Raw genomic sequence first — 56653 nt, forward strand, 5'->3', positions numbered from 1 at the left:
CGCGGCCGGTCTGCTCTGTTGCTGCGGCTCCAACTACTAGCGAGCTACTACTTTATCCCAGGCTAGTAGATGAGTCTGGCGTCTGTGCAGGTCAGCACATGTCGCTGTGCACTGCTGCGCTCGGGTGGTTGCAGGCTTTGGTTGCTGGGCTTGTCTGGTTGGTTGGTCGCGGCCGGTCTGCTCTGTTGCTGCGGCTCCAACTACTAGCGAGCTACTACTTTATCCCAGGCTAGTAGATGAGTCTGGCGTCTGTGCAGGTCAGGGCTGTGATGGCTTGGGTGCTGCGCTCGGGTGGTTGCAGGCTTTGGTTGCTGGGCTTGTCTGGTTGGTTGGTCGCGGCCGGCCACTGCCTAACTGCCATTTCCGCCTCGCAGCCTACGACGACACCCCGACCCTCAAGCGATGCAGCGGCTGGAGCTCCGACCGTGTCAGTCGCTTCGGAGCCTGCCGGCGTGACGAGGAACGAAACCGCGAACGCGTCCTCGCCGGGGCGGTGCATCGTTCAAAGCACGACAACCGGTGTCAGAACTGTGACCTGCGAATCGATGTCCCGGGGGGTAGCCATAGCGAAGGCGCTCACATTCGAGCTCTCGGGTCCCCGCATAACGGCCCGGACACCACCGGCAACGTCCTCTGCCTGTGCCCGAACTGCCACGTGATGCTCGATGTAGGCGCCATCGTCATTGAAGACGGCCTCACGGTGATCCGCGGCGACCATTCTGCGAGCGTCCTGAGGATCGATCCTCGGCACGCAGCCGATGTCGCCAGACCGTCACGGGCTCTCCAAGCGCGGCGGGTGGAACGCTCCGAAACTCAGTCGAGTGGCCGGGGGCTCGTATGGTTGACCACGACGTACACGCAAACGTCTGCTGTACGACCTCGGTGTCGGAATAATCCCGGCCCATGGATCAGGGGCAGCAGCCGTATGGGCGTCAGGTATCGGTGTCGGCGGGGTTGTAATCACCGCAGGCATGGGGTGGCACGCCGCTCGCAAGGCAGCGGCAGCGCAAATTGAAGCGGCACACAGGGCGGCGGCGGCACAGGTCGACGCGGTCCTTGCTGGCGTGCAAGCGCAGCGCCAAGAAGCGATGTGGTTGGTTCGCAGGGAGGCGTACACCGCGTTCCTACGGACAAGTCGAAGCGCTACGGGTGGCGCTCGTGGAGCTTGCACATCTCTGCGGTGAGGCGATCGACGTCATGGGTAGAGCAGGCAGCACAGTTCCAGATCTGGATACGCCAAGGGATCACCTTGCGCAGACCTACAGGGATCTGTGGCTCCGGGATTCGGCCCTCCGTCTGTCCGTCGACGTGGAGCAAGCCGAGCAGGCGGAGCAGTTGAGGCTGCTGGTTATGAGAGCAGTGGAGGATGTCAGCGTGCTGGTGGACAGGATTTACAACGGCCGCCTCTTTGAGGTTCCCCCGAGATGCGGAGGATGTTGACAGAGGGGCAGATGGGACTCATGAGAGGACCTGTGACCATGGCTGCACCCCGGAAATACTCGCTGGAGTTGCGTGAGCGTGCGGTCCGGATGTACCGAACCTCCGAGCCGAAGCCCCAGATCAAGAAGCTGGCCGTCGATCTCGGTGTACATCCCGAGGCGCTGCGCGGGTGGATCCGCCAGGCCGAGGCGGACGCCGGCGAGCGCGACGACCGTCTCACCACCGACGAACGCGCCGAGCTCGTGGCCCTGCGCAAGGAGAACGTCCAACTCAAGCGGGCCAACGACGGCCTCGGCGTTTTTCGCGGCGCAGCTCGACCCGACCCGGCCCAGGTGACGGCGCTCGTTGACGAGCATCCCCGCCTGGGGGTCGCGTGCGTACTCCGGGAACTTTCCATCCCCTCCTCCACCTACTACCGATGGCGCCGCGCCGAGCGCGAACCGTGCGAACGGCGGCGCCGGGACGCCGAGCTGACCGGGCAGATCCGCGAGATCCACGGCGACTCCGGCGGGCCGCGCGTGCACGCCGTCCTCAAGCGCGAGGGCGTGCGCGTCGGGCGCAAGCGGGTCGAGCGGCTGATGCGCGAGGACGGCCTGGCGGGCGTCAGCCCGCGCCGGGGCGGCTTCACGCGCCGTGACCCGAAGGCCACCCTGGCCCCGGACCTGGTCAACCGGGACTTCACCGCACCGGCACCGAACCGGCTGTGGGTCACCGACCTGACGATGATCCCCACCGGCGAGGGCCCCCTGTGGCTGTCCGCGATCCGCGACGCCTTCTCCCGCCGGGTGGTGGCGTGGGAGACCTCCGCCCGCGCGGACGCCGACCTGGTCCTGACCACGCTGGAGTACGCCCTCGCCTCCCGCGAGGTCGAGCCCGGCAAGCTCATTCACCACGCCGATCACGGCTGTCAATTCACGTCGATCAACCTCACAACCCGCCTGCTGCGAGCGGGAGTTCAGGCCTGTCCATGGGCTCCGTCGGAGACAGTTACGACAACGCCCTCGCGGAGAACCTGTGGATGATCATCAAGACGGAGTGCACCCGCGGCCACGTCTTCGCCACGAGGGCGGTAGTCATGCCGGTACCTCCGCCCGCTCGGACCCGGTCTCGCAGAGGACACGGGTGAGCGTGTCCCACACCTGGTCGGGGTCCCCGGTCTCCAGGATCATCCCGGCTGCCACGTCGAGGGCCTTGTCGATACGCCCGCCGTTGTTCTCCTTCTCTAGGTCGATGGCGCGCAGTACGCGGACAACGTGGGGGCGAGCCGCCGCATGCGCGGCGGGCAGCCGGTCGGTGGCGTCCGCCAGGTCCCAGCCAGCCGGGACCTGGTAGGCGGCCGGGCTGTCGTCGTAGGTGACGACCCTGGGAGTGCCTCTGCCGCTGCCCAGGTGGACGTCCAGGCGGAGCCGGGACGCTTCCCGGAACAGGCCGGTGATGTCCGAGCCCATGCCGTCGAAGATCACCTCGCGGACGGCGTACCCGTGCTGGCGCAGCGAGATGCGGGCGAGCCAGACGGCGGTGCCGGGGTTGGCGAGGTGCCTGTCGTAGATGAGGGTGGCGGTGCCGTCGGCGGGGCTGAGGTCGCGGAGGTTGGCGGCTTTGCCGGGGGAGGTGGTTCCGCGTCGGACCGTGAGGGTGAGGTCGAGGGGGATCGTGGCGGTCACAGCGTCACCTCGGTCTGCTTGGCGGGGATACGGGTCGTGACGAACGGCGCCGGCATGTCAGGCACCGGTACCCCGAGCGCCTGGGCGAGTAGGTACCGGGCGACGGTGTCGTGCTCCAGTTCGCTGCGCCCGGTCGGCATGGTGAGCCGCAGCTCACCTGTCTTGCGCTGGACGATGACGGCGCCGAAGAACGCCCGGTCGGTGATCGGGGAGTCGGTGAGGGTGACGCCCAACTCGCTGATGAGTACGGGCAGGGGGGTGTCCATCAGGTGGTCGGCGTACGGCTTCGTGGTGGAGACGGTCACAGCGTCACCTCCGTGGCCTTGTCGGTGTACAGCTGGCGGAGGCGGAGGAAGATGTCGTCCGCGAGTTCCTTGGCTTTCTGCGTGGTGTACACGTCCGGGAGGGCCTTCCGCATCGCCTCGTCGACCGCCCCGGGGAGGACGGCGGCGAGCCGGTCGGGGAACGCGGTGGGGGTGGCGGCGGTGGCCTTGTCGAAGTCGGAGAAGGTCATACCGGCATCACGCCCTGGTGGGCGAGGAGGGCGCGTGCGGCCCACAGGCGGGTGGAGGGAGCCTGTCCGGCGGGGACAACGAGGAGACGGGTGCCGTCCTTGTGCTGCAGGTAGTGCCCGTACAGGCCGTCGAATGGACCTTCCAACTCCACGACCTGGATGCCGTGCGCAGCGGTAAGCGCCTCGAACACGGTGGTGGGGTTGTTGATGGCAGCCAGGATGCGGGCGGAGTCCTGCTCGGCGCGGGCCTGCATTTCTGCGTCGAGATTGAGGGCTTCGGGCTGTGGAGGCAGAGAAGCTAGGTGCTTGGTGACGCCGACGGGAGTAACGCTTGTTGCTGTTTTCGCCATGGTCTTGCTCCTTCAATGCAGGAGTTGGGCCCAGACCTCGGGACCGTTGACGTAACCACCGGCCGAGGGCGTTCTGCTATCGGTGGTAGTCGCCCTGGCGAGGGCGGAACAGGCGTCCTTCTCCGTTCGGGGGACGCTGCCCCCGAGACCGATTACCGCCCTGCTAAGAAGCGCGTAGAATGCGCCTTTTTTGGAGATCTTGGGTGACCGCGACGAGGACCGCGGTATCGACGTCGACCGGTGCGGCCTCGGCGAGTTCGACCTTGAGGCTCGGGGTGCAGGCCTTCATCGAGACGGGGCGAGGTCGTGGGCCTTGAAGATGCGGGTGATCTCAGCGAGGTCCGGGCCTGCCGCGAGGACGGAGTGCGGAGACGCGCCATGTGCCGTGGGTGCCGGCGGGCAGCCTCGCGAGGACCTTCTTCGCGGTGCGCTCGCCACGGTCAGTGCGGCGGGCCTGGTCGGCGGCGTGCTCGTACTCGCGGGCGGCGGCCTCGATCTGCTCGACTGGGGTGCTCTCGTCGACCTCGTCCAGGCCGGCCGGGTTCGGGGCCTCGGCGATCGCGGTCTTGGCTTGGTCGGCAATGAGGGCGGCGGGGGCGACGACGGAGCGGACCACGTCGGTGATGGCCGAGCTTGCCCCGCACCGGATGAACGGTGCGGGGATGTGAGAAGAGCGTCTTCGCGTCGCAAGGTCGGTGCGCTGGACGCCCTTTTGTCGCCGGGTCCAGTACTGGAGTCCCGCCCGACGGGGCCCGGCCCAGCCCGCCGCCGGGCCTTCCTGGGGCCAGAATGGGGCGGGAAAGACAGGGAAGCCCCGGGAGTGATCACCAAACCCCGGGCGCCCAATGCGTGGAGTTCTTCAGTCGCGGTTTCGATGATCGTGCCCTCGCCGACCGGCTGCCGGGCCTCTTCCTGCTTCGGGGCGCGTTCTCAGACTCAGTGAGTGTCGGGCTCCGGGTCCGGCAGGGGGAGTTCGTCGAGGTCGAGGGTGAAGGTGCGGCCGTCGGCGAGGGGGATGGGGAGCTTGCCTGTGCCGTACGCGCGCTTGAGCGCGGTGCTGTAGCCGCTCGCCGTGGGCTCGGTGTGCAGGACGACCTCCCGGGCGTAGGGGTCCACGACCAGGTAGACGGGGATGCCGTAGCGGCCGTACTTCGCGGTGCAGTCGTCGTAGTCCTTGCGTGCTGAGGAGGTCGAGACGACCTCGGAGATCAGCAGGACGTCCGCGAAGCTGTACCGCTTGCCCTCCTTGCGCGCGTCCTCGCGCAGGATGGCCAGGTCGGGGGCCGAGTTCTCGTCGGCCGGGAAGTCGATGTAGACGTCAGAGGTGACCTTCGCATGACGGCCGAGGGCGAGAGAGTCGATCTGCATCGACTTGATCGTGCTGGAGTGCTCTTCGCTCTGCGGGGTCATGATGATCTTTCCGTCGGCGCCGAAGAACACCACGTATCCTGCGGGGAACTCGGTGTGCGTGATCGCGTCGACACTCATGGACGGTGCTCCTTCCCGTGTGCCGTCATGATACGGCGGGCAGAGCCGCTCCCCATGGGGGACATCCGTGGCATGTGCGCACACCGCAGCCGCCCACCAGGCACGGTCAGATCATGCACCGGTCACTACCTGAGGTAGGCCGCATCCCGGGCATCAAGATCACGATCTACGGCTGGAATGGTCGGTGGCGGTGGCCTAGGTGTCCAGGGGATGGGGCCTTGTCCGAGTCCGACAACTCACCGATTCGAGACCCGTCGCTTCGGGAGCGCCCGATCCGGTGGCCGCTTGGTGGCCGGACGCCTTTGGACGGGACAGTACGGGGTAACAGGGGGCAACCTGCGGTAAGCGCTCTGATCAGGCACGACATCACTCGGCGGCAGCACGCGGTATCCGGCAACACGATCCCTCACGGTCTCGTAACGCGTAGGTCTCGGGTTCGAATCCCGAAGGCTCCATGGGAGGAGCACCTGTCCGCCTGCCGATGCTGACAACCTCCTGACGAGCCCCGTTCTCAACCTCGGTGAGCACTCACCGCTGTGGGCCCCCTCACGCGTGCCGCTGGTACGCCGCCGCACGTGCGGACGCTCGGCCGCGGGGTGAGCGGGACCTCCTGAGGTACGTGAGCGCACAGCCGCCTGCCCGAGCCGGGCCGGCTTCCATGGCGTCGGCGCCGTAGGTGACCTGTGAGAATGCGAGCGGACTCCGACCCTGACCCAGACCGCCCCCGCGTAGCGGTCGCCCGGCCCGGACCCAAGGCCGCCCGTACGAATCTCAGTTCGTCAGCACGGGACGGCGCTCGACGCACGTCCGGGTGGCATTTTCCCGCGCGGGTGCATTCTGTCCGTTCGGGTCCGGGCGGGCGGCGAGAGTTGGGTCATGATCATGGATCCTGCTGCCAACTCCGAAACCCCTGAAGCTCCCGGCACCCCCGGCGGGCCCGCACCGGCGCCCTCCCGCCGTACCGTCATCGCCGGCGCGGCAGCCATCGCCGGAGCCGGCGGACTGACTGTCGCCGCCACCTCCGCCGGGACCTCGCAGGCCGCCACCGCCACCGCGGTCACCGACTGGGGCGCCTGCCTGACGATCGCCCGCGCCATCCTCGTACGGGACGAGCAGGACCAGCCGCTGGTACCGCGCTACGCCGACATCCTCCTGAAGAACGGTCTGCCCCGCTCGCGACGCCCCGGCAAGAAGGTGCTGATCGTCGGCGCCGGGCCGGCCGGCCTCGCCGCCGCAGACCTCCTGCGCGAGGCCGGCCACCAGGTCACCGTCATCGAGGCCAACGCCAACCGGGTGGGCGGCCGGATCAAGACCTTCCGCACCGGCGGCCACGAGAACGCCGCCCAGCCCTTCGCCGACCCGAAGCAGTACGCCGAGGCCGGCGCGATGCGCATCCCCGACAGCCATCCCCTGGTCACCGGACTGATGGACAGCCTCGGCCTGAAGCGCCGTCGCTTCCACCTGGTCGACGTGGACGGGGCCGGCCGCCCCGCCTACCGGACGTGGATCTACGTCAACGGCATCCGCGTCCGCCGCGCCGACTACGCGCGCGCCCCGCAGGCTCTCAATCGTTCCTTCGGAGTGCCGCAGGCGTACGAGTCCGTCCCCGCCGCGCAGATCGTCCGCGATGCCTTCGCCCCTGTACGCAAGGAGATCGAGGGCAAGAAGGACAAGGAACTCGTCGAGGGCTGGGCACGCGTCATCCAGCGCTACGGCCACATGTCGATGTACCGCTACCTGACGGAGGTGGCCAAGCTCGACGAGCGGACCATCGACCTGATCGGAACCGTCGAGAACCTCACCTCCCGCCTGCACCTCGCCTTCGTACACAGCTTCATCGGCGCCTCCCTGATCAGCCCCGACACCGCCTTCTACGAACTGCCCGACGGCACCGCCACCCTGGCCGACGCGATGTACGCCCGTGTGAAGGACCTCGTGCGGCTCGACCGCCGTGCCACCCGCATCACCCACGGCGAGGGCAGGGTCACCGTCGAGACCGTCTCCGAAGGCCGCGGCGGCAGCCCCGTACGGCGGGAGACCTTCACCGCCGACACCGCCATCATCACCGTCCCCTTCTCCGGACTGCGCCACATCCCCATCACCCCGCCGCTCTCCTACGGCAAGCGACGCGCGGTCACCGAGCTGCACTACGACGCCGCCACCAAGGTGCTGCTCGAATTCAGCCTCCGCTGGTGGGAGTTCGACGAGGCCGACTGGAAGCGCGAGCTGGAGGCCGTGCAGCCCGGCCTGTACCGGAAGTACCAGACCGGGCAGACGCCGGCGGACGGAACCCTGCTGGGCGCCCACCCCTCCGTACCCGAGGGCCACATCTCCGCGGGCCAGCGCTCCCACTACGCCGCCAGCCGCGCGGTCACCCGCGATCAGCCCGAGGCGGCCCACGTCATCGGGGGCGGCTCGGCTACCGACAACCCCAACCGCTTCATGTTCCAGCCTTCCTACCCCGTCGAAGGGAGCGACGGCGGCGTCATCCTCGCCTCCTACAGCTGGTCGGACGACGCCCTGAAGTGGGACTCCCTGGACGACGAGGAGCGCTACCCGCGCGCGCTCGCCGGGGTCCAGGAGGTGTTCGGGCAGCGCATCGAGGTGTTCTACACCGGTGTCGGCCGCACCCAGTCCTGGATGCGCGACCCGTACGCCTACGGCGAGGCGTCCGTACTGCTGCCCGGCCAGCACACCGAGCTCTTCCGCTACGTCCGCAAGGCCGAGGGCAACCTGCACTTCGCCGGCTGCCACACCTCCATCAAGCCCGCGTGGATCGAAGGAGCCCTGGAATCCGCGGTACGGACCGCCTTGGAAGTGCACACGGCGTAGCGGCCGCCCCGGCGGTGCCGTCAGCTCTCGGCGAGCACGATCAGCCAGTCCTCCTCCGAGAACCGGACCCGCTGCCGCTTGTCGGGGTTGATCCGCACCCCGTGGTCGGGGCCCATGGCGCTCCGCGCGCGCAGCCGGTAACCGACCGCGCATTCCCGGCGCCGCCGCGCCGACTCGACGGCGGTGGCGAACGAGATCTCATGACCGGCCCGGACGTAGTCCGCGGCCGGCTTGAGGTGGAACTCGTGGCCCTCCGCCTTGAACAACTCCTCGAAGACTGCGGCGAGATACGGGCTCTCCGAGATCTGGGTCATCAGAAGGCTGATCAGCCTGCCGCTCACGATGAAGTCGGCGCCGTCCCGGGCGGGCGCGAGGAGCCGGTTGCCGTCGTCGGACATCTCGGTGGTGAGCGCGAGTTCCCGCTGCGCGGCGTCCCCGACGGCCCGCAGATGCAGCAGGGTGGCCAGTGTCCTGTCGTCCGCCCGCCCCTCCGGATCCGTCACCGGAGCGAGGGAGGCGACGGGCGTGTCCGAGGCCGAGCCGCAGGCCGAGGCCGCGAGCTCCGTCTCACCGATCACGATCACGCTGTCGTATGAGGGCACGTCCAGCTTGGCCAGGGTCAGCGGGTCGGTGATGTCGCCCTCGTGGAAGGAGACTTCGAGGCGGGACCGCGCGGCCGTGACGGCTGGCGCGCCGCGCGTGGCCGCGTACTCGCCGAGCGCCACGACGTCCAGGGTGGTTCCCGGGCTCACGTACTGGTCGAGCTGCTCGATGACGAGCGGGGCGCGGCGGTTCCAGCCGAGCAGGAGGAGGCGTTCGGCCCGGGCGGTCCTGGGCCCGGCCGTCACGATCGCGTCCTCCTCGACATGGGAGGCCACGTCCACCCGCACGGCCGTGTCGTCGTCCTGGGAGATGACGATGATCCGGTCGCCCGCGCCGATCGCCGCCCTCGGATCCGGATTGAGGGTAATGCTCCCGTCGGTGTGCAGCAGACCGACCGCCGAGGACGTGGCGAACGACAGCAGGACCTCGCCGAACGTACGCCCCACGAGGCCCCCGGCGGCGACCGGGTAGAACTCGTCGCCCTTGAAATCGAGCAACTCCGAGTAGACGAGCGAGAGGCCGGGCTGCCGGGAAGTGGAGACGAGGAGCCGGGCGACGATGTCGTCGACGCACAGGACGTGCCCCGTGGGCCCGGCGGCCAGCCTGGCGGTCGTGTGGTTGCGGGAGTCACGGACGGCGGCGACCACCACCGCTTTCCCCTCTCCGGCCCCTGGGACGGCCGCGTTGAGGGTGAGCAGGGTCTTCACCACATGGGCGTCGCCGGTGTCCCCGGTGGGAGGCAGCACCAGCACCGCCTTGGCGGTGCGCGGACTGACCCGGCTCAGTTCGGCGGGGTCGGTGGTGCGCCCGTTGCGGCAGATGATCCGCGTCCTGCCACTGTCGCTGACGCGGGTGGAGATCTCGTCCTCCATCCACACCTTGTCCTGCGGGGCGAGCACGGCGACGGCGGAGCGGCGCTGGTTCGCGTTGGCGGCCACCAGCTCCCCGATCACGGGAAAGACCTGGTCCGACCACCCCAGGACGACGGTGTGCCGCGTCTCCAGCACGGTGGAGTGGCCGAGGCGCAGCGACATGATGCGCCCGTTGATGCCCGTGGTGATCAGACTGACCAGGGTCGACACGAAGAGCAGCGCCACCAGCGCGAGCGATACGGAGGCCAGCACGTAGAGCGGAGAGCCGACCGCGCCCCCGATCTTCAACGTCTGGCCGACGCTGACCCACACGGCGGCGAGGCGGCCGGAGAGCGTGGCCGGAGCGGCCCGGTCGGACCAGACGAGGACCATGCTCGCCGGAACGACGACGGCGAGGCAGGCCAGGGCGAGCCAGCCGATGAGCGCGGTCGTTCCCCCCGAGACCAGATGGTCGAAGCGGTACCGGAGACGGAGCCGGAGTGACGTCGTGTGCTGCTGCGCCACAACAAGCTCCCGTACATGAGTCGACGCGCCGATCGGAGCGGCCGCCCGCCACTCCAGAAGTCACCCTAGGCAGATCTCTGCTTCAGCCGACCCTGAACCCGACCGACCTCACTCAGAGGTATGAACGCGCCGTGGAAGCCGGGCCGGGCGGGGTGCCGAGCGCGACATTGGTGATCAGGTGCAGCGCTGTACGGGGGCAGGACCGCGCGCCGAGTTCGAGGGCGTCCTGGATGCGTTCGCCGCCCTCGGGAGGTTGCTGGACCGCAGCGAACCGGGCGACCTGACTCACCACGCTCACCGGATCCGCTCCGGAATCGAAGTCCATGGCGATCGTCACCTGGTCGATGACGTGCAGTGCTGTCTCCGCCGTCTGGTGGCCGCGGACATCAGCCCACTCCACCTTGTGCTTGTAGGCATCGAGTGCTTGTAACGGTGCTGTGCACGCGAGTGCTTTGACCCGGCGTACCAATCCGTCATCGGGCGGCGTCGCCGCATGCTGCTCGTCGTCGCCGCACAGCCGCCACGCCGAACGTCGGGCAACGTCCCGCCAGCGCAGTAACGGATAAAGCCACCGGCTCCTCCTCAGCCGTTGAGATCGACGAGTACCTTCTTGCCCATCAGTAGCACCCGAATCAGGAGAAGGAAATTACTACATGATCGCGATCCTTCGGGATGAAACGGATCACCCGGATTGATTCCCTGAGAGGGGCGTGGACTCCGAGGCAAGCGGTCATAAGTCGTGTCGCAGATCCCCTGTTACGCAGGGCCAAGGCGGACTCGCCGCACACGACGGCGCGCGGAGCCCGTGTGCACACGGCCGGCAGATCTGCGTGTGCGGTCTCCGGGGCGTCTGCCCGCGGGTAGACCCCGCGGGAGAGTTCGTCTATCTCGCCTTCCGTGATCAAGTACGCCAGATCGCGGGGGAGAGTAGGGCCTGACGTGCCTACGCCGCCGTGAACGTAGGGGAGAGGCCGGTCAGCCGCTGCTCCAGCGCGAGGTTTCCGCAGCACTCATGTATTGAATGAAACCCCTCAAGTGGGCTTGGGGGATCGATTTGCTACATCCTGGCGAACGGTCGGCGGTCGTGGCGGATCGGAACGGTGATCGGGGGTGCCGCGAACCCCCAGGTCAAGCGCCCATCTCATGGGATCTCCCGGGGACTTTTCGGGGACTTTCCGCTGCGTAAGCAGGTAAGGCCCTGACAGCGCTGAAAGACAAGAACGCGCTGGTCAGGGCCTACTTTCTCAGCACTCGATGATGTTCACCGCCAGCCCGCCCCGGGCCGTCTCCTTGTACTTGACGGACATGTCCGCGCCCGTCTCCTTCATGGTCTTGATGACCTTGTCGAGGGAGACCATGTGGGAGCCGTCGCCGCGCAAGGCCATCTTGGCGGCGGTCACGGCCTTCACCGCGGCCATGCCGTTGCGCTCGATGCAGGGGATCTGGACCAGGCCGCCGACCGGGTCGCAGGTGAGGCCGAGATTGTGTTCCATGCCGATCTCGGCGGCGTTCTCGACCTGTTCGGAGCTGCCGCCGAGGACCTCGGCGAGGGCGCCGGCGGCCATCGAGCAGGCCGAGCCGACCTCGCCCTGGCAGCCGACCTCGGCTCCGGAGATGGACGCGTTCTCCTTGAAGAGCATGCCGATGGCTCCGGCCGCGAGCAGGAAGCGGACGACTCCCTCCTCGTCGGCGCCCGGCACAAAGTTGATGTAGTAGTGCAGGACCGCCGGGATGATGCCGGCCGCGCCGTTCGTCGGGGCCGTGACGACCCGGCCGCCCGCCGCGTTCTCCTCGTTCACCGCCATGGCGTAGAGGGTGATCCACTCCATGGCGTGGGCCAACGGGTCGCCCTCGGCGCGGAGTTGGCGTGCCGAGACGGCGGCGCGGCGGCGGACCTTGAGGCCGCCGGGCAGGATGCCCTCGCGAGCCATGCCGCGCGACACGCACGCCTGCATCACCCGCCAGATCCCGAGGAGCCCGGAGCGGATCTCCTCCTCGGTGCGCCACGCGCGCTCGTTCTCCAGCATCAGCGCCGAGATCGACAGGCCCGTCTCGCGGGTCAGCCGCAGCAGCTCGTCGCCCGTGCGGAAGGGGTACTTCAGGACCGTGTCGTCCAGCTTGATGCGGTCCTCGCCCACGGCGTCGTCGTCGACCACGAAGCCGCCGCCGACCGAGTAGTACGTCTTCTCCAGCACGAGTTCGCCGGAGGTGTCGTACGCGAAGACCGTCATGCCGTTCGCGTGGTAGGGCAGTGTCTTGCGGCGGTGCAGGATCAGATCGTCGGAGAAGGAGAAGCCGATCTCGTGGTCGCCCAGCAGCCGGATGCGGCCCGCGGACCTGATCTCCTCGACCCGCTGGTCGGCCCCCTCCACGTCCACCGTCCGCGGCGAGGCGCCCTCAAGACCGAGCAGCACCGCCTTGGGGGTGCCGTGCCCGTGCCCGGTCGCGCCCAGCGAGCCGTACAGCTCGGCGCGTATCGACGCCACCGAGTCCAGCAGATCCTCGTTGCGCAGCCGCAGGGCGAAAAGGCGCGCCGCGCGCATCGGGCCGACCGTGTGGGAGCTGGACGGGCCGATGCCGATCGAGAACAGGTCGAAGACCGAGATGGCCACGGAAACTCCTCAAAACAGGCAAAACAGGGGTGGTGCAAGGGGTGGGCGCCGCACACACCCGTCGTCCAGTGTGCGCGGCGCCCCGGGGAAACGCGTAAAACGTGCGAACGATGCGAACGGTGCGAACTACTTCAGGCCGGGATACAGCGGGTGCTTGTCCGCCAGCGCGGCCACCCGGTTCTTCAGCGAGTCCGCGTCGTAGGCGGGCTTGAGCGCCGCCGCGATGATGTCCGCGACCTCGGTGAAGTCCTCGGTCGTGAAGCCGCGGGTCGCCAGGGCCGGGGTACCGATGCGCAGACCCGAGGTCACCATCGGCGGGCGGGGGTCGTTCGGGACGGCGTTGCGGTTGACGGTGATGCCGACCTCGTGGAGGCGGTCCTCGGCCTGCTGCCCGTCCAGCTCGGAGTCGCGCAGGTCGACCAGGACGAGGTGGACGTCCGTGCCGCCGGAGAGCACCGAGACGCCGACCGAGGTCACGTCGTCCTGGACGAGCCGCTCCGCCAGGATCCGCGCGCCGTCCAGCGTCCGCTGCTGGCGCTCCTTGAAGTCGTCCGTCGCGGCGACCTTGAAGGAGACGGCCTTGGCGGCGATCACGTGCTCCAGCGGACCGCCCTGCTGGCCGGGGAAGACCGCCGAGTTGATCTTCTTGGCGAGCTCGGCGGTGGACAGGATCACCCCACCGCGCGGGCCGCCCAGCGTCTTGTGGGTGGTGGTCGTGACGACATGGGCGTGCGGTACGGGGTTGGGGTGCAGGCCCGCCGCCACCAGGCCGGCGAAGTGCGCCATGTCGACCATCAGATACGCGCCGACCTCGTCCGCGATCCGGCGGAACTCGGCGAAGTCCAGCTGACGCGGGTACGCCGACCAGCCCGCCACGATCAGCTTCGGGCGGGCCTCCTTGGCGAGCTTCTCGACCTCGGCCATGTCGACCTGGCCGCTGGCGTCGTCCACGTGGTAGGCGACCACGTTGTAGAGCTTGCCGGAGAAGTTGATCTTCATGCCGTGGGTGAGGTGCCCGCCGTGCGCGAGGTCCAGACCCATGATCGTGTCGCCCGGCTTGAGCAGCGCGAACATCGCGGCCGCGTTGGCCTGGGCGCCCGAGTGGGGCTGCACGTTGGCGTGCTCGGCACCGAAGAGCGCCTTGACGCGGTCGATGGCGATCTGCTCGACGACGTCGACGTGCTCACAGCCGCCGTAGTAGCGGCGGCCGGGGTAGCCCTCGGCGTACTTGTTGGTCAGGACCGAGCCCTGGGCCTCCATGACCGCGACCGGAGCGAAGTTCTCCGAGGCGATCATCTCGAGGGTGGACTGCTGGCGGAGCAGTTCGGCGTCGACGGCGGCGGCGACGTCCGGGTCGACCTCGTGGAGGGGGGCGTTCAGAAGCGACTTGGGTTCAGACATGGGGCTACGACTCCTCAGCCGGCGGTGAAAGCGGTGTACTCGTCGGCGGAGAGCAGGTCGTCCGGCTCGTCCGCGACGCGTACCTTGAACAGCCAGCCGCCGTCGAAGGGGGCCGAGTTCACCAGGGCGGGGTCGTCCACCACGTCCTGGTTGAACTCCACGATCTCGCCGGTGACCGGCGCGTAGAGGTCGCTCACCGACTTGGTCGACTCCAGCTCACCGCAGGACTCACCCGCGGTGACCGTGGCACCGACCTCAGGAAGCTGTGCGTAGACGACATCGCCGAGCGCGTTGGCCGCGAACTCGGTGATGCCGACCGTCGATACGCCGTCCTCGGCGACCGACAGCCACTCGTGCTCCTTGCTGTAGCGCAGCTGCTGGGGGTTGCTCATGGCCTGGATTCTCCTGTACGCGGGGGAGTGCTGATGACGGGGGAGGGTTGATGAGCAGGGCGGATGTGCCCGGTGTCGCGGCTGGGCGGTGTACCCGGGTCACGTCTGGCGAACGTGACCGTGGGCGAGCCCGAAGCGCGGCCTGTGGGCCAGTCTCACTTCTGGCGCTTGTAGAACGGCAGCGCCACGACCTCGTACGGCTCGTGGCTGCCCCGGATGTCCACACCCACTCCGCCGCTACCGGGAGCGGAGTGCGCGGCGTCGACGTAGGCCATCGCGATCGGCCTGCCCAGCGTCGGGGACGGGGCGCCCGAGGTGACCTCGCCGACGACCTTGCCCTCGAAGACCACGGGGTACCCGGCACGCGGGACCCGGCGGCCCTCGGCGATGAGACCGACGAGCACCCGCGGAGGGTTCTCGAGGGCACGCTCGGCGGCCTCGGAGAGCGCCTCGCGCCCCACGAAGTCGCCCTCCTTCTCGAACTTCACGACCCGGCCGAGACCGGCGTCGAAGGGGGTGAGCGAGGTGCTCAGCTCATGCCCGTACAGCGGCATGCCCGCCTCCAGGCGCAGGGTGTCCCGGCAGGACAGACCGCACGGGACCAGCCCGGCCGGCGTTCCCGCCTCGGTCAGCGCCTGCCACACCTTCTCTGCGTCGCCGGGGGAGACGAACAGCTCGAAGCCGTCCTCGCCGGTGTAGCCGGTGCGCGCGATGAGCGCCGGAACGCCCGCGACCGTGCCGGGCAGACCCGCGTAGTACTTCAGGCCGTCGAGGTCGGCGTCGGTGACGGACCTGAGGATGCCGGAGGACTCCGGGCCCTGCACGGCGATCAGCGCGTAGGCGTCCCGGTCGTCGCGCACCACCGCGTCGAAGCCCGCCGCGCGCTCCACGAGCGCGTCCAGCACCACCTGGGCGTTGGAGGCGTTCGCCACGACCATGTATTCGGTCTCGGCCAGCCGGTACACGATCAGATCGTCGAGAATGCCGCCGTCCGCCCGGCAGATCATGGTGTAGCGGGCGCGGCCGACGCCGACCGAGGCGATGTTGCCGACCAGCGCGTGGTTGAGGAGCGCGGCGGCCTGGGGCCCGGTGACGGTGATCTCGCCCATGTGGGAGAGGTCGAAGAGGCCGGCCTTCGTGCGGACGGCGAGGTGCTCGTCGCGTTCCGAGCCGTAGCGCAGGGGCATGTCCCAGCCGGCGAAGTCGGTCATCGTCGCGCCGAGCGAGCGATGCAGGGCATCGAGCGCGGTGTGACGGGGGGCGTTACTGCTCATCGGTGGGGCTCCCAAGGCATGACGGCGAGGTCGTTCCTCCCCATCTGTCATCGGAACCTGAGAGGTTCATCACGACCCCGCGAAGCGGTGGTCATGATTTGCACCTTGGGTGGGGCCACCGGTCGGCGGCCCGCTTTTCAGATGTGCCTCGCCCGCGCGGTACGGGGCCTGAGAGATTCAAGGGAGGGACTTGCTCCTTCGGCGCCCAGGGTGACGTGCGGTGCCCTGGGACTCTCCCGCGCGGATTCAAGCGGCCGGTATGCAGTTGGCGCGCACATCATTGCACGCATCCCGGAGACACGGGAGGGGCGCCCCTGAGTGATTCACAGCGCCTTCGAAGTGACCTGTAACCAGCCTGTGGCAGTCCGATTACGGAAACAGGAAGCATCGCGCATTACCTTCTCTTTACACTTGGCGGGGATGGGAGTCCAGACCCATGGGGAGGACGATCACGGTGAACAGGACCACGGCGTACGCGACGACGGCGGGCCTCGCGCTGCCCAAGCAGCCCGGTGCCCCGGCCCGGGAGGCATGCGACCCGTTTCCGACGGCTGTCGTCCGCGACCTCAGGGACCGCGCGGGCCACAGCCCGCACGGGCTGCACTTCGGCACCTCCGACGTCGTCGTGGTCACGGGACTTCCCGGCAGCGGAAAGTCGACCCTGATGCGCCGCGCCGTCTCGGGTGCGCGCATCGACTCGCAGGACACCCGCGACCACTGGGACGGACGGATGTCCGGCCGGCTCCCGTACGCGGTCTACCGGCCCCTGGTCCGCCTGGCCCACTACACGGGCCTGCGCCGCGCGCTGCGTTCCGGCGCCGGCGTGGTCGTGCACGACTGCGGCACCCAGGCCTGGGTGCGCCGCTGGCTCGCCCGCGAGGCCCGCCGCCGGGGCGGCGCGCTGCATCTGCTGCTGCTCGACGTCACGCCGGGCACGGCACTGGACGGCCAGCGCGAACGCGGCCGCGGCGTCTCGCGGTACGCGTTCGCACGTCACCGCGGCGCGGTCGCCCGGCTGCTGCGTTCCGTGGAGAAGGGTCACCTGCCGGAGGGCTGCGGCTCGGCCGTCCTCATCGACCGGGACGCGGCGGACGTGCTGCGGCGGATCGACTTCGGCGGCTGATCCCCCGAACCCGTTAGGGTTTCTCGCCGGACACCCGGAACACCGGAACAGCGGTTCAAAGCAGGCGGTAGACAGATGGACTTCCCCGACTTCGCCGGCCTCCCGGCCCAGGCGTACCCCCACCCGCACGGCGGATGGCCCGGCAACGAACTGGAGGAGGTGCTCGCCGCGTCCCTCGGTGTGCCCGCGGGGCCCTCCTCGGGTGCCCGAATCGTCGAGGTCCTCGGCCGCAGTTTCGTCTGGGTCCCGCTGCCCAGCGGCGGCGGCCCGCAGAGCGGCCCGCTGGACCTGCCCACCCTGGAGATCGCGGGTCAGGCGTACGTTCCCGTCTTCAGCTCAGAGGAGCAGTTCCGCCAGGTCACCGGCGGGCACATGTCGTACACGATCGCGCCCGCCGTCGAGTTCGCACGCGGACTGCCCCCGCAGGTGGGCATCGCGGTCAATCCGGACGGGGTGGTCGGCGTACCGCTGCCGCCCCCCGCGGTCGCCGAGCTCTGCCGCGCCGGGCGCACGCCGCTCGACGGGTCCGCGAGCGGCGGCCGGGTGCGGCTCTTCGAGCCCGACTGGCAGGACGACCCGGTGGACTTCCTGTCCGCGGCCTCCGCCGAGTTCGCCGGGACCGGCGTGGTGCTGAGCGCCCGCCGCTGCCTGGCCAGCATCGAGGGCGGCGGGCCCGCGATGTTCGTCGGCGTCGAACTCTCCCTGTGGGAGGGCGAGGCCCGCGCGCTTCCGCTGGACGCGCTCGGCCGTGCGCTCGGCCGCGTCGCGGTGCCGTGGCCGGTGAACCTGGTCCTCATGGACGTGGCACAGGACCCGGTCTGCGACTGGCTGCGCACGCGGGTCCGCCCCTTTTACCAGCAGGGCCACCAACAGGGTCACTAGCGGCGCGGTCGCGAGGATCCCGCCGGATCACCACAAGTCCCGAGCTCTCGAGCGGCTTTCCCAGCGGAGCGTCCACGTCGCTGTCAGGATCGCCGCTTAAGCTGGTTTCATGGGCCGGTGCCGGTGTTGACGCATGTTCGTAACCGGCACCTCCGGCGTAATAGGTGAGTTGGTCGTGATTTCTTCGCGAAGGGGCGGTTCAGGGTGAGCGCGTCGGGCACGGCCGCGGCCGGGCAGGTCGAGCACATGCTGCGCCAGGTGACGCCCGGGCGTTACGACGCCTACGAGGCGCTCCTGCGCGCGCTCGCGGCCCCGTCGGCAGGCCAGGTCTGGATGCTGCTGTGGCACGGCCAGTCCGGCTCCCCGGACGCGCAGTACGGGAACATGGAGGTGGACGGCTTCGGCTACGCGCCCTGTGTCACCTCCGCCCAGGAGCTCTCGGCCAGCGGCTGGAACCGCAGCTACGAGGTCGTCGACGGCCTCGACGTCGCCCGCACCCTGTACCCCGACCAGTTCGGTCTCTGGCTGAATCCGCACGCCCCCGGCGGCGGCGTCGGTATCCCCTGGCTCGATCTGCGCCGGATCGCCACCGGCCTCGAGCGCCAGCCCGCCGGACCGCTCAGGCTCTCCGAGCCGGGCATCGAGGTCCCGCAGTTCTACGCCCTGCTCACGCAGAACGCGCACCGCACGTCCGCCGTGCGCTCGCTGCGCCGCGCCTGGGTGCAGCCCGCGCTCGGGGCGCCCTATCTGGCCATCGGTCTCGATGTGTACGACACGTCGCCGCCCGCCGTCGACTCGGTGCGCGCCATGATGCAGCAGTCCATCGGCGCGGTGCCCGACGGGCTGCCCGTTTCGACCGTCGCGATGTCCGACGAGTACGACCCGGTGGCGATGTGGCTGCGCTCGAACGCGCGGCCCTTCTACGACCGCGAAGCCCACGCGGCTCCGGCCCAGGCGCCGGTGGCCGGTGGCTACGGCTATCCGCAGTCCCGGTCATACTGATCCCTGTTCCGCATCTAAACCTGTTCTGGCCCCCGCACGTCCTGATCTCCGCATGCCCCGACCTCGCGTCTGACCTGCGGATCGACAGACGTAAGGGCTGGATGTCCCCTTTGGGGCTGACACTGGCCGAAAGGGCTCTCCATGGCCCCTTCGACCCCAACTGCCCCCTGTCCGCCCCGCGTTACCCACTGTTCGGATAACGGAATCCACTTAACCGCATCACGGTTGCGCATACTTTCTCCATCAGACCTGGCACGTGATCGTGGCGGCCATGAAGACTCCCGTGCAGACATGGGGTCATCGATCCTGTGAGCGAGTGCAAGTCGACGGAACAGCCCGGGTTTCCAGGCCGCATCATCTGCGGCCCCTCCCGGCATGCAAGTGAACCAAGCCGCAGACAGCGGCAGGCGTAGGCCGGTCACCACCGGTCAGAGGGGTCGGGTCATTGTGACCGCACCGATCGAGACCACCGGGTCGGAAACGGAAGTGCAGCCGGAGGCTGTGCTGGCCGGAGTCGACAAGGGGCAGATCGAGGGCCGTTCCCTGGGGCAGATCGCCTGGACGCGCTTCAAGCGCGACAAGGTGGCGGTCGCCGGCGGTGTCATCGTGGTGCTGCTCATCCTGCTGGCGGCGCTCTCGCGCCCCATCCAGGCGGTGTTCGGGCTCGACCCGAACGCCTTCAACCAGGACCTGATCGACCCCAACACCTCGCTGCCCCTGGGCGATTTCGGCGGGATGAGCTGGGCGCACCCGCTCGGCGTTGAGCCGAAGTTCGGGCGCGACATCGCCACCCGCATCCTGGAAGGCTCCTGGGTCTCACTGGTCGTCGCCTTCGGTGCCACGATCCTCTCGAACGTGATCGGCACGGTCCTCGGAGTGGTCGCCGGGTACTACGGCGGCCGGGTCGACACGATCATCAGCCGGCTGATGGACACCTTCCTGGCCTTCCCGCTGTTGCTCTTCGCCATCGCGATCTCCGCGACGCTGCAGGGCGGCGCGTTCGGCCTCGAAGGACTCCCGCTGCACATCAGCGTGCTGATCTTCATCATCGGCTTCTTCAACTGGCCCTACCTGGGACGCATCGTCCGCGGCCAGACCCTGGCCCTGCGGGAGCGCGAGTTCGTCGACGCCTCCCGGGGGATGGGCGCGAGGGGGCCGTACATCCTCTTCCGAGAGCTGCTCCCGAACCTGGTCGGCCCGATCATCGTCTACTCGACGCTGCTCATCCCGACCAACATCCTCTTCGAGGCGAGCCTGAGCTTCCTCGGCGTCGGCATCCAGCCCCCGCAGGCGTCATGGGGCGGGATGATCAGCGAGGCGGTCACCTACTACCAGGTCGATCCGCAGTTCCTGATCGTGCCCGGCCTCGCGATCTTCGTCACCGTGCTGGCGTTCAACCTGCTCGGCGACGGTCTGCGCGACGCTCTCGACCCGCGCAGCCGCTGACCTGTGGCAGCGCCGAGCGTCCATCAAGTTTTCCAACAATGGAGGGGACCCGAACATCATGCGAAGGTCAGCGCTGGCCGCAGTTGCGGCCATCGGCAGTGTGAGTCTGCTTCTCGCAGGCTGCAGCAAAGCCGATGACAACACGAACGACGACACGAAATCAGCTGGGGCCAACGCAGCGACCAAGGACGTCGTCAACGCCTCCACCCAGAAGGGTGGGACGGTCACGTACGAGTACTCCGACGTCCCGGACTCGTTCGACCCCGGCAACACGTACTACGCGTACATGTACAACCTCAGCCGGTTGTACGCCCGCCCGCTGATGACCTTCAAGCCCGCCGCGGGCGACAAGGGCAACGAGCTGGTCCCGGACCTCGCCGCCAGCGCGGGTGTGCCGAGCGACGGCGGCAAGACCTGGACGTACAAGCTGCGCTCGGGTCTGAAGTACCAGGACGGCACGGCGATCACGTCGAAGGACGTGAAGTACGCCGTGGAGCGCTCCAACTTCGCGCGTGACGTACTCTCCCTCGGCCCGAACTACTTCCAGCAGTTCCTTGAGGGCGGCGACAAGTACAAGGGTCCCTACAAGGACAAGAGCGCCGAGGGTCTGTCGTCGATCGAGACGCCGGACGACACCACGGTCGTCTTCAAGCTCAACCGCGCCTTCCAGGAGTTCGACTACCTGGTCGCCACGCCGCAGACGGCTCCGGTGCCGCAGGCCAAGGACACCGGCGTCGACTACGTCAAGAGCATCGTTTCCTCGGGCTCGTACAAGTTCGCGAGCTACGAGGAGGGCAAGCAGGTCACCCTCGTCCGCAACGAGAACTGGGACGCGGCGTCCGACCCGCTGCGCAAGCAGTACCCGGACAAGATCGTCGTCAAGCTGAAGGTCAACGCCGAGACGATCGACCAGGACGTCATGGCCGGTAACGCCATCGACCTGGGTGGTACGGGTGTCCAGGCCGCGACGCAGGCCAAGGTGGTCAACTCCGCCGACCTGAAGGCCAGCACCGACAACACCTACGGTGGCCGTCTCGTCTACATGGCGATCAACACCAAGCTCGCCCCGTTCAACAACGTGGCCTGCCGCAAGGCCGTCCAGTACGCCATCGACAAGGTCTCGGTGCAGACCGCCGAGGGCGGCCCGATCCGCGGTGACATCGCCACCACCGTCCTCCCGCCGGACATCCCCGGCTACGAGAAGTCGGACATCTACGCCACCACCGGCAACAAGGGCGACGTGGCCAAGGCCAAGGACCAGCTGAAGGCCTGCGGCAAGACGTCGATCAACACGAACATCTCCGCGCGCAGCGACCGCCCGGCGGAGATCGACGCGGCCACCGCGATCATCAACTCGCTGAAGGCCGCCGGCATCAACGCCAGCCTGAAGCAGTACCCGTCGGGCAAGTACTTCACCGACAACGCGGGTGTCCCCGAGTTCGACAAGAAGAACAACATCGGTCTGATGATGATGCAGTGGGGTGCCGACTGGCCGTCCGGCTACGGCTTCCTGCAGCAGATCCTGCACGGTGACGCGATCGGCGCGTCCGGCAACACCAACCTGTCGCAGCTCGACAACACCGTGGTCAACACGACGTTGGAGAAGGCGATCGGCACCGAGGACAAGACCGCGCGTGACGCCCTCTACACCGAGGTCGACAAGAAGGCCATGGAAGAGGCGGCGCTCGTTCCGCTGACCTACTTCAAGGTCCTGCTGTACCGCCCGGCCGGCTTCACCAACCTGGTCTCCACGGCGGCCTTCAGCGGCCAGTACGACTACCTCAACATCGGTACGACCAAGAAGTAGCCCCGGAAGGCAGGTGAAGGCATTGGTGCCCGCGGGCTTAGCGGCCCGCGGGCACCAGCGCCGATCCCCGTGATCTCGTACATCCTCCGCCGGATGGCCGCCGCAGTGATCCTGCTGCTGGTCGTCACTGCGGTCACCTTCGCCATCTTCTTCGTACTGCCGCGGTTCGCCGGTCAGACCGCCGACTCGCTGGCCCAGCAGTACATCGGGAAGAACCCGTCGGCGGCCGATATCGCCGCGGTCAAGCACAACCTCGGACTGGACCAGCCCCTTTACGCCCAGTTCTGGCATTTCATCAAGGGGATCGTGGTCGGGGCCACCTATGACCTCGGCCCCACCACGGCGCACTGCGACGCGCCGTGCTTCGGCTACTCCTTCAAGACCCACCAGGCGGTCTGGCCGGAGCTGACCTCCCGCATTCCGGTGACGGCCTCGCTGGCCGCCGGTGCCGCCGTGCTCTGGCTGGTGTCCGGTGTCACGGCCGGTGTGGTCTCCGCGCTCAAGCCGCGCTCGTTCCTCGACCGCACCTTCATGGGCATCGCCCTCGCCGGTGTCTCGCTGCCCATGTTCTTCACGGGCAACCTGGCGCTGCTGCTCTTCACCTTCCAGTGGCCGATCTTCGGCCAAACGTACGTCCCGTTCACCGAGAATCCTGCGGAGTGGGCCAACACCCTCTTCCCCGCGTGGTGCTCGCTCGCACTCCTCTACTCCGCCATCTACGCGCGGCTCACCCGCTCGGGCATGCTGGAGACGATGAACGAGGACTACATCCGTACGGCCCGCGCCAAGGGTCTGCGTGAGAGCAAGGTCGTGGTGCGGCACGGGCTGCGGGCCGCGCTGACGCCGATCATCACCATCTTCGGCATGGACCTCGGTCTGCTGCTCGGCGGAGCCGTGATCACCGAGTACGTGTTCTCGCTGCCCGGCATCGGCCAGTACGCGGTACAGGGCATCACCGACAACGACCTGCCCAAGATCCTCGGTGTCACTCTGATCGCCGCCCTCTTCGTCGTGATCGCAAATCTTCTGGTGGACCTGCTCTACGCAGCCGCCGACCCGCGGGTGAGGCTCTCGTGACCGAACTGTCCAAGACCGGCGCCGCAGTAGGCGAACCCGTCACCGCGCGCTCCGACGCGCCGAGCGCCTTCCTCGAAGTACGCGACCTCAAGGTGCACTTCCCGACCGACGACGGCGTGGTCAAGTCCGTCGACGGGCTCAGCTTCTCGCTGGAGAAGGGCAAGACCCTCTCCATCGTGGGCGAGTCGGGCTCCGGGAAGTCCGTCACCTCGCTGGCGATCATGGGCCTGCACCGGCTGGGCGCGGGCGGCAAGCACGTCCAGATGTCCGGCGAGATCTGGCTCGACGGCAAGGAACTGGTCGGCGCCGACCCGGACGAGGTGCGCAAGCTCCGCGGCCGCGAGATGTCGATGATCTTCCAGGACCCGCTCTCCGCGATGCACCCGTACTACACGATCGGCAACCAGATCGTGGAGGCGTACCGCGTCCACCACAAGGTCGACAAGAAGACCGCGCGCCGGCGGGCCATCGAGATGCTCGACCGGGTCGGCATCCCCGAGCCCGGCAAGCGTGTCGACAGCTACCCGCACGAGTTCTCCGGCGGTATGCGCCAGCGCGCGATGATCGCCATGGCACTTGTGAACAACCCCGAACTGCTAATCGCGGACGAGCCGACGACCGCCCTCGACGTCACCGTCCAGGCGCAGATCCTCGACCTCATCCGCGATCTGCAGAAGGAGTTCGGCTCCGCCGTCGTCCTCATCACCCACGACCTGGGTGTGGTCGCCGAGATCGCCGACGACGTGCTGGTGATGTACGGCGGCCGGTGCGCGGAGCGCGGTCCCGTCGACATGATCTTCGAGCAGCCGCAGCACCCCTACACCTGGGGTCTGCTCGGCTCGATGCCGCGTATCGACCGCGAGACGTCCGAGCGGCTCATCCCCGTCAAGGGCCAGCCGCCGAGCCTCATCAACATCCCCTCGGGCTGCGCCTTCCACCCGCGCTGCCCGTACGCCGACCTCCCGAAGGGCAACGTCACCCGTACCGTGCGCCCCGAACTGCAACTGGTCGGCAGCGGGCACTACTCCGCCTGTCACCTCTCGCCGGAGGACCGCACGCGGATCTGGACCGAAGAGATTGCGCCGAAGCTGTGAGTGAGACGAAGAAGAGTGACGCCGCCGAGGCGGCGGTGATCCCGCAGCAGGCAGCGGCCTCCGACGACCGTGAGGTGCTGCTCAGGGTACAGGGGCTGAAGAAGCACTTCCCCATCCGGAAGGGCGTCCTCCAGCGCCAGGTCGCGGCCGTCAAGGCGGTCGACGGCATCGACTTCGAGGTGCGCAAGGGCGAGACGCTGGGCGTGGTCGGCGAGTCCGGCTGCGGCAAGTCGACCATGGGCCGGGTCATCACCCGGCTCCAGGACCCGACCGAGGGCAGCATCGAGTTCGAGGGCAAGGACATCACCCGGCTCGGCGCGGGAGGGATGCGCCCGCTGCGCCGGGACATCCAGATGATCTTCCAGGACCCCTACGGTTCGCTGAACCCGCGGCACACCATCGGCTCGATCGTCTCGGCGCCCTTCCGGCTCCAGAGAGTGGAGCCCGAGGGCGGCGTGAAGAGGGAGGTCCAGCGGCTCCTCGAGCTGGTGGGCCTCAGCCCCGAGCACTTCAACCGCTATCCGCACGAGTTCTCCGGCGGCCAGCGCCAGCGCATCGGCATCGCCCGCGCGCTCGCCCTGAAGCCGAAGCTGGTCGTGGCGGACGAGCCGGTCTCGGCCCTCGACGTGTCGATCCAGGCGCAGGTCGTGAACCTGATGGACGACCTCCAGACGGAGCTCGGCCTGACGTACGTGATCATCGCGCACGACCTCTCCGTCGTACGCCATGTCTCGGACCGCATCGCGGTGATGTACCTCGGCAAGATCGTCGAACTCGCCGACCGCACCTCGCTGTACGAGGCGCCGATGCACCCGTACACCAAGGCCCTGATGTCCGCGGTGCCCGTCCCGGACCCCAAGCGCCGGGGCGCCAAGAGCGAGCGCATCCTGCTCAAGGGCGACGTGCCTTCGCCGATCTCGCCGCCGAGCGGCTGCCGCTTCCACACGCGGTGCTGGAAGGCCACGGAGATCTGCAGGACGACCGAGCCGCCGCTCATCGAGCTGAAGCCCGGCCAGCAGGTGGCCTGCCACCACCCGGAGAACGCGAGCGACCAGGCGCCGCAGGACACGGTGCTGCTCTCGGCGGCCAAGGTGGCCCTGGAGACGGTCGAGCTCGTCCCCGCGGTCGAGTCCGCCGAGGTGTCGGGGGAGGCTCCGGCGGAGGTCGCGTCCGCGGCCTCACCGGCGCCCGCGCCGCTGCCGTCGGCTTCGGCTTCGGCTCCGGTGCCGGCCCCGGAGGCTGCCTCCGAGGAGGCCGCACCTGAGGGCAGCGAGTCCAAGGACCCCAAGGGGCCCAAGGACTAGCCGCCCAAGCAGGGCCGAACCACCGCGAAGGGGAGAGCGCACGAGCGCTCTCCCCTTCGCGCGGGTAAAAATGTCGGGTGCTCCAGGAACTGTTCACCCCCTCCGTCCAGCATGTCCTCGACCTCGTGGGGATCTTCGTCTTCGCGATCTCCGGCGCCCTGCTGGCCGTCCGCAAGAACTTCGACGTCTTCGGCATCGCCGTACTCGCCGAGGTCACCGCGCTGGGCGGAGGGCTGTTCCGCGACCTGATCATCGGCGCGGTGCCCCCGGCCGCGTTCACCGACCTCGGCTACTTCAGCACCCCGCTGCTCGCCGCCCTGCTCGTCTTCTTCCTCCACCCGCAGGTGGAGCGGACCCAGGTCGCCGTCAACGTCTTCGACGCGGCGGGGCTCGGCCTCTTCTGCGTGGCCGGCACGACGAAGGCGTACGAGTACGGGCTCGGCCTGACCCAGTCGGCCGCCCTCGGCCTCGCCACCGCGGTCGGCGGCGGCGTGCTGCGCGACGTCCTCGCCAACGAGGTGCCCTCGCTGCTGCGTTGGGACCGCGACCTGTACGCGGTGCCGGCGATGGTCGGTGCCGCGATGGTCGTCGTGTGCATCCGCTACGACATGCTCACCCCGTTCACGAGCGGGCTCGCGGTCGTCACCGCCTTCGTACTGCGGCTGCTGGCGATGCGCTTCCACTGGCGGGCGCCGCGCGCGTGGCACCGGCGCTCGACGGTGACCGAGCCGGAGACTCCGTGAGCGCCGACCCGGCACGGGCGGATTCACCCGCCCGAAACACCCAAAGCTACCGCTTAGTAATTTCCTGTTGTACCGTTCAGCCATGCCAGAAGCAGCTTCGGTAGGGGCCGTACGGGCCACCATCGGCGACAGCGAGTTTGACCGCGACACCGCCGTCACCCGGCGCGAACCCGGCGTCTACGACATCGGCCTGTCCGCCGGTTGGACGATCATCAGCGCCGTCAACGGCGGCTATCTGCTCGCCGTGCTGGGCCGCGCCCTCGCGGACGCCCTGCCGCACGCCGACCCGTTCACGATCTCCGCGCACTACCTGACCGCGTCCCAGCCCGGACCCGCGGTCGTCCGCACGGAGGTCGTACGCACCGGCCGGACCCTCTCCACCGGCCAGGCGTCCCTCTTCCAGTACGACGACGAGGGCCGTGAGGTCGAACGGATCCGCGTCCTCGCCTCGTACGGCGATCTCGACGCGCTGCCCGAAGACGTCCGTACGACTGCGGAACCGCCCGCGCTGCCGCCCATGGACCAGTGTTTCGGTCCCCAGGACGCGCCGGATCCGGTGCCCGGCAGCTCGGCGATCGCCGACCGGCTGATGCTCAAGCTCGACCCCGCGACCCTGGGCTGGGCGCTCGGATCGCCGTCCGGGAAGGGCGAGATGCGGGCCTGGTTCGGGCTGGCCGACGGTCGTGACGCGGATCCGCTCTCGCTGCTCCTCGCGGTCGACGCGCTGCCGCCGACCGCCTTCGAACTCGGCCTCTCCGGCTGGGTGCCGACCGTCGAACTGACGGTGCACGTCCGCTCCCGCCCGGCGCCCGGCCCGCTCCGGGTGTCGATCACCACCCGTAACCTGGCCGGCGGCTTCCTGGAGGAGGACGCCGAGGTGTGGGACAGCGCCGACCGGCTGGTCGCGCAGTCCCGGCAGCTCGCGCGGGTGCGGATCGGCTGAACGGTTGAGCCTCCGGCGGGGTACTGGAATCGGCTGAACGGTCGAGCCTCCTCCCGGGTGTCGAACTCGTCCGCGCCCGGGAGGAGTTGCGGCGCCGGGTGGTGGAGCGGCAGGCGGTCCCGATGTCACGGTTCGGGTACAGCGCTCGCGCCCTGACCCGGCATTTCCCCGCGGCTCCGTGTGATCCACAGCCAGCCATAGCTTCGGCACAGCGCGGACCTACCTGGATCTGGTGCTCTGGCCCCCACTCATCCCGTACTCATCCGGCATTCATCAACCGGGCCCGGGACTTGACTGGGAGTTACCCACATGAACCGTCGCGCACGACTCGTCCCCGCTGTCGCACTGCTCGCCCTGGCGCCGCTGCTGGCGGCCTGTGGCTCGGGCGACTCGTCCACCTCGAACAGCGACACCTCCGGTCAGACGGAGTGTGCCAGGCCTTCGGGCATGCCGAGTGGGGGCCCGTCCGGGCGGCCCAGCGGTGCGGCGGGGTCCGGCATGCCTTCAGGCGCCCCTTCCGGCGCTCCCTCCGGGATGCCCTCGGGTGCGGCCGGCTCGGGCAGGCCGTCCGGTATGCCGAGCGGCGGGGCCGGAGGCGGGGCGGGCGGCGGATGCGGCGGGTTCGGCGGCGGTCAGGGCGGCGGCCAGGGGGGTCAGGCGCAGCCGACCGGCTGACCTTGCGCGTCTCTCCGCCGCACGCGCCCGCTGGTTCGACGGTGGGGTGACGCATCCGGTGAACGGGTGTGTCACCCCAGCCAGTTGCGGCGGCCGATGCTGATCAGCCGCATCTGGCGGGCCGCCACGCGGGCCACCCGGTCCCGCTCCTGCGCGGAGGACTCCTGCGCCTCCAGGAACAGCGAGGCCGTCATCAGCATCTGGTCGACGTACAGGCCCGCGAGCATGAGCAGGTCGTCGTCGCTCCACCCCGCGGACTCGGGGTGCTTGGCCAGCTCGGTCTTCACTTCCTCGGCGAACCGGGCGAGTTGCTCGCTGATCTCCTTGCGCACCGGCTGTACGCCGCCGTGTCGCTCGCGCGCGATGAAGCGGACGTGCGCGGGATGGGCCGCCACGTGGCGGGCGATCAGATCGACGGCGCGGGTGATGCGTTCGTCGCTGTCGCCGGCCGCGGACACCGTGTCCCCGATCATCGGGTGCAGGCTGCCCAGCGCCTCCTCGACGAGCGCCACCCCGAGATCCGCCGTCGAGCGGAAGTGCCGGTAGAAGGCGGTCGGAGCGACGCCGACGGCGCGGGTGACCTCACGCAGGCCCAGGCTGCTCAGGCTCTGCTCCTCCAGCAGCCCCAACGCCGCGTCCAGCAGGGCCTGTCGGGTTTTCTGCTTCTGCACCTGCCGGATGCCGAGGGTGTGACTCATGCCATGCAGTTAACAACTGTTCTCTGTGATTGGAAAGCCGGATGACGGGCTAGACTAGAGAGTCAGTGAACAAGTGTTACTACAACCGTTCACTGAGTCGTCAAGTCCCGGAAACGCGACGGGTCTCACCGCCGAGACCCCGCACCGCGTCCCGGGACCGGACTTCGAGACTTTCACGAGAGGCAACTCATGCTGTTCCTCGTCGCCGCACTCCTGCTGTTCGGTGTCGTCGTGGGTTCCGTGGCCCACGCGCCGCTGCCCGTCAGCCTGGTCGCCGCCGCCGTCATCGGCGTCTGGCTGGCCGTCTTCGCGGTACGCGAGCACCACGCACGCCGACGCGGCACCTCCACCAACTGAATGTTGGGAGCGGACTCACATCATGGAACTCACCGAACGTACCGAGCGCACCGAACTCGCTGAGCGCACCGAATTCACCGAGCGAGCAGTACGTACTGAGCACGCGGTACGTACTGAGCAAGCGGAACGTACCGAGCACACCGAGCGCACGCCCGCGCCGGCCCGCAGGACCGGCGGGCGGGACGCCGACGGTATGGCCGTCGCCTCCTTCGTCCTCGGCCTGGTCGGCCTGCTGGTCCTCAACGTCTTCCTGGGCCCCATCGCGATCGTCCTCGCCTCGACGGCCCTGATCCGCGGCACGGCCCGCCGGGGACGCGCGTTCCTGGGCCTTGGCCTGGGCGTCGCGGACCTGGTCGTCCTGGTGGCCCTCATGCACTTCGACAGCACGGTGTCCTGGAGCTTCTAGGGCGTGAGGCGACCCCGGGCGGTGGCCGGAGCGGGGTCCACCCCCGGGTGGGGGCGGAGGAAGCGGTGAGCGGGCCCGTAGAATCGGGCTCACCATGGCTTACCTCGACCACGCCGCGACCACCCCGATGCTCCCCGAGGCGGTAGAGGCACTGACCGCCCAGCTGAGCGTCACGGGCAACGCCTCCTCCCTGCACGCCGCCGGCCGCCGCGCCCGGCGCACCGTCGAGGAAGCCCGCGAAACGCTGGCGGACGCCCTCGCCGCCCGCCCCAGCGAGGTGGTCTTCACCTCCGGCGGCACCGAGGCCGACAACCTCGCGGTCAAGGGCCTGTACTGGGCCCGCCGCGACGCCGACCCCGCCCGCACCCGCGTCCTCGTGAGCCCCGTCGAACACCACGCCGTCCTCGACGCCGTGCACTGGCTCGGCGAACACGAGGGCGCCACCGTGGAGTACCTCCCCGTGGACTCGTACGGCCGCGTCCACCCCGATGCGCTGCGCGAGGCCATCGCCCGCGACCCCGACGACGTCGCCCTCGCCACGGTCATGTGGGCCAACAACGAGATCGGCACCGTCCTGCCGGTCCGCGAACTGGCCGACGTCGCCGCGGAGTTCGGCATCCCGCTGCACGCCGACGCCGTCCAGGCCTTCGGTCAGGTCCCGGTCGACTTCGGCGCCTCGGGCCTCGCCGCCATGACGGTGTCCGGCCACAAGATCGGCGGCCCTTACGGCATCGGCGCGCTGCTGCTGGGCCGTGAGTACACCCCCGTACCCGTCCTGCACGGCGGCGGCCAGGAACGCCATGTCCGCTCCGGCACCCTCGACGTGCCCGCGATCGCGTCCTTCGCCGTCGCCGGGCGGCTCGCCGCCGACCAGCACGAGTGGTTCGCCCGGGAGATCGGCGCCCTGCGCGACGACCTGGTCGAGGCCGTCCGCAAGGCGGTGCCCGACGCGATCCTCGGCGGCGACCCGGCGCCCGGGGGACGGCTGCCGGCCAACGCGCACTTCACCTTCCCCGGCTGCGAGGGCGACTCCCTGCTCCTCCTGCTGGACGCGCAGGGCATCGAGTGCTCCACCGGCTCCGCGTGCACGGCGGGCGTGGCCCAGCCCAGCCACGTCCTCCTGGCCACCGGCACCGATCCCGACCTGGCCCGCGGCACCCTGCGCTTCTCCCTCGGCCACACCTCCACGGAGGCCGACGTCCAGGCGGTGGCCCGCGCGATCGGTCCCGCGGTGGAACGGGCGCGGACGGCGGGTCTCAGCTAGCGGACGCCTCGGGCACGGCGGGGCTCCGGGGCGCGGCGGGGCTCCGGGTCACGCCGGGGGTCCCGGCCGCCCGGCTCTGGGCGGTCAACGCCCGCCGGACAAGGGGTATGTAGCGGTCCCAGTCCCAGTACGGTCCCGGATCCGTGTGATCGGTGCCCGGCACTTCGACGTGCCCGATGATGTGCTCCCGGTCGACGGGGATGTCGTACCGTCCGCATATCCGGGCCGTCAGCCGCGCCGACGCCTCGTACATCGCGTCCGTCAGGTCCTCCGGGCGGTCCACGAAGCCCTCGTGCTCGATGCCGACACTGCGTTCGTTGTACGCCCGGTTGCCCGCGTGGAACGCCACGTCCAGCTCGCGGATCATCTGGGCGATGTGCCCGTCCTGGCGGACGACGTAGTGCGCGGCGGCGCCGTGCCCCGGGTCCTGGAAGACCTTCACCGCGCTGGCGAAGCTGCCCTGGGTGACATGGATGACCACCCGGTCTATCCCGTAGTCGTCGGGCCGGTCCGCGCGCCGCCAGTTCGCCGACGATGCCGCCACCCACTGGGCGCCCGTGAAGTCGACCTCACCCTCCTTGCGCGGCTTCTCCACGCTCGGGAGCCGCCACCACAGGCGGGCGAGCTCGTCCCGGGCGAGCACGACGCTGCCGAGGGTGGCCGCCGCACCGCCGATGAGCAGGGCCCGGCGCCCGACCCGCCGGTCACCGTCCCTGGCCCGGGAGCCCTTCGCCCCGGTCCGCGCGTCCGCCTTTTTCTCCCCCATGCGATCTTCAACGGATACTCGCGGGCTTCGGTTCCCACGGCCCCGTACCCTGGAGGGGTTATGACTGAGACCTCGCAGCGCCCCCGTACCCTTCGCGTACTCGCCGCCATGTCGGGCGGAGTGGACTCCGCCGTTGCCGCCGCCCGCGCGGCGGAAGCAGGACACGACGTGACGGGCGTGCACCTCGCGCTCTCCGCCAACCCGCAGTCGTTCCGCACCGGCGCGCGTGGCTGCTGCACCATCGAGGACTCGCGCGACGCCCGCCGCGCCGCCGACGTCATCGGCATCCCCTTCTACGTGTGGGACCTCGCCGAGCGCTTCCGCGAGGACGTGGTCGAGGACTTCGTCGCCGAGTACGAGGCGGGGCGCACCCCGAACCCGTGCCTGCGCTGCAACGAGAAGATCAAGTTCGCCGCGCTGCTCGACAAGGCGCTCGCGCTCGGCTTCGACGCGGTCTGCACGGGCCACTACGCGCAGGTGATCGTCCGCGAGGACGGCACGCGCGAGCTGCACCGCGCCTCCGACATGGCCAAGGACCAGTCGTACGTCCTCGGAGTGCTCGACGACCGCCAGCTCGCCCACGCGCTGTTCCCGCTCGGCGACACGGTCACCACGAAGGACGAGATCCGCGCGGAGGCCGAGCGCCGGGGCCTCGCCGTCGCCAAGAAGCCGGACTCCCACGACATCTGCTTCATCGCCGACGGCGACACCCAGGGCTTCCTGGCGAACCGCCTGGGCAAGGCCGAGGGCGACATCGTCGACGAGTCCGGCGCCAAGCTGGGCACCCACGAGGGCGCGTTCGGCTACACGATCGGCCAGCGCAAGGGGCTCCGCATCGGCACCCCGGCTCCCGACGGCAAGCCGCGCTACGTCCTGGACATCTCGCCGGTCGACAACACGGTGACGGTCGGCCCGGCGGCCGCCCTGGACGTCAACGGCCTGACAGCGGTCAAGCCCCGCTGGTGCGGCACCGCCCCGACAGGCCCCGGCACCTACACGGCCCAACTCCGCGCCCACGGCGGCGAGACGACGGTCACCGCTGAACTCGTCGACGGTACCCTCGAGGTCGCCTTCACCGAGCCGGTCCGCGGTGTCGCCCCCGGCCAGGCGGTCGTCCTCTACGACGGCACCCGAGTGGTCGGCTCGGCGACGATCGCGACGACCACGCGCGCGACGGCCTCTGTCTGACCGCCGCTCCCGGGTAAGTCCGCCGCTCCCGGAGACCTCCCTCAGGAGCGGCGTCCGGACCTCAGCGGGTCACACCACCTCCACTTCGTAGAAGCACAGGTGGTCCTTGATCTCGGCGACCTCGGGCTTGGGGTCGGGATACCCCCAGACCAGGTCGGCCGCGTCGGGGAGCGACCAGTAGGACGCGTTGCCCTTGAAGGGGCAGTACGTGTGGGTCTCGGAAGCCGCCAGCAGATCGAGGCGGACATCCTCCGGTGGGAGGTAGTAGCGCACGGGACAGCCGGTCTCGCGCAGCAACAGGGGGCGGTCGCTCTCCGCCAGGACCTGGTCGCCGTGCACGACGCGTACGCGCTCCGTGCCCTGCTCGATGGTGATCGTGTGTCCTTCAGCCATACCAGGAAAGCACCGGCGGGCCCGGAGTTCTTCCCCCGTACCGTGAACGCATGAATATCTGCGTCTTCCTCTCCGCCGCCGACCTCGACGACCGCTATACGGGCCCCGCGCGGGAGTTCGCCGAACTGCTCGGCAGGGGTGGGCACACCCTGGTGTGGGGCGGTTCGGACGTCGGTCTCATGAAGGTGGTCGCCGACGGCGTGCAGGAGGCGGGCGGGCGGCTGCTCGGAGTCTCCGTGGACTTCCTGGCGTCGAAGGCGCGGCCGAACGCCGACGAGATGGTCGTCGCGCGTGACCTGGCCGAGCGCAAGGCGCTGCTCCTGGAGAAGGCCGACGCGGTGGTGATCATGGTGGGTGGCACCGGGACCCTCGACGAGGCGACTGAGATCCTGGAGCTGAAGAAGCACGGGAAGACCGAGATGCCGGTGGTGCTGCTCAACACGGCGGGCTTCTACGACGGCCTCAAGGAGCAGTTCCGGCGGATGGACGTCGAGGGTTTCCTGCCGCGTCCGCTCACCGATCTGGTGTTCTTCGCCGAGGAGCCGGTCGGGGCGCTCGCCTACCTCGAGGAGAGCCAGGGCCGGCAGTGATGCGAGCATGGCGGGCATGGCTACCCATGTGATCACCGGGGCGGGCTCCGGCATCGGCGCGGCCGTCGCCCGCCGCCTCCACGCGCGCGGGGACGACATCGTGCTGCACGCGCGCGACGCGGGCCGCGCGAAGGAGCTCGCCGTACAGTTCCCCGGAGCGGCGACCCTGGTCGGCGACCTCGCGGACCCCGACAAGCTGTCCTGGGCGTTCTCGCACCAGACGCTGCCCGACCGGGTCGACTCGCTGCTGCACATCGCCGGTGTGGTCGACCTCGGCCCGGTGGGCGAGCTGACCCCCAAGTCCTGGCGCCACCAGCTCAATGTCAACCTGATCGCCCCCGCCGAGCTGACCCGCCACTTCCTGCCCCAGCTCCGCGTCTCCCAGGGCCACGTGCTGTTCGTCAACTCCGGCGCCGGCCTCAACGCGAGCGCCGACTGGTCCGCGTACGCCGCCTCCAAACACGGTCTGAAGGCCCTCGCGGACTCGCTCCGCCACGAGGAGCACGGCAACGGCGTCCGGGTCACCTCCGTCTACCCCGGCCGCACCGCGAGCCCCATGCAGGCCAAGGTCCACCAGCAGGAGGGCAAGCCGTACGACGCCGCGAAGTGGATCGACCCCGAGTCCGTCGCGACGACCATCCTGATGGCCCTCGACCTGCCCAGGGACGCGGAGGTCAACAACCTGACGGTGCGACCGGGGCGCTGACCTCGCGGGAGCCATTCCGTAGGCTTCCCGCGTGAGCGAAAACAGCAGGTTCAGGTTCGGTCCCGCCACCGGGATCGGATCCATGCCCGGAGGGGACGCGCGGGAAGCCGCGAAGACCGTCACCGGGTCCGTCGAGGACTTTCCGTATCTGCCCGAGCTGCCCGCGCGGGGGCCCGGCGCCGACATGATCGGCCGGACCGCCGGGATGCTCGTCGAGATGTACGCGCGCGTGGAGCCCAGCGGCTGGCGGGTCGGGGACCGGCCGGGGCGGGACACCCGCAGGGCGCGGTCCTGGCTGGGGGAGGACCTCGACGCCCTCGAGGAGTTCCTCCAGGGGTACGAGGGACCGCTCAAGGTGCAGGCCGTGGGGCCCTGGACGCTGGCCGCCGCGCTGGAGTTGCGCAACGGCGAGGTGGCGCTGTCAGACCTCGGCGCCTGCCGGGATCTCGCCGGTTCGCTCGCCGAAGGGCTGCGCGTCCATCTCGAGGACCTGCGGCGCCGCCTTCCGGGAGCGCGGCTGGTCCTCCAGCTCGACGAGCCGTCACTCATCAACGTCCTGCGCGGGCACGTGAGGAGCGCGAGCGGCTACCGCACCCACCGGCCCGTGGACCGGCAGTTGGCCGAGGCGACCCTGCGCGAGGTCATCGGGGTGCACGGCGAAGGCCCGGTCGTGGTGCACTCGTGCGCACCCGACGTGCCGTTCGCCCTGCTGCGCCGGGCGGGCGCCGCGGGCATCTCCCTCGACTTCTCGCTCCTCACCGAGCGTGACGACGATGCGATCGGTGAAGCAGTGGAAGGCGGGACGCAGCTCTTCGCCGGTGTCGTCCCCGGCGTGGACGGCCCATTGTCCGACCCTGCCGGTAGCGTCATGGGTGTCAGGACGCTGTGGCGCAGGCTGGGGCTGCATCCGGGGCTTCTCGCGGAGGCGGTCACGGTCACTCCCTCGTGCGGGCTGGCGGGGGCTTCCCCCGACCACGCGCGCAGGACGCTCGCTCATTGCGTCCGGGCGGCGAGATCCCTCGCGGACAACCCTGAGTAACGGGAGGACAACACGGTGGCCGGCGAAATGCACGCAGAGCCCACATCGGTACCCGCCGAGGCGCGGGAGAAGCACGCGCTGCTCGCCGAGCAGATCGAGGAGCACCGCTTCCGGTACTACGTGAAGGACCAGCCGGTCGTCAGCGACGCGGAGTTCGACAAACTCCTGCGATCCGTGGAGGCCCTGGAGGACGAGTATCCCGAGCTGCGCACCCCCGACTCCCCGACACAGAAGGTCGCGGGCGCGTACGAGACCGAGTTCACGTCCGTCCAGCACCGCGAGCGCATGCTCTCGCTCGACAACGCCTTCGACGACCTGGAGCTCGCGGCCTGGGCCGAGCGCGTCGCGAGAGACGTGGGCACCACCGACTACCACCTCCTGTGCGAGCTGAAGGTCGACGGCCTCGCGGTCAACCTCACCTACGAGCACGGCCGTCTCACCCGCGCGGCGACCCGCGGCGACGGCCGCACGGGCGAGGACATCACGCCCAACGTCCGTACGATCGCGGAGATCCCGGACCGTCTGACGGGCGACCGCGTCCCCGACCTCGTGGAGATCCGCGGCGAGGTCTACTTCCCGATGGAGAAGTTCGAGGAGCTCAACGCCCGCCTGGTGGAGGCCGGCGACAAGCCCTTCGCCAACCCGCGCAACGCGGCGGCCGGTTCGCTGCGCCAGAAGGACCCGCGCGTCACCGCGAGCCGCCCCCTGCACATGGTGGTGCACGGCATCGGCGCCCGCGCGGGCTTCGACATCAGCCGCCTCTCGCAGGCCTACGACCTGCTCCACGAGTGGGGCCTGTCGACCACGCGGTACGCGCGCGTGGTCGACGACCTCGACGGCGTACGGGAGTTCATCGCGAACTACGGCGAGAACCGGCACTCCGTGGAGCACGAGATCGACGGCGTGGTCGTCAAGCTCGACGAGATCCCGCTCCAGGGCCGCCTCGGCTCCACCTCGCGCGCGCCCCGCTGGGCGATCGCCTGGAAGTACGCGCCCGAGGAGGTCAACACCAAGCTGATCAACATCAGGGTGGGCGTCGGACGCACGGGCCGCGTCACGCCGTACGCGCAGGTCGAGCCGGTCACGGTCGCCGGGTCCGAGGTGGAGTTCGCGACCCTGCACAACCAGGAGGTCGTGAAGTCCAAGGGCGTCCTCATCGGTGACACGGTCGTGCTGCGCAAGGCCGGTGACGTCATCCCGGAGATCCTCGGCCCGGTGGTCGACCTGCGCGACGGCAGCGAGCGGGAGTTCGTGATGCCCGCCAAGTGCCCGGAGTGCGAGACACCGCTGAAGGCGATGAAGGAGGGCGACATCGACCTGCGCTGCCCGAACGCCCGTACCTGCCCGGCCCAGTTGCGGGAGCGGCTCTTCTATCTGGCGGGCCGCAAGGCGCTGGACATCGAGCACTTCGGGTACGTCGCCGCCGCGGCGCTCACCAAGCCGCTGGAGCCCGCCGAGCCGCCGCTCGTGGACGAGGGCGACCTCTTCGACCTCACCATCGAGCGACTGCTGCCCATCAAGGCGTACGTCCTCGACCAGGACAGCGGACTGCCCAAGCGCGACCCGAAGACGGGCGAGGAGAAGGTCGCCACGGTCTTCGCCAACCAGCAGGGCGAGCCGAAGAAGAACGCGATCGCCATGCTGGACACCATCGCGGCGGCCAAGGAGCGCCCGCTTGCCCGCGTGCTCACGGGACTGTCGATCCGTCATGTCGGGCCGGTCGCCGCCGAGGCCCTGGCCCGCGAGTTCCGCTCGATCGACCGGATCGAGGCGGCCACCGAGGAGGAACTCGCCGCGACCGACGGCGTCGGCGCGATCATCGCGGCCTCTCTCAAGCAGTGGTTCGCGGAGGACTGGCACCGCGAGATCCTGCGCAAGTGGCGCGCGGCCGGCGTCCGCATGGAGGAGGAGGGCTCGGGCGAGGACCAGGGGCCGCGTCCGCTCGAAGGACTGACCGTTGTGGTCACCGGAACGCTCGAGAACCACACACGGGACGGCGCGAAAGAGGCCCTGCAGAGCCGCGGAGCGAAAGTGACCGGTTCTGTCTCGAAGAAGACGTCTTTCGTCGTTGTGGGAGAGAATCCCGGCTCCAAGCACGACAAGGCCATGCAACTGAAGGTTCCCGTTCTGAACGAGGACGGCTTCGCCGTCCTGCTCGAACAGGGGCCGGACGCGGCGGCGGAAGTCGCGCTTCCGATCGAGGAGTAGCGGTTGAAGGCCACCCGTTCGGCGCATATCAGATGCATACGGGTGGCCGGGTCGCATTCGGGCAACCGTCGACGACCGCTGCCCGTGGAAGCCTTCTGCGGCCTACTGTTGAGGTGTGCGCCTGCCGTGCCCAGCCGCGGTCGGCGCATCCCCTGCTCTTCGGGAGACGGGGAATGGTTTTCAGACGCGGCGGACGTGGCCAGTTGTCTTCGGGCTCGGGCCGCGTGGCGTGGGCACCGCCGGCTGTGAGAGGGACGCGAATGGAACCGACCGAGAGCGCCGCCCCTGACTCACGGCTGCGCCGGATGACCGGCGCATGGCTCGGGGGAGGACGCGGGACGGCGCGGACCTCGGAGCGCCCAGGGGCCGCGCCCCGGACGGTCGGCGGCGGTGTGCGGGTCGCCGGTCTCGCTCCCGGCCCCGGCATGGCCGGCCACGAACCCGAACGGCCCATATCCTGGCTCGCGCTGCCCGCGGCGGTCATCGCGGCGGCCGGGTCCGTCCTGGGCGCCGGGTTCTACCGGTCGTTCAGCGAGGACCACGCGCTCTTCCCCTCCGGCGCCGTCGGCTGGTCGCTCGCCCTGCTGACCGGCGTCATCGTCGGCCACCTCGTCGCCCTCGGCCGCTCCCGCTGGTGGGGCGGCACCGGCTCCGGCGCCGCCCTCACCCTCGCGGTCCTGCTGCTGTACGGCTGGGTGCCCGCCCAGATGGTCAGCCTGACCGTCGTCGTCCTGGTCGGCATGGCGCGCCGCAACCGCTGGCGCCAGGGCATCCTGCACGGCGCGGTCGACATCCTCGGCATCGGCGCGGGCGGTCTCGTCCTGGCGGCGTGGGGCCGGCTGCCCTCCGTCGAGACGCCCTGGAACCCGGAGACCTGGACCGTCTCCGCCGTCCCCCAGGTGGTCCTGGTCGCCGCCGCGTATCTCGCGGCCACCCGCACCCTGCTCTGGTACGTCCACGCGCCGCGTGCCGGCAGCCTGGCGACCGTCGCGCGGACGGCCCTGGTCAGGCAGGGGCTGGTCGCGATCGCACTGCTCGGCATCACGCCACTGATCTGCGTGGTCGCGATCGCACAGCCGATGCTGCTGCCGCTGTTCTCGATCCCGCTGATCGCCCTCGACTCCACGCTGTGGATCGCCCGCGCCCGGGCGGAGGAGCAGTTGCGCGACCCGCTGACCGGACTGCCCAACCGGCAGTGGCTGCTTGAACGTACGTGGACGGCCCTGGACGACGCCGAGCGCATCGGTGCGCGTTCGGCGCTGATGCTGATCGACCTGGACCGTTTCCGATCGGTGAATGACACACTCGGGCATCTCGCCGGAGACCGGCTGCTCCTCCAGATAGCCGATCGGCTGCGACTCAACCTGCCGCGCGGGGCGGAGGCCGCGCGGCTGGGCGGCGACGAGTTCGCCGTGTTGCTGCCGATCGCCGACTCCACGACCTCGGCCACCCGCGTCGCCCGCAGCCTCGTCACCGCGCTCGGCACGTCACTCGACCTGGACGGGCTTTCGCTCGTCCTGGAGGCCAGCGCCGGACTCGCCGTCTTCCCCGACCACGCGCTCGACGCGGAGGGACTGCTCCGGCGGGCGGACGTCGCCATGTACCAGGCGAAGCGGGACCGGACTGGCGTGGAGGTGTACGAGTCCAAGCGGGACTCGAACACCCCGGACCGGCTGGGTCTGCTGGGGGATCTCCGCCGGGCCCTGGACACCGGCGATGTCGAGTTGCACTACCAGCCGAAGGTCAGGTTCGACGGTCAGGTGGCCGGACTCGAGGCACTCGTGCGGTGGGTGCACCCCGAGCGGGGGAGGGTGGCGCCGGACGAGTTCATCGCCATCGCCGAGTCGTCCGGACTGATGCCGCACCTCACGGAGTACGTCCTGGAGACGGCGCTCGCGCAGGTCGCGCGATGGCGGGCGCAGGGACTCCACGTGCCGGTCGCGGTGAACGTCTCGCCGCGTGACGTCCACACTCCCGGGTTCGCGGGCTCGGTGGCCGCGCGGCTCGCCCGCCACGGGGTTCCCGCGGGGTCGCTCCAGCTGGAGATCACGGAGCATGTGCTCCTCGAGGATCCGCAGCGGGCCGCGGACACACTGGCCGCGCTGACCGGGCACGGGGTGAAGATGTCGCTGGACGACTTCGGCACGGGGTACTCCTCGCTCGTCCATCTGCGCCGGCTGCCGGTCAGCGAGCTGAAGATCGACCGTTCCTTCGTCGCGAAGCTCGCCGTGGACAACGAGGACGCGGAGATCGTGCGCTGCACCATCGATCTCGCGCACTCGCTCGGGCTGCTCGTCGTCGCCGAGGGTGTGGAGGACGACGAGACGTGGGAGCGGTTGCGCGACATGGGCTGTGACGCGGTGCAGGGTTGGCTGGTCGCCGCCGCGATGCCGCCGGAGGACACCACGGCGTGGCTGCTGGCGCGGGGATCCCGGGGATGGCAGCGGCCGCGGGCCGCGTTGCCGGCGGCGGAGTAGGCGGGTAGGCGGAGCGGCAGGCGGCTCGCCGCGGGTGCTCTCCCACCCGCACCCCCCGTGTCGGTCACGCGACAAGCAGGCCCTCCGGTGGGGGATCCTCGCCGTTGGCGGCCGTTCGTCCGGGGCCCGCGCCGTCGTTCACATCGGCGCGGCCGTCCGTGGCTGGGCGCGTGGTTCCCCGCGCCCCTGCGGGGGCCCGTGCGCGGGTGGGCGAGCCCCCGGAAGAACCCGGGCGCGGGCACCGTCCCCCGCCCCATAGGATTGGACCCAAACCACACACACTCACCCCAGAGGATCGCTGCATGCCTGGCATCACGCGCGAGGAGGTCGCCCACCTCGCACGGCTGGCGCGTCTGGAGCTGAAGGGCGAAGAACTCGACCACTTCGCCGGCCAGCTCGACGACATCATCGGCGCGGTCGCCCGCGTCAGCGAGGTCGCCGACCAAGACGTACCGCCGACCTCACACCCGCTGCCGCTGACGAACGTCATGCGCGCGGACGAGGTCCGTCCGTCGCTCACCCCCGAGCAGGCGCTCTCCGGCGCCCCGGCCCAGGAGCAGCAGCGTTTCAAGGTGCCGCAGATCCTGGGGGAGGACTAATCACCATGACGGACACCAACGTCAACATCATCAGGCTGACGGCCGCGGAGATCGCGGCCGGGATCGCCTCCGGCGAGTTCACCGCCGTGGAGGTCACCGAGGCGCACCTCGCCCGGATCGAGGCCGTCGACGAGAAGGTGCACGCCTTCCTCCACGTGGACCGGGAAGGCGCTCTCGCGCAGGCCCGCGCCGTGGACCGGAAGCGGGCCGACGGCGAGAAGCTCGGCCCGCTGGCCGGCGTCCCCCTCGCGCTCAAGGACATCTTCACCACCGAGGGCATTCCGACCACAGTCGGCTCGAAGATCCTCGAGGGCTGGATCCCGCCGTACGACGCCACCGTGACCAGGAAGCTCAAGGCCGCCGACGTCGTCATCCTCGGCAAGACCAACATGGACGAGTTCGCCATGGGGTCCAGCACCGAGAACAGCGCGTACGGGCCGACCGGCAACCCCTGGGACCTCACCCGCATCCCGGGCGGCTCCGGCGGTGGGTCGAGCGCCGCGCTCGCCTCCTTCCAGGCCCCCCTCGCCATCGGCACCGACACCGGCGGCTCCATCCGCCAGCCGGCCGCCGTCACCGGCACGGTCGGCGTGAAGCCGACGTACGGCGGGGTGTCGCGGTACGGCATGGTGGCGTTTTCCAGCTCCCTCGACCAGGGCGGCCCCTGCGGCCGTACGGTCCTGGACGCGGCCCTGCTCCACGAGGTGATCGCCGGGCACGACCCGCTCGACTCGACCTCCATCGACGCCCCGGTCCCGCCGGTCGTCGAGGCCGCGCGCAACGGCTCCGTCGCCGGGATGCGCGTCGGCGTCGTCAAGCAGTTCTCGGGCGAGGGCTACCAGGCCGGAGTCGTCCAGCGCTTCAACGAGTCCGTCGCCCTCCTGAAAGAACTGGGCGCCGAGATCGTCGAGCTGGACTGCCCGTCCTTCGACCTCGCGCTCTCCGCGTACTACCTGATCGCGCCGTCCGAGTGCTCCTCGAACCTCGCCCGGTTCGACGCCATGCGCTACGGCCTGCGCGTCGGCGACGACGGCACGCACTCCGCCGAGGAGGTCACCGCCCTCACCCGTGAGGAGGGCTTCGGCGACGAGGTCAAGCGCCGCATCATGCTCGGCACGTACGCCCTGTCCAGCGGCTACTACGACGCGTACTACGGCAGCGCCCAGAAGGTCCGTACGCTCATCACCCGCGACTTCGAGAAGGCGTTCGAGCAGGTCGACGTGATCGTGTCGCCCACGACGCCGACCACCGCCTTCCCGATCGGCGAGCGCGCCGACGACCCGATGGCGATGTATCTCGCCGACCTCTGCACCATCCCGACCAACCTGGCGGGCAACTCCGCCATGTCGCTGCCCTGCGGGCTCGCACCGGAGGACAACCTTCCGGTCGGTCTGCAGATCATCGCCCCCGCGATGAAGGACGACCGGCTCTACAAGGTCGGCGCCGCCGTCGAGGCGGCCTTCGTGGAAAGGTGGGGGCACCCGCTGATCGAGGAGGCTCCGTCGCTATGAGTGCCATGGCAAAGAAAGCCAAGAACTTCAAGAAGTCCAAGACCGGTGTGTACGTGGCGCTCGGCAGCACCGCCTTCGGTGCGCTCAGCGTCGCCAAGCAGGCCAAGCTCGCCCGGCAGGACGGCGACTTCCTGCGGCTCGTCGACGCCGCCGTGTCCGCCACCGCCATCGTCACCGGCCTCGCCATCCTCTACCGGGAGCTCAAGCGCCTGGGCGACGACGACGTCCTGCTGGGCTGAGAGGGAAGTTTCACCGTGACCACCACGACCGACGAACTGGTGTCGTACGAGGACGCCCTGGCGACGTACGACCCCGTCATGGGCCTCGAGGTCCATGTCGAACTCGGCACCAAGACCAAGATGTTCTGCGGGTGTTCCACCGAGCTGGGCGCCGAGCCCAACTCGCAGACCTGCCCGACCTGCCTCGGCATGCCCGGCTCGCTCCCGGTCGTCAACGCGATCGGCGTCGAGTCCGCGATCAAGATCGGCCTCGCGCTGCACTGCGAGATCGCCGAGTGGTGCCGCTTCGCCCGGAAGAACTACTTCTACCCGGACATGCCGAAGAACTTCCAGACCTCCCAGTACGACGAGCCGATCGCCTTCAACGGCTATCTGGACGTCCAGCTGGAGGACGGCGAGGTCTTCCGCGTGGAGATCGAGCGCGCCCACATGGAGGAGGACACCGGTAAGTCGCTGCACGTCGGCGGCGCCACCGGCCGAATCCACGGCGCCTCGCACTCGCTGCTCGACTACAACCGCGCGGGCATCCCGCTCATCGAGATCGTCACCAAGCCGATCGAGGGCGCGGGCGAGCGGGCCCCCGAGGTCGCCAAGGCGTACGTCGCCGAGCTGCGCGAGCTCATCAAGGCGCTCGGCGTCTCCGAGGCCCGCATGGAGCAGGGCCAGATGCGCTGCGACGTGAACCTGTCGCTGCGCCCGCACGGCCGGGAGAGGTTCGGCACCCGCAGCGAGACCAAGAACGTCAACTCGCTGCGCTCCGTGGAGCGTGCGGCCCGCTTCGAGATCCAGCGGCACGCCGCGGTGCTCAACAGCGGCGGCACGATCATCCAGGAGACCCGCCACTTCCACGAGGACACCGGGTCAACGACCTCGGGCCGCGTGAAGGAGGAGGCCGAGGACTACCGGTACTTCCCGGAGCCCGACCTCGTCCCCGTGGCGCCGTCCCGTGAGTGGGTCGAGGAGCTGCGTGGCGGGCTGCCCGAGCAGCCGTTGGCCCGCCGCAACCGGCTGCGCGAGGAGTGGGGAGTCGGCGCCCACGACATGCAGTCGATCCTCAACGCCGGTGCCATCGACCTGATCGTCGCCACCATCGAGGAGGGCGCCGACGCGGCGTCCGCCCGCAAGTGGTGGATGGGCGAACTGGCCCGCAGCGCCAACGAGACGGGCAAGGCCCTCGAGGACCTGCCCTTCACCCCGGCGCAGGTCGCCCGAGTCGCCGTCCTGGTGTCCGAGGGCTCCATCAACGACAAGCTGGCCCGCCAGGTCATCGAAGGCGTCCTCGCTGGAGAGGGCACCCCGGACGAGGTCGTCGAGAAGCGCGGTCTGAAGGTCGTCTCCGACGACGGCGCGCTGACCGCCGCCGTCGACGAGGCCATCGCCGGCAACCCGGGCATCGCCGACAAGATCCGCGGCGGCAAGCTCCAGGCCGTCGGCGCCCTGGTCGGCGCGGTCATGAAGGCCACCCGTGGCCAGGCCGACGCGGCCCGCGTCAAGGAACTGATCCTTGAGCGGCTGGGCGTCAGCGCGGGCTGAGGTCCGGTTTTTCCACTGCCCTGAGGGGATGCATCGGTTGCGATGCATCCCCTCAGGCATGTCATCGGAATGTGCTGTGAAGTGGGACCCACTTATGTGAATAAGCCCACGAATGCGATGAACGATCACTTTCGGCTGTAACAGTGGCTGGGCATTGCTCATGCGTTCTTTGCGGGCTGTTCACTTCTGTAGAGGCTCTTTCCGTCCTATAGCGGCTGTTCCCGTTCAAAGATCCTCGAACCACCCCCAGGGAGCACGTCCGTGGCAGCCCTCGCGCGCTGGTGTGTCCGGCGCCGCCTCGCCGTCGTCCTGCTGTGGCTCCTGGCACTCGGCGGTGTCACCGCCGCCGCGGCCGTCATGGGCTCCGCCTACTCGAACGACTACGAGGCACCCGGCACCGAGTCGGGCCGCGCCACCCAGCTCCTGCGGGAGGGCTTCCCCGGCCTCGGCGGCGCGAGCGACACCGTCGTCTGGCACACCACCGGCCCCACCGGCACCGTGCGCTCGGCCGACGTCCAGCAGACGATGACCCGCGCCCTGGACAGCATCGAGGACCTGCCCGGGGTGGCCTCCGTCGTCAGCCCGTACGAGGGGCAGAGCGCGGGCCGGATCAGCGGCGACGGACGTACGGCGTACGCCACGGTCACCTTCGACGACCCGACCGAGAACGTCGACAAGGGCCAGGCCCAGGCGGTCGTCGACAGCGCGAAGGCCGCCGAGTCGAACAGTCTCCAGGTGGAGCTGGGCGGCGGCGCGACCGGGCTCACCGAGTCCTCCGGCGGGCATGTCGCCGAGATCGTCGGCGTTCTCGTCGCCGCGGTGGTCCTCTTCCTCGCCTTCGGCTCGCTCGCCGCGGCCCTGCTGCCCATCGCCACGGCACTGGTCGGCGTCGGGACCGCGTACGCCTCGATCGCGCTCCTCGGGCACGCCATGACCGTCGCCGACTTCGCGCCCATGCTCGGCCTGCTGATCGGGCTCGGCGTCGGCATCGACTACGCGCTGTTCATCGTGACCCGGCACCGGCGCGGCCTGAAACGCGGGCTCCCGGTGCCGGAAGCCGCGCGGAACGCCGTCGCCACCACGGGCCGCGCGGTCGTCTTCGCCGGCGCCACCGTCTGCATCGCCCTGCTCGGCATGCTCATCCTGCGCCTCGGCTTCCTCAACGGCGTCGCGATCGCGGCCTCGCTGACGGTGATCCTCACCGTCGCGGCCTCCGTGACCCTGCTTCCGGCGCTGCTCTCCTTCATCGGTCCGCGCGCTTTGAGCCGCCGTGAGCGGCGCCGGCTGTACGAGCACGGGCCCCAGCCGGAGATCCCCACCGGACTCGCCGCACGCTGGTCGGCCTTCGTGGAGCGGCACCCCAAGCTGCTCGGCTCCCTCGCCCTGGTCGTCATGGCACTGCTCGCCCTGCCCACGCTCTCGCTCCACCTGGGCACCTCGGACCAGGGCAACAATCCGGAGCGGACGACCACCCGACAGGCGTACGACCTGATAGCGGACGGGGTCGGACCCGGCGTGAACGGGCCCCTGACCCTCGTCACCGAGGTCGGCGGCGCCGAGGACAGGCTCGCGCTCGACAACCTGGACGCCACGCTCCGGGAGACCGAGGGCGTCGCCTCCGTGACCGCGGCGACGTACAACAGCGCCGGCGACACCGCGTACCTCACCGTCGTACCGGACTCCGCGCCGCAGTCGCAGCGGACCAGCGCCCTCGTCGACCGGCTGCGCACCGAGGTGCTGCCGCGCGCCGAGGCGGACAACTCCCTCGACGTGCGGGTCGGCGGGGTGACAGCGAGCTACGACGACTTCGCGGACGTCATCGTCGGCAAACTGCCCCTCTTCGTGGGCGTCGTCATCGGCCTCGGCTGCGCCCTGCTGCTGCTCGCCTTCCGCTCGATCGGCATCCCCCTGAAGGCCGCCGTGATGAACATCGCCGCCGTGGCCGCCGCCTTCGGAGTCGTCGTCGCGATCTTCCAGTGGGGCTGGGGGAGTGAGCTGCTCGGCCTCGGCCGCGCGGGCCCGATCGAACCCTTCCTGCCCGTGATCATGGTGTCGGTGCTCTTCGGCCTCTCCATGGACTACCAGGTCTTCCTGGTCAGCCGGATGTACGAGGAGTGGCTGGAAACCGGCGACAACCGGCGTGCCGTCCGGGTCGGCCTCGCCGAGACCAGCCGGGTGATCAACTCCGCCGCCGTCATCATGATCTCGGTCTTCCTTGCCTTCGTGCTCAGCGGCGACCGCGTCATCGCGATGTTCGGCATCGCCCTCGCCGCGGCCGTCGCCCTGGACGCCTTCGTCCTGCGGACGCTCCTCGTGCCCGCCCTCATGCACCTGCTCGGCGGCGCCAACTGGTGGCTGCCCCGCTGGCTCGACAGGTGCCTGCCGCGCATCAGCATCGAGCCTCCCGAGTGCCGCGCCGCCCATGAGAGGCTGGCCGCTGCGACGGACGCCGAGGTGGCGGACGTACTGGCGAAGGAGCGGCGGCAGGATGTTCGCGATATCCCTGGGTGACGACGGAGCGGAACTGCGGCCCCTGGAGCCCTGGCACGCCGAGGAGTTCCTGGCGCACATGGAACGGGGGCGCGAGTACGTCGGCCGGCACATCGCCCTGCCCGACGCCGTGACGGACCTCCCCTCGACGAAGCGCCTCCTCCGGGCGTACGCGGACAAGCGCGCCGCGGACGAGGGCTTCCTGTACGGGATCTGGCTGGAGGGCAAGCTCGTCGGCGGGCTGCTCTTCCGGATCTTCGACACCGCGATGGGCAGCTGCGAGGCCGGGTGCTGGCTGGAACCTGCCGCCGCCGGGCGCGGACTCGTCACCCGCGGGGCGCGGATCATCATCGACTGGGCGGTCGAGGAGCGCGGTATGCACCGCGTGGAGTGGATCGCCTCGGCCGCCAACGAACCGAGCCTGAGGGTGGCGCGGCGCCTGGGCATGACACGGGACGGCGTGCTGCGCGAAAGCTACCTGTACCGGGGCGTACGGAGCGACATGGAGGTCTGGTCGGTGCTCGCGCCCGAGTGGCGGGAGGCACGCGCGCGTGCGGGACGATAACGATCGGCCTCCATTACCGCGAACATTAAGAGACCTCTCATACAGCATCCGTACGGTGCGAGGTATGGGATCCAAGACTGTTGACGAGGCCGGTATCGAGACCGGCGCCGAGGCGAAGAGCGACGAGGAGAAAGTGGACGTCACCAAGAGCGACGTCGCCGCGGCCGACGAGGCCACCGGGACGGACGAGGAGACCGTGGCAGACGCCTCGGACGACGCCGAGTACGACGGCGACGACGAGCAGCTCGTGCCGGTCGCCGAGAAGGCCCCCTCAGGGGTGGGCCTGGGTGCCGCCGCAGTGGTCTCGGCCGCGCTTGGCCTCGTCTCGCTGACGGGTGGCTGGCTGGGCACGGTCGCGCAGGCGCGCGACTCGCTGTACGGCCAGCTGGAGACCGCGTCGACCGCGACCGTCTCCACCCAGATCGAGCAGGTCTACGGCAACTCGTGGAACGCCAACGCGCTGGTCGCGGGCATCTTCGCGCTGGTCGCCCTGATCGTCGGCGTCGGCGTCCTGGTCCGCCCGGCGTTCGGGAACCCCGACCGCGTCGTGCAGACCACCTGGGTCAAGTCCGTCGCCTGGGCCGGCGTCTCGCTCGCGATCATCGGCCTGCTGCTGGCCGTGCTCAAGTACACCGACATCCTGCTGGCCATGCCGAAGGCAACCAGCTGAGCGCACGCTCCCCGAGCTGTCCGGCTTTCCTGAGGGGCCTTAGGCCCGCCCTACGTCACGTACGGCGGACCTAAGGCCCTTCGCGCGCCCAAGATGCGGAACTCTCCCGATGTGGCGCACCCCCCTTGGAGACGAAGGTTGAGGCATCGCAACAAGCGAAGCCCGAAACCGACTCTTCACGAGGGGTACGAGATGTTCGAGTACGAGCTCCAGCAGATCCGTTCCGCCGAGCTGATCCGCGAGGCGCAGAACCACCGGATGGCCCGGGAGGCCATCCGCAGCCGCCGGGCCGTCCGGCGCGCCGCGCGCGAGTCCGCCGGCAATGACCCGGAGGGGCAGGCGCATAGCCGCCGCCACCGCCGGCACCGGTTCGCCCGCGTGGCGTGAGCGCCACCGGGCGACGGGAGGACGGCCGCACGGGGGTCGGCCGTTCTCCCGGACCAAGGCTGACCGCGCAGGCACCGGGACCGGCTTCGACGGTTCCGGCGACGGGGTTGAGTGCGGGGGTCCCGGCCGCGGGGTCGAGTGCGGGGGTCCCGGCGGCGGGTGCGGCTGCGGGCGTTCGGGGTTCCGGGTCGATCGCGGTGGTTCCGGCGACGGGGTCGAATGCAAAGGTCTCGGCCGCGGGTCCGACTGCGGGCGTTCCGGGTTCCGGGTCCGCCCCGGGGGTCCCGGCGACCGGAGCGGCTTCGGCCGTGTCGGCGACGGGGCCGACCGGGGCCGTCCCGGCGACGGGATCGCGTACGCGGGGCCGGGCCGCGGGTTCTACCGTGGCCGTTCCGGCGACCGGATCGACCGCCGCCGCCGCCGCCGTCCCGGCTACCGGGTCCGTGGCAGCTGCTCCGGCGACCGGGAGAACGGGCACCCTCCCGGTGGTGCGGTCAACGGCCGCCCCGTCGATAACCAGTGCCGCACTGTCAGACCGCTGTGCGATGCTCGGGCCTGTGGAAACCAGGTCCGTCAGCCCGGTGTTCGTCGGTCGCGCCGACGAGCTGGGCGTGCTGCACGACGCGCTCGCCCGTGCCGCCGTCGGCGAGCCGCAGGCGTTGCTGCTCGGCGGCGAGGCGGGGGTCGGAAAGACCCGCCTGATCGAGGAGTTCGCCGCCGCGGCCGGACGCGGCGGCGCGATCGTCGCGTGCGGCGGCTGCGTCGAGATCGGCGCCGACGGCCTGCCCTTCGCCCCCTTCTCCACCGCGCTGCGAGCCCTGCGGCGCCTCCTTCCCGACGACCTCGCCGCCGCTGCCGCCGGACAGGAAGAGGAACTGGCCCGGCTACTGCCCGAGTTGGGCGGGGCCGCCCAGGGGCGGCGCTACGAAGAGGAGGGCCTGGCCCGCCTGTTCGAGCTCACCGCCCGACTCCTGGAGCGTATGGCCGCCAAGCGCACGGTCGTCCTCGCCCTCGAAGACCTGCACTGGGCCGACGCCTCCACCCGCCACCTCCTCGCCTACCTCTTCCGCACCCTGCGCAGCGGCCGGCTCGTCGTCGTCGCCACCTACCGCGCCGACGACATCCACCGCCGCCACCCGCTGCGCCCCCTGCTGGCCGAGTTGGACCGCCTCCGCACGGTCCGCCGTATCGAACTCGGCCGTTTCAGCCGCGCCGAGGTCGGCCGCCAGATCGCCGGCATCCTCGCCCACGAACCCGACCCGGCCCAGGTCGACGACATCTTCGAACGCTCCGACGGCAACGCGTTCTTCGTCGAGGAACTCGCCGTCGCCTCCCACCAGGGCTGCCGCACGGCGCTCACGGACACCCTCCGCGACCTGCTCCTCGTACGCGTCGAAGGCCTGCCCGAGAGCGCCCAGCGGGTCGCCCGGATCGCCGCCGAGGGCGGCTCCACCGTCGAGTACCCACTGCTGGCAGCCGTGGCCGGGCTCGCCGAGGACGACCTCATCGAGGCACTGCGCGCCGCCGTCGGCGCCAACATCCTGCTCGCCACACCCGGCGGCGACGGCTACCGCTTCCGCCACTCCCTGGTCCGCGAGGCGGTCAGCGACGACCTGCTGCCCGGCGAGCGCTCCCGCTTCAACCGGCGCTACGCCGAAGCCCTGGAGGCCGACCCGGCCCTTGTCCCGGCCGACGAGCGCCTCACCCGGCTGGCCAGCTACTGGTACCACGCCCATGACGCGGCCAAGGCTCTCCCCGCCGTCCTCGACGCCTCCGTCGAGGCCCGCTGCCGGCACGCCCACTCCGAGCAACTGCGGCTCCTGGAGCGGGCGATGGAGCTGTGGGACGTCGCCCCCGACGCCGTACGGGCCGAGCTGCGCCCCGTCGACTACGTGGAGGTCTATCCTCCCCCACTGCCTGAAAGGCGTGGGGGGACCCCCAGCGGCTGCGACCGGGCAGCGCCGCTGGGCTATCTCGACCTGATGGCGGAGGCCGCCGTCGCGGGGCGGCTGTGCGGGGAGCGCGAGCGCGCCCTGAAGATCACCAAGCGGGCGCTGCACCTCCTGGAGGACGACGGCGACGCGTTGCGCGCCGCCTGGTTCTGGTGCCAGCGCTCCCGTCTGATCCAGGCGCAGGCCCGCGGCGACGGCTGGCAGGAACTGGGCACCGCACAGGAGTTGGTGCGCGGCCTTCCCCCGTCGGAGGTGCACGCCGACGTCCTGTCGAACGTCGCCGCCTGGTGCATGCTGCACGAGCCGGGACCCGGCGCCCTCTCGGCCGCCGAGCGCGCCGTGGAGTACGCCCGCATGGTCGGCGCCCGGGACATCGAGCTGAACGCCCGGCTCACACTCGGCGGCCTCATGGTCGACGCGGGTGACGTCGAGGCGGGTCTCGCGGAGCTGTGGGAGGTCAAGGAGCGGGTGAACCGGCACGGCGCCTCCCTCGTCGTCGGCCGGGTCCACATCAACCTCCCCTCCCACCTGGAGTCGCTCGGCCGCTCCCGCGAGGCCGTCTCGGCCCTGCGTGAGGGCATCGAACTCACCAAGAGAAAAGGCCTGTTGGAAACCGAGGCCTACGTCTGGGGCAACTTCTCGGAGTCCCTCGACTCGCTCGGCCAGTGGGACGAGGCCGTCGAGGCGGCGGAGAACGCGCTGCGCATCGGACTCAGCGGCAAGGCCTCCGGCGTCGGCGCCATCCGGCTGTCCTGTCTCGCGCTGGCCCGCGGCGACCTCGCCGAGGCGGCACGCCGGCTGACCGCCGCCCGCACCCACTTCGGCACCCACGACCCCATGCCGCAGCACGCCCTGCCGCTGCTGGGCGCCGCCATCGGGATCGCCGCGGGCGAGGGCAGCCTCCTCGACGCCCGCGCCGCACTGGAGGAGGCCCTGAGCGTGGGCTTCCCGCCCGGCACCCAGCGCTACGGCTGGCCGCTGCTGCTCGCCGCCGCCACCGCGGAGGGCGACGCCCGCGGGCTCCCCCTCGCCGAGGCGGGCCGTGCCGAGACGGTGGAACACCTCCGTTCCGCCGCCAAGTGCCTGGCCACCGGCGCACCGCTCTGGCTCGCCTACGCGGAGTGGGTGCGCGCCGAGCTCCGCCGCGCCGAGGGGGTGGCCTCTCCGCACGACTGGTCCGAAGTGGTCACCGCCTTCGAACCCCTGGAGCGCCCCTACGACCTCGCCCGCGTCCGGCACCGCCTCGCCGACGCCCTGCTGGTCGCGGGCGCGGACGACGAGGACCGCGCCCGCGCCACGGAACTCCTCCGGCTGGCCCGGGCCGCCGCCGACCACCTCGGTGCCCGCCCGCTCGCCGACGCCGTCGCCCTGCTCGCCCAGCGGGCCCGGCTCGTCCTGGGCCGCACCCCCGAGCCGTCCGCCCTTGCCCCGGTCGACCCCGCGGTCGCGCTCGGCCTCACCAGCCGCGAGCGCGACGTCCTGCGCCTCGTCGCCGCCGGCCGCAGCAACCGCCAGATCGCCGAGGAGCTCTTCATCTCCCCGAAGACGGCCAGCGTCCATGTGTCGAACATCCTCGCCAAGCTGGGCGTCTCCGGCCGTGGCGAGGCGGCGGCCATGGCCCACCGGCTGCGGCTGTTCCCGCCCGAGACCCCCGCCGCCCAGGCCGTGGGCTGAGGTTTACGCTGTAAAGGACCCGGGCCGAGGGAGGCGCCGTGTTCAACATGTTCGAGGAACTGTTCGCACCAGGCCGCAAGCACACCAACGACGAACGCAAGCGACTGGAACTGAGCAGGGTGGACCTCAACGACGGTGACCCCGGCCGCGGCCCCATAGACCTGTCCTCGGGCAAGGTGGTCGTACGAGCCCCGGCACCGGAAACGGCGACAACGCAGAGTCCGACCGCGGACGCGGACGCGGGGGAGGCGGCGCCGAAAGCCGACGAGTCCGCCGGGACGCCGAAAGCCGACGAGCTCGCCGGGGACGCGGACGGGGACTGAGAAGCGCGCTACGGCGCCTTCAGCCCCGGAGCTACGCCACCCGGAGTTCCGGAGCCACGCCGCCCCGCGTTCCGGAGCCACGCCACCCCGAACTCCGGGACTCACGCGCTCCGGATCCCAGGAAGCCACGCGCTCCCCGATCCGGGAGTCACGCCCCGGATCCCCGGGACTCACGCCTCCCCGATTCACGGAGTCGCGCTGCCGGATCCCCAGGAGTCAGTCCCCGGATCCCCGGAAGTCACGGCCCCCCAGACCCCCGTCGGTCACGTCACCTCCAACTCCAGGATCCGGTCGTCCCCCGCCTCGGGGCTGCCGCGGCCGTCCGTTTCGCTCGTCACCAGCCAGAGTTTGTCGCCGCCGGCCGAGACCACGGTCCGCAGCCGGCCGTAGTCGCCCTCCAGGAAGGCCTGGGGATCGGCGGAGGCCTTGGTGCCGTCCAGGGGGATGCGCCACAGGCGCTCGCCCTTGAGGCCCGCCATCCAGATGGAGCCCTTCGCGTAGGCGATGCCGCTCGGGGAGGCGTCGTCCGTGTGCCACTGGGCGATCGGGTTCAGGTACTTGGAGTTGTCGCTCTCGCCCTCGACCACCGGCCAGCCGTAGTTCCCGCCCGGCTTGATCTGGTTCAGCTCGTCCCAGGTGTCCTGGCCGAACTCGGCGGCCCACAGGCGCTGTTTGTCGTCCCAGGCGAGTCCCTGGACGTTGCGATGTCCGTACGAGTAGACGACCGAGTCGTCGAACGGATTGCCCGGTGCCGGCTCGCCCTCCGGAGTCATCCGCAGGATCTTGCCGCCCAGCGACTTCGTGTCCTGGGCCAGGCCCGTCTGCCCCGTCTCACCCGCCCCCGCGTACAGCATCCTGTCCGGGCCGAAGGCGATCCTGCCGCCGTTGTGGATGTATCCCTTGGGGATGCCCTTGAAGATCGTGTCCGGCGAACCGAGCTGCTCCCCGGACGGCTTGTTCTCGTCGTACAGCATGCGGACAATACGGTTGTCCGACACCGTCGTGAAGTACGCGTAGACCAGGTGGTCCGAGGCGAAGTCGGGGGAGAGCGCGATCCCCAGGAGGCCGCCCTCGCCCTCGGGGGCCACCCCCGAGACCTCGCCAAGCTCCGTCTTCTTGCCGCTCTCCTCGTCGACCCGGGTGATCGTCCCCTCGTCCCGCGAGGACACCAGCAGGTCACCCTCGGGCAGCGGGGCCAGACCCCAGGGGGAGTCGAGGTCCTGGGTGACGGTGCGCACGACCTTCACCGAGCCCTTGGCGGGCGGTGGCTCGTCGGCGGCCTGCTCGGAGGGCGACGCCGCCGACTCCGTACCACCGGCACTGCTGTTGCCCGGCGTAAGGCCCCCGCCGCTGTCCGCCGTCCCTCCGTCGTCGGATGAACAGCCGGCCGTCACCAGAAGCGCGGCCGCGGCCAACACGGCCGTCACCACTCGTCGTTGCACGATCATGGGGTCCCTTCGACGCGGCGGTCCTACTGTTCATACACCGCTCGCGTCCCACGAGTTCCCGATCACGGACACACAAATCCGGCCACGTACTCCTGGCCGCCCGCTGTCCGCCCCGTACCTCCGGAAACGCGTACCTCGGAAACGCGGCTCACTCCCAGGATCCCTGAGCCCCCGGCAACCCCGCCACCTCGGCCAGATCCTCCGCCGTCAGTCCCAGCCCGGCCGCCCCCGCGTTCTCCACGACCCACCGCTCCCGCTTGGCCCCCGGCACCGGCACCACGTGCCGGCCCTGCGCCAGCACCCACGCCAGGGCCACCTGGGCGGGCGTGACCGCCCCCTCGTGGTCCCCGTGCCGCCGGGCCACGCGTCGCAGGCCGACGACGATCGGCTGGTTCGCGGCCATCATCTCGGCGGTGAAGCGGGGGTGCCGGGCACGCACGTCGTCGGGCTCGAAGCCCTCGCCGGGGGTCAGCGTGCCGGTCAGGAAGCCGTTGCCCAGCGGCATCGCCGCCAGGAAGCCCACCCCGCGCGCCGCGCACCACGGCAGCAGCGCGTCCAGCGCCTCCGTGGACCACACCGAGAGCTCGGCCTCCACGGCGCTCACGGGGAAGACCTGCTGCACCCGCTCCAACTGGCGGATCGTTCCGTCGTGCAACCGTGCCCCCGAGCGGCGGGCCGAGCGCGCGCCCACCGCACACAGTCCGAGCGAGCGCACCTTTCCGGCCGTCACCAGCTCCGCCATCGCGCCCCAGGTCTCCTCGACGGGTACTTCGGGGTCCGCGCGGTGCAACTGGTAGAGGTCGATCACGTCCGTCTGCAGCCGGCGCAGCGACGCGTCGCACGCCCGCTTCACATACCCCGGGCGGCCATTGGCCACGATGTGCTGCTCGCCCACCAGCAGGCCGACCTTGGTCGACACGAAGGCCTCGGAGCGCCGTTCCTTCAGCGCCCGCCCCACCAGCAGCTCGTTGGTGAAGGGCCCGTACATGTCGGCCGTGTCCAGCAGCGTCGCACCCCGGTCGAGCGCCGCGTGCACCGCGCGGAGCGACTCCTCACCGCGCTGCCGCGAACCGGTGTACGCCCAGTTCATCGGCATGCACCCGAGCCCGACAGCCCCCACCTCGAGCGCCGCCGCCCCGATCGTCCTGCGCTCCACCTGGCCGTGACCCTCCCTCTCCTGGCACCCCAACCTAACCTCTGCGCCTCCCGGCGCCTGACATAGCCTCCTGAGCATGACTTCAGACGTATGGCTTCCCTTTCACGCAGAGGACATCGACGGGCTTCCCGAAGGCCCCAACTACCTCTACTGGAATGGTGAGCAGGAGTTTCCCGCGGATCCGGCGGACTGCGAGTTCTATGTCGTGCCCTACATGAAGCCGCCCGCCGTCTCGCAGCGGCCGATGCCCGAAATGACCTCACTACGGGTCGTGCAGACGCTCTCCGCCGGTGTCGACCACGTCCAGCCGAGCCTCGAAGTCCTGCCCACGGGCGTGCAGTTGTGCAACGCGCGCGGCGTGCACGAGGCGAGCACCGGCGAACTCGCCCTCGCGTTGATCCTCGCCTCACTGAGGGGCATCCCCGACTTCGTCCGGGCGCAGGACAAGGGGGAGTGGAGGTCGGGCTTCCACCCCGCGCTGGCCGACAAGTCCGTACTCATCGTGGGGTACGGGTCGATCGGGTCCGCCATCGAGGACCGGCTCACTCCCTTCGAGCTCGCGCGGGTGGCGCGCGTCGCGCGCTCCGCGCGCACCACGGAGCGCGGTCCTGTGCACGCACTCACCGACCTGCCCGCTCTGCTGCCCGAGGCCGACATCGTCATCCTGTCCACGCCCCTCAACGACACCACCCGCGGCCTGGTGAACGCCGACTTCCTCTCCCGTCTGAAGGACGGCGCCCTCCTCGTGAACGTCGCCCGCGGCCCCGTGGTCGACACCAAGGCGCTCCTCGCCGAGCTGGAGAGCGGTCGTGTCACCGCGGCCCTCGACGTCACCGACCCCGAACCGCTGCCCGCGGGGCACCCGTTGTGGCACGCGCCGGGCGTACTCATCAGCCCTCACGTCGGCGGTCCCACGTCCGCGTTCCTGCCGCGCGCCAAGCGGCTTCTGGTGGCCCAGTTGAATCGTTTCGTGAACCGGGAGCCGCTGCGGAACGTGGTCCTTACGACGGGCGCGCAGGCCACGTCATGACGGGCGCGTAGGTCGCCTCGCGACGGGCGCGCGGGCCATGTCCCGTTCGCTCCCCGTCCGCTTTTGACACCCTCCGCAGTTCTCCGAATGCGGGCAGTGCCGACAAACTCCCTGGTCGTCACGGAGCGTAGAGGAACTATGTCCCTGAGTGACGAGACTGGTGTATCGTCCCGACTGGGGCTGCGCCGCGCACAGTTCGGCGCCGGGGATGGACATTGAGACTGCGAGGGGGGCGACGGGCGATGCACGGCCTATGGACCAACGATCCGACGCGGCGGGGCCGCCGACGACGACCCTGGCGCGCGGCGACGCGGCGACGCGGGCAATGCGGCCACAGTGGCCAGGGTGGCCATCACCACCGGAGGCACAGTGCTCGCCGGAGGCGCGCGCGTCCGGCGCACGCGGACCAGTGGGACCCCGGGGTGCGGACCGGGTGGGCCCGGTGAGCTCCCCCGGAGCGCTGCTGACCCGTCGGCCGGTGCTCGGAGGCGGGACGGGCCTGGTCTCCCAACTCGTACTGGCCCTGGTGTGCGCGGGATACGCCGTCGGTTCCGCGCTCGGCTGGGGCTCCGCGAGCCTCGCGCTCTTCATGGGCGACTTCGGACTGAGCGCCGCCGCGGGTGCCGCGGCGGTCTCCTGCTTCCGCTACGCACAGAGCCGCCGCAGCCGCTTTCGACCCGCCTGGCTCCTCTTCGCCTTCTCCTCCACCATGGCATGCCTGGGCAACGCGATCTGGGGGTGGTACGAGGTCGTCCTCGACCGCCCCATGCCCAGCCCCAGCTTCGCCGACGTGTTCTTCCTCTGCTTCGCGCCGCCCGCCATCGTGGGACTCCTCGTGCTCGCCAAGAGGCCCGTGACCAGGGCCGGCTGGGTCTGCCTCGCGCTCGACTCCTGGCTCATCGGCGGCTCGTTGCTCACGCTGTCGTGGAGTCTCGCGCTCGC

Annotated in this window: 52 protein-coding genes and 1 riboswitch (1 of these 53 only partly in view); of the genes, 35 read left to right on the forward strand and 17 right to left on the reverse strand. The window is 70.2% G+C overall.

Annotated elements, in window-relative coordinates; translation table 11 throughout:
- Positions 1-493 precede the first annotated feature (493 nt).
- From ACIBLC_RS19450 to ACIBLC_RS19460, 3 genes are all read left to right on the forward strand, one after another.
- Positions 494-1015, forward strand: coding sequence for an HNH endonuclease (locus ACIBLC_RS19450; RefSeq protein ID WP_399212505.1), 522 nt, complete (start codon positions 494-496; stop codon positions 1013-1015).
- A 134-nt stretch (positions 1016-1149) separates the two neighbouring features.
- Positions 1150-1440 carry a hypothetical protein gene (locus ACIBLC_RS19455; RefSeq protein WP_399212236.1) on the forward strand — a complete coding sequence of 97 codons (291 nt, stop codon included), beginning with the start codon at positions 1150-1152 and terminating at the stop codon, positions 1438-1440.
- A gap of 38 nt (positions 1441-1478) precedes the next feature.
- On the forward strand, positions 1479-2462 hold the full coding sequence (locus ACIBLC_RS19460) for an IS3 family transposase (RefSeq protein ID WP_399212237.1): 984 nt from the start codon (positions 1479-1481) through the stop codon (positions 2460-2462).
- Positions 2463-2513: 51 nt separating this feature from the next.
- On the opposite strand, the gene ACIBLC_RS19465 is transcribed toward ACIBLC_RS19460, so the two are convergent.
- The 6 genes from ACIBLC_RS19465 to ACIBLC_RS19490 form a co-directional block, all read right to left on the reverse strand.
- Positions 2514-3104 carry a hypothetical protein gene (locus ACIBLC_RS19465; protein WP_399212238.1) on the reverse strand — a complete coding sequence of 197 codons (591 nt, stop codon included), beginning with the start codon at positions 3102-3104 and terminating at the stop codon, positions 2514-2516.
- Complete coding sequence (locus ACIBLC_RS19470; protein ID WP_399212239.1) at positions 3101-3409, reverse strand: hypothetical protein; 309 nt, start codon at positions 3407-3409, stop codon at positions 3101-3103. Before ACIBLC_RS19470 ends, ACIBLC_RS19465 begins: the two co-directional genes overlap by 4 nt.
- Positions 3406-3618: a hypothetical protein gene (locus ACIBLC_RS19475; protein ID WP_399212241.1), complete on the reverse strand. Its 213-nt coding sequence runs from the start codon at positions 3616-3618 to the stop codon at positions 3406-3408. The genes ACIBLC_RS19470 and ACIBLC_RS19475 overlap by 4 nt, the downstream gene beginning before the upstream one ends.
- Positions 3615-3968: a hypothetical protein gene (locus tag ACIBLC_RS19480; RefSeq protein ID WP_399212242.1), complete on the reverse strand. Its 354-nt coding sequence runs from the start codon at positions 3966-3968 to the stop codon at positions 3615-3617. Before ACIBLC_RS19480 ends, ACIBLC_RS19475 begins: the two co-directional genes overlap by 4 nt.
- A 331-nt stretch (positions 3969-4299) precedes the next feature.
- Positions 4300-4584: a hypothetical protein gene (locus ACIBLC_RS19485; RefSeq protein WP_399212243.1), complete on the reverse strand. Its 285-nt coding sequence runs from the start codon at positions 4582-4584 to the stop codon at positions 4300-4302.
- A gap of 320 nt (positions 4585-4904) precedes the next feature.
- Complete coding sequence (locus ACIBLC_RS19490; RefSeq protein ID WP_399212244.1) at positions 4905-5456, reverse strand: Uma2 family endonuclease; 552 nt, start codon at positions 5454-5456, stop codon at positions 4905-4907.
- 882 nt (positions 5457-6338) lie between these two features.
- On the opposite strand from ACIBLC_RS19490, the gene ACIBLC_RS19495 reads away from it, so the two are divergent.
- Positions 6339-8288 carry a flavin monoamine oxidase family protein gene (locus tag ACIBLC_RS19495; RefSeq protein WP_399212506.1) on the forward strand — a complete coding sequence of 650 codons (1950 nt, stop codon included), beginning with the start codon at positions 6339-6341 and terminating at the stop codon, positions 8286-8288.
- Between the two features lie 20 nt (positions 8289-8308).
- Here the strand turns inward: ACIBLC_RS19495 and ACIBLC_RS19500 are convergent, their stop codons facing one another.
- From ACIBLC_RS19500 to gcvT, 6 genes are all read right to left on the reverse strand, one after another.
- Entirely contained in the window at positions 8309-10267 is a 1959-nt protein-coding gene (locus ACIBLC_RS19500; protein WP_399212245.1) for an NAD-binding lipoprotein, read from the reverse strand.
- A 112-nt stretch (positions 10268-10379) separates the two neighbouring features.
- Complete coding sequence (locus ACIBLC_RS19505; protein ID WP_399212246.1) at positions 10380-10667, reverse strand: hypothetical protein; 288 nt, start codon at positions 10665-10667, stop codon at positions 10380-10382.
- 844 nt (positions 10668-11511) lie between these two features.
- The gene (locus tag ACIBLC_RS19510; RefSeq protein ID WP_399212248.1) at positions 11512-12879 is read right to left on the reverse strand and encodes an L-serine ammonia-lyase; all 1368 of its coding nucleotides are present in this window, start codon (positions 12877-12879) and stop codon (positions 11512-11514) included.
- Between the two features lie 126 nt (positions 12880-13005).
- Positions 13006-14280 (reverse strand): serine hydroxymethyltransferase, encoded by a 1275-nt coding sequence (gene glyA / locus ACIBLC_RS19515; protein ID WP_399212250.1) that lies wholly within the window; start codon positions 14278-14280, stop codon positions 13006-13008.
- Between the two features lie 14 nt (positions 14281-14294).
- Complete coding sequence (gcvH, locus tag ACIBLC_RS19520; RefSeq protein ID WP_399212251.1) at positions 14295-14672, reverse strand: glycine cleavage system protein GcvH; 378 nt, start codon at positions 14670-14672, stop codon at positions 14295-14297.
- 155 nt (positions 14673-14827) lie between these two features.
- Positions 14828-15946: a glycine cleavage system aminomethyltransferase GcvT gene (gcvT, locus tag ACIBLC_RS19525; protein WP_399212253.1), complete on the reverse strand. Its 1119-nt coding sequence runs from the start codon at positions 15944-15946 to the stop codon at positions 14828-14830.
- A 147-nt stretch (positions 15947-16093) separates the two neighbouring features.
- Positions 16094-16195: riboswitch (glycine riboswitch) on the reverse strand.
- Positions 16196-16382: 187 nt separating this feature from the next.
- Here gcvT and ACIBLC_RS19530 point away from each other — a divergent pair.
- The 10 genes from ACIBLC_RS19530 to ACIBLC_RS19575 all read left to right on the forward strand — a co-directional run bounded on the left by ACIBLC_RS19530 (position 16383) and on the right by ACIBLC_RS19575 (position 27367).
- Positions 16383-17069 (forward strand): AAA family ATPase, encoded by a 687-nt coding sequence (locus ACIBLC_RS19530; protein WP_399212254.1) that lies wholly within the window; start codon positions 16383-16385, stop codon positions 17067-17069.
- Positions 17070-17144: 75 nt separating this feature from the next.
- Complete coding sequence (locus tag ACIBLC_RS19535; protein WP_399212255.1) at positions 17145-17951, forward strand: enhanced serine sensitivity protein SseB; 807 nt, start codon at positions 17145-17147, stop codon at positions 17949-17951.
- Between the two features lie 204 nt (positions 17952-18155).
- Entirely contained in the window at positions 18156-18953 is a 798-nt protein-coding gene (locus ACIBLC_RS19540) for an enhanced serine sensitivity protein SseB C-terminal domain-containing protein (RefSeq protein ID WP_399212256.1), read from the forward strand.
- Between the two features lie 447 nt (positions 18954-19400).
- Positions 19401-20399, forward strand: coding sequence for an ABC transporter permease (locus tag ACIBLC_RS19545; protein WP_399212257.1), 999 nt, complete (start codon positions 19401-19403; stop codon positions 20397-20399).
- A gap of 58 nt (positions 20400-20457) precedes the next feature.
- Positions 20458-22206, forward strand: a complete 1749-nt coding sequence (locus ACIBLC_RS19550) for an ABC transporter substrate-binding protein (RefSeq protein ID WP_399212258.1) — start codon at positions 20458-20460, stop codon at positions 22204-22206.
- Positions 22207-22275: 69 nt separating this feature from the next.
- Positions 22276-23283: an ABC transporter permease gene (locus ACIBLC_RS19555; protein ID WP_365429249.1), complete on the forward strand. Its 1008-nt coding sequence runs from the start codon at positions 22276-22278 to the stop codon at positions 23281-23283.
- A complete protein-coding gene (locus tag ACIBLC_RS19560) occupies positions 23280-24377 on the forward strand; it encodes an ABC transporter ATP-binding protein (RefSeq protein WP_399212259.1) in 1098 nt (365 codons plus the stop codon). The genes ACIBLC_RS19555 and ACIBLC_RS19560 overlap by 4 nt, the downstream gene beginning before the upstream one ends.
- Complete coding sequence (locus ACIBLC_RS19565) at positions 24374-25681, forward strand: ABC transporter ATP-binding protein (RefSeq protein WP_399212260.1); 1308 nt, start codon at positions 24374-24376, stop codon at positions 25679-25681. Before ACIBLC_RS19560 ends, ACIBLC_RS19565 begins: the two co-directional genes overlap by 4 nt.
- Positions 25682-25758: 77 nt before the next feature.
- Entirely contained in the window at positions 25759-26424 is a 666-nt protein-coding gene (locus ACIBLC_RS19570; RefSeq protein WP_399212261.1) for a trimeric intracellular cation channel family protein, read from the forward strand.
- An 82-nt stretch (positions 26425-26506) separates the two neighbouring features.
- Positions 26507-27367: a thioesterase family protein gene (locus tag ACIBLC_RS19575; protein ID WP_399212262.1), complete on the forward strand. Its 861-nt coding sequence runs from the start codon at positions 26507-26509 to the stop codon at positions 27365-27367.
- Between the two features lie 746 nt (positions 27368-28113).
- Here the strand turns inward: ACIBLC_RS19575 and ACIBLC_RS19580 are convergent.
- Positions 28114-28740: a TetR family transcriptional regulator gene (locus ACIBLC_RS19580; protein ID WP_399212263.1), complete on the reverse strand. Its 627-nt coding sequence runs from the start codon at positions 28738-28740 to the stop codon at positions 28114-28116.
- Between the two features lie 189 nt (positions 28741-28929).
- Between ACIBLC_RS19580 and ACIBLC_RS19585 the strand changes: the two genes are divergently transcribed.
- From ACIBLC_RS19585 to ACIBLC_RS19595, 3 genes are all read left to right on the forward strand, one after another.
- Positions 28930-29097, forward strand: a complete 168-nt coding sequence (locus ACIBLC_RS19585; protein ID WP_399212264.1) for a hypothetical protein — start codon at positions 28930-28932, stop codon at positions 29095-29097.
- Positions 29098-29290: 193 nt separating this feature from the next.
- Positions 29291-29503, forward strand: a complete 213-nt coding sequence (locus ACIBLC_RS19590; RefSeq protein WP_399212507.1) for a DUF4190 domain-containing protein — start codon at positions 29291-29293, stop codon at positions 29501-29503.
- Positions 29504-29597: 94 nt separating this feature from the next.
- Complete coding sequence (locus ACIBLC_RS19595; RefSeq protein WP_399212266.1) at positions 29598-30767, forward strand: cysteine desulfurase family protein; 1170 nt, start codon at positions 29598-29600, stop codon at positions 30765-30767.
- Here ACIBLC_RS19595 and ACIBLC_RS19600 read toward each other — a convergent pair.
- Positions 30760-31533, reverse strand: coding sequence for an N-acetylmuramoyl-L-alanine amidase (locus ACIBLC_RS19600; protein WP_399212267.1), 774 nt, complete (start codon positions 31531-31533; stop codon positions 30760-30762). The two genes, ACIBLC_RS19595 and ACIBLC_RS19600, sit on opposite strands and share 8 nt — an antisense overlap.
- A 60-nt stretch (positions 31534-31593) precedes the next feature.
- On the opposite strand from ACIBLC_RS19600, the gene mnmA reads away from it, so the two are divergent.
- Positions 31594-32721, forward strand: coding sequence for a tRNA 2-thiouridine(34) synthase MnmA (gene mnmA, locus ACIBLC_RS19605; RefSeq protein ID WP_399212268.1), 1128 nt, complete (start codon positions 31594-31596; stop codon positions 32719-32721).
- A 69-nt stretch (positions 32722-32790) separates the two neighbouring features.
- On the opposite strand, the gene ACIBLC_RS19610 is transcribed toward mnmA, so the two are convergent.
- Complete coding sequence (locus ACIBLC_RS19610; RefSeq protein ID WP_387180785.1) at positions 32791-33114, reverse strand: DUF427 domain-containing protein; 324 nt, start codon at positions 33112-33114, stop codon at positions 32791-32793.
- Positions 33115-33164: 50 nt separating this feature from the next.
- Between ACIBLC_RS19610 and ACIBLC_RS19615 the strand changes: the two genes are divergently transcribed.
- The 15 genes from ACIBLC_RS19615 to ACIBLC_RS19685 all read left to right on the forward strand — a co-directional run bounded on the left by ACIBLC_RS19615 (position 33165) and on the right by ACIBLC_RS19685 (position 52077).
- Positions 33165-33704 (forward strand): TIGR00730 family Rossman fold protein, encoded by a 540-nt coding sequence (locus ACIBLC_RS19615; protein WP_399212269.1) that lies wholly within the window; start codon positions 33165-33167, stop codon positions 33702-33704.
- Positions 33705-33720: 16 nt separating this feature from the next.
- Positions 33721-34410, forward strand: coding sequence for an SDR family oxidoreductase (locus ACIBLC_RS19620; RefSeq protein ID WP_399212270.1), 690 nt, complete (start codon positions 33721-33723; stop codon positions 34408-34410).
- A gap of 31 nt (positions 34411-34441) precedes the next feature.
- A complete protein-coding gene (locus tag ACIBLC_RS19625) occupies positions 34442-35449 on the forward strand; it encodes a methionine synthase (protein WP_399212271.1) in 1008 nt (335 codons plus the stop codon).
- Positions 35450-35464: 15 nt separating this feature from the next.
- Positions 35465-37657 carry an NAD-dependent DNA ligase LigA gene (ligA, locus tag ACIBLC_RS19630; RefSeq protein ID WP_399212272.1) on the forward strand — a complete coding sequence of 731 codons (2193 nt, stop codon included), beginning with the start codon at positions 35465-35467 and terminating at the stop codon, positions 37655-37657.
- 260 nt (positions 37658-37917) lie between these two features.
- Positions 37918-40134: a putative bifunctional diguanylate cyclase/phosphodiesterase gene (locus tag ACIBLC_RS19635; protein WP_399212273.1), complete on the forward strand. Its 2217-nt coding sequence runs from the start codon at positions 37918-37920 to the stop codon at positions 40132-40134.
- Positions 40135-40436: 302 nt separating this feature from the next.
- The gene (gene gatC / locus ACIBLC_RS19640) at positions 40437-40733 is read left to right on the forward strand and encodes an Asp-tRNA(Asn)/Glu-tRNA(Gln) amidotransferase subunit GatC (RefSeq protein WP_015036350.1); all 297 of its coding nucleotides are present in this window, start codon (positions 40437-40439) and stop codon (positions 40731-40733) included.
- Between the two features lie 5 nt (positions 40734-40738).
- Positions 40739-42244: an Asp-tRNA(Asn)/Glu-tRNA(Gln) amidotransferase subunit GatA gene (gatA, locus tag ACIBLC_RS19645; RefSeq protein WP_399212274.1), complete on the forward strand. Its 1506-nt coding sequence runs from the start codon at positions 40739-40741 to the stop codon at positions 42242-42244.
- Positions 42241-42483 carry a hypothetical protein gene (locus tag ACIBLC_RS19650; protein WP_399212275.1) on the forward strand — a complete coding sequence of 81 codons (243 nt, stop codon included), beginning with the start codon at positions 42241-42243 and terminating at the stop codon, positions 42481-42483. The genes gatA and ACIBLC_RS19650 overlap by 4 nt, the downstream gene beginning before the upstream one ends.
- Before the next feature lie 15 nt (positions 42484-42498).
- The gene (gatB, locus tag ACIBLC_RS19655; protein WP_399212276.1) at positions 42499-44016 is read left to right on the forward strand and encodes an Asp-tRNA(Asn)/Glu-tRNA(Gln) amidotransferase subunit GatB; all 1518 of its coding nucleotides are present in this window, start codon (positions 42499-42501) and stop codon (positions 44014-44016) included.
- A 261-nt stretch (positions 44017-44277) separates the two neighbouring features.
- Positions 44278-46527: an MMPL family transporter gene (locus tag ACIBLC_RS19660; protein ID WP_399212277.1), complete on the forward strand. Its 2250-nt coding sequence runs from the start codon at positions 44278-44280 to the stop codon at positions 46525-46527.
- Positions 46505-47071, forward strand: coding sequence for a GNAT family N-acetyltransferase (locus tag ACIBLC_RS19665; protein WP_399212278.1), 567 nt, complete (start codon positions 46505-46507; stop codon positions 47069-47071). Before ACIBLC_RS19660 ends, ACIBLC_RS19665 begins: the two co-directional genes overlap by 23 nt.
- A gap of 64 nt (positions 47072-47135) precedes the next feature.
- Positions 47136-47741 (forward strand): hypothetical protein, encoded by a 606-nt coding sequence (locus ACIBLC_RS19670; protein ID WP_399212279.1) that lies wholly within the window; start codon positions 47136-47138, stop codon positions 47739-47741.
- A 192-nt stretch (positions 47742-47933) separates the two neighbouring features.
- Positions 47934-48128 carry a hypothetical protein gene (locus ACIBLC_RS19675; protein WP_399212280.1) on the forward strand — a complete coding sequence of 65 codons (195 nt, stop codon included), beginning with the start codon at positions 47934-47936 and terminating at the stop codon, positions 48126-48128.
- A gap of 545 nt (positions 48129-48673) precedes the next feature.
- Positions 48674-51754, forward strand: a complete 3081-nt coding sequence (locus ACIBLC_RS19680) for an AAA family ATPase (protein WP_399212281.1) — start codon at positions 48674-48676, stop codon at positions 51752-51754.
- A 47-nt stretch (positions 51755-51801) separates the two neighbouring features.
- Positions 51802-52077 (forward strand): DUF6191 domain-containing protein, encoded by a 276-nt coding sequence (locus tag ACIBLC_RS19685; protein ID WP_399212508.1) that lies wholly within the window; start codon positions 51802-51804, stop codon positions 52075-52077.
- 263 nt (positions 52078-52340) lie between these two features.
- Here ACIBLC_RS19685 and ACIBLC_RS19690 read toward each other — a convergent pair whose 3' ends face one another.
- A complete protein-coding gene (locus ACIBLC_RS19690; RefSeq protein WP_399212282.1) occupies positions 52341-53525 on the reverse strand; it encodes a PQQ-dependent sugar dehydrogenase in 1185 nt (394 codons plus the stop codon).
- A 148-nt stretch (positions 53526-53673) separates the two neighbouring features.
- Complete coding sequence (locus ACIBLC_RS19695; RefSeq protein WP_399212283.1) at positions 53674-54681, reverse strand: aldo/keto reductase; 1008 nt, start codon at positions 54679-54681, stop codon at positions 53674-53676.
- A gap of 76 nt (positions 54682-54757) precedes the next feature.
- Between ACIBLC_RS19695 and ACIBLC_RS19700 the strand changes: the two genes are divergently transcribed.
- Positions 54758-55711: a 2-hydroxyacid dehydrogenase gene (locus ACIBLC_RS19700; protein ID WP_399212284.1), complete on the forward strand. Its 954-nt coding sequence runs from the start codon at positions 54758-54760 to the stop codon at positions 55709-55711.
- Between the two features lie 325 nt (positions 55712-56036).
- On the forward strand, positions 56037-56653 hold the beginning of the coding sequence (locus ACIBLC_RS19705; protein ID WP_399212509.1) for a putative bifunctional diguanylate cyclase/phosphodiesterase. 2476 nt of this gene lie beyond the right edge of the window; 617 of the gene's 3093 nt are visible here — the first part of the coding sequence; its start codon is at positions 56037-56039; its stop codon lies off the right edge, out of view.

Origin of the sequence: Streptomyces sp. NPDC050535, from assembly GCF_044457665.1 — a bacterium.
In the GTDB taxonomy this organism is placed as follows: domain Bacteria; phylum Actinomycetota; class Actinomycetes; order Streptomycetales; family Streptomycetaceae; genus Streptomyces.

What these genes read in the sequence shown, in the direction of transcription:
- ACIBLC_RS19690 (WP_399212282.1), bottom strand. Translation starts at nt 53,525, where the DNA reads ATGATCGTGCAACGACGAGTGGTGACGGCCGTGTTGGCCGCGGCCGCG.
- glyA (WP_399212250.1), bottom strand. Translation starts at nt 14,280, where the DNA reads ATGTCTGAACCCAAGTCGCTTCTGAACGCCCCCCTCCACGAGGTCGAC.
- ACIBLC_RS19665 (WP_399212278.1), top strand. Translation starts at nt 46,505, where the DNA reads ATGTTCGCGATATCCCTGGGTGACGACGGAGCGGAACTGCGGCCCCTG.
- ACIBLC_RS19635 (WP_399212273.1), top strand. Translation starts at nt 37,918, where the DNA reads ATGGAACCGACCGAGAGCGCCGCCCCTGACTCACGGCTGCGCCGGATG.
- ACIBLC_RS19670 (WP_399212279.1), top strand. Translation starts at nt 47,136, where the DNA reads ATGGGATCCAAGACTGTTGACGAGGCCGGTATCGAGACCGGCGCCGAG.
- gatA (WP_399212274.1), top strand. Translation starts at nt 40,739, where the DNA reads ATGACGGACACCAACGTCAACATCATCAGGCTGACGGCCGCGGAGATC.
- ACIBLC_RS19650 (WP_399212275.1), top strand. Translation starts at nt 42,241, where the DNA reads ATGAGTGCCATGGCAAAGAAAGCCAAGAACTTCAAGAAGTCCAAGACC.
- ACIBLC_RS19530 (WP_399212254.1), top strand. Translation starts at nt 16,383, where the DNA reads ATGGGGAGGACGATCACGGTGAACAGGACCACGGCGTACGCGACGACG.
- ACIBLC_RS19495 (WP_399212506.1), top strand. Translation starts at nt 6,339, where the DNA reads ATGGATCCTGCTGCCAACTCCGAAACCCCTGAAGCTCCCGGCACCCCC.
- gcvT (WP_399212253.1), bottom strand. Translation starts at nt 15,946, where the DNA reads ATGAGCAGTAACGCCCCCCGTCACACCGCGCTCGATGCCCTGCATCGC.
- ACIBLC_RS19475 (WP_399212241.1), bottom strand. Translation starts at nt 3,618, where the DNA reads ATGACCTTCTCCGACTTCGACAAGGCCACCGCCGCCACCCCCACCGCG.
- ACIBLC_RS19575 (WP_399212262.1), top strand. Translation starts at nt 26,507, where the DNA reads ATGCCAGAAGCAGCTTCGGTAGGGGCCGTACGGGCCACCATCGGCGAC.
- ACIBLC_RS19590 (WP_399212507.1), top strand. Translation starts at nt 29,291, where the DNA reads ATGGCCGTCGCCTCCTTCGTCCTCGGCCTGGTCGGCCTGCTGGTCCTC.
- ACIBLC_RS19675 (WP_399212280.1), top strand. Translation starts at nt 47,934, where the DNA reads ATGTTCGAGTACGAGCTCCAGCAGATCCGTTCCGCCGAGCTGATCCGC.
- gatC (WP_015036350.1), top strand. Translation starts at nt 40,437, where the DNA reads ATGCCTGGCATCACGCGCGAGGAGGTCGCCCACCTCGCACGGCTGGCG.
- ACIBLC_RS19610 (WP_387180785.1), bottom strand. Translation starts at nt 33,114, where the DNA reads ATGGCTGAAGGACACACGATCACCATCGAGCAGGGCACGGAGCGCGTA.
- ACIBLC_RS19550 (WP_399212258.1), top strand. Translation starts at nt 20,458, where the DNA reads ATGCGAAGGTCAGCGCTGGCCGCAGTTGCGGCCATCGGCAGTGTGAGT.
- ACIBLC_RS19480 (WP_399212242.1), bottom strand. Translation starts at nt 3,968, where the DNA reads ATGGCGAAAACAGCAACAAGCGTTACTCCCGTCGGCGTCACCAAGCAC.
- ACIBLC_RS19700 (WP_399212284.1), top strand. Translation starts at nt 54,758, where the DNA reads ATGACTTCAGACGTATGGCTTCCCTTTCACGCAGAGGACATCGACGGG.
- ACIBLC_RS19490 (WP_399212244.1), bottom strand. Translation starts at nt 5,456, where the DNA reads ATGAGTGTCGACGCGATCACGCACACCGAGTTCCCCGCAGGATACGTG.
- ACIBLC_RS19460 (WP_399212237.1), top strand. Translation starts at nt 1,479, where the DNA reads ATGGCTGCACCCCGGAAATACTCGCTGGAGTTGCGTGAGCGTGCGGTC.
- gcvH (WP_399212251.1), bottom strand. Translation starts at nt 14,672, where the DNA reads ATGAGCAACCCCCAGCAGCTGCGCTACAGCAAGGAGCACGAGTGGCTG.
- ACIBLC_RS19535 (WP_399212255.1), top strand. Translation starts at nt 17,145, where the DNA reads ATGGACTTCCCCGACTTCGCCGGCCTCCCGGCCCAGGCGTACCCCCAC.
- ACIBLC_RS19615 (WP_399212269.1), top strand. Translation starts at nt 33,165, where the DNA reads ATGAATATCTGCGTCTTCCTCTCCGCCGCCGACCTCGACGACCGCTAT.
- ACIBLC_RS19595 (WP_399212266.1), top strand. Translation starts at nt 29,598, where the DNA reads ATGGCTTACCTCGACCACGCCGCGACCACCCCGATGCTCCCCGAGGCG.
- ACIBLC_RS19600 (WP_399212267.1), bottom strand. Translation starts at nt 31,533, where the DNA reads ATGGGGGAGAAAAAGGCGGACGCGCGGACCGGGGCGAAGGGCTCCCGG.
- ACIBLC_RS19620 (WP_399212270.1), top strand. Translation starts at nt 33,721, where the DNA reads ATGGCTACCCATGTGATCACCGGGGCGGGCTCCGGCATCGGCGCGGCC.
- ACIBLC_RS19685 (WP_399212508.1), top strand. Translation starts at nt 51,802, where the DNA reads ATGTTCGAGGAACTGTTCGCACCAGGCCGCAAGCACACCAACGACGAA.
- ACIBLC_RS19680 (WP_399212281.1), top strand. Translation starts at nt 48,674, where the DNA reads ATGCTCGGGCCTGTGGAAACCAGGTCCGTCAGCCCGGTGTTCGTCGGT.
- mnmA (WP_399212268.1), top strand. Translation starts at nt 31,594, where the DNA reads ATGACTGAGACCTCGCAGCGCCCCCGTACCCTTCGCGTACTCGCCGCC.
- ACIBLC_RS19580 (WP_399212263.1), bottom strand. Translation starts at nt 28,740, where the DNA reads ATGAGTCACACCCTCGGCATCCGGCAGGTGCAGAAGCAGAAAACCCGA.
- ACIBLC_RS19585 (WP_399212264.1), top strand. Translation starts at nt 28,930, where the DNA reads ATGCTGTTCCTCGTCGCCGCACTCCTGCTGTTCGGTGTCGTCGTGGGT.